This window comes from Acinetobacter sp. GD03645 (genome assembly GCF_029845285.1).
In the GTDB taxonomy this organism is placed as follows: Bacteria; Pseudomonadota; Gammaproteobacteria; order Pseudomonadales; family Moraxellaceae; genus Acinetobacter; species Acinetobacter corruptisaponis.
This window is the reverse complement of record NZ_JAOCLL010000012.1, coordinates 57672-112058: the sequence shown is the minus strand read 5'-3', so window position 1 is coordinate 112058 and position 54387 is coordinate 57672. Positions and strand designations below refer to the sequence as shown.

Below are 54387 nucleotides of genomic sequence, written 5' to 3'. Positions count from 1 at the left end.
CATTGCGGATGCAAGTTCAACATTTCGATCCCTTGATTCAATCAATGCCTTGGTTAATTCATTTACAGATATTTTACCCTCTGCACCTAACTTGCGAATTTCCGACTCAGTACGTCCTGTGCTTCGCGCAAGATCACCCACAACATTATCAGCACCAGTGATGATACTCATCCATGCATCAGCATCCACAGAGCCTTTAGCTAATGATTGTGCCAAAGCATCTTGTGCAGACTGCGCCTGATCTGCGCGGGTGGCATTATGGGTGAATGATAAAGCCAGACTATCAGTCAGGGTTAACACTTCATTTGTGCTATAACCCAATGACTTCATTGTCCCTGCTGTAGCTAGGTAAACCTCCTGAGCTTCTGCTAGCGGGCGGAAAGTTGCATTTGCAAGTTCCAAAAGCCTACTTTGAACTTGGTTGTATTCTTCAACACTATCTGTGGCATTTCTGAGACGTGATGCCATCTGTTGAGTTGCGTCAGATGTGGCTATCAACTCATTTATGGTCAAGCCCAAACCCAGTGCAGCTAAACCTGCTGTTAGCGTCCCGATTGTTGTTTTAAGCACTGAAAAGCCAACCTGAGCTTTATCAGATGTCGCTTCTGTCTCCCTTAATTCCTGATTTGCTTTACTGGATGCTTGAGTAAAGTTGTTGAAAGCCTGATCTGCCTGCTCGACTTCCTTTTCCAATTGATCTACCGCACGTTGGGCTGCTTCAATATCCTGTGGCTTGGCATTGGTTGTAGAAAAAGCCTGTAATTTCTGCTTAGCCTGATCCAAATCAGATTTCAATACTCCCAAAGCTTTTTCTGAAACCTGTCCAAACTCATTGAAATTCTTGGCTGTTTCACCTGCATTGGTTCCTGCACCCTTAATTGCTGCGGTTGCATTGGTCAGGTTCTGGGTAAGCGCAGTTGCCATTTTCGTTGTGCTTTCAGGCACAACCTCACCAATATTTTTTGAGGCAATATTGGCATCATTACCAGTTTCTTTTAGCTTATCGCCAAGATCAGCAACCTTTGCAGATGCTTCACCCGACTGTTTTTCTAGTTCATCTGCTGCCTTGGAAACTTCTAAAACTGCTGTTTTGGCATCATCAGCTTTTGGCTTTAAGTCATCAGGTACAATCTTTCCAACTTCCTTGCCCGCTTGTTCTGATGCCTCTTTAAGCTTCTCAGCTTCATCTTTTATGGTCTTTACAATTGCCTTGGTGACATCTTCTGACTGCTTAACATTAGATACATAATCTTTGGTATCAGCCTGTAATACAACCTTAAAAACTAGTTCTTTAGACATAAAATCCACCTCATCACCACATAAAAAAAGCCACGTAAAAATGCGGTGATGACATATTTACGTGGCTAAACTGAAAATTTAGACAATAAAAAAGCCCTGCTTTCGCAAGGCTCTGAAATATCATTTAGTGGCTTCCCATTCTTTTTCGTATTCCTCTCGTTGTACATCAAAGAAATTGGCTCGATCTTCAGCAAAATACTCTGTCAAACCCAACAAACTTTCTAATGTATAAAAAGTTGCTGGATGAATACCTCTCTCCTCAAGATCCGTCTGAGTTTTTTTCATTTCTTTCTTAATTTGGGTAATCAGTGTAGATAGCCACTCTGTTGACTCATGAGCAACAGCATAGACATCCAATAAATCACCTGCATCATAGGTTTTAACCTGTTTTTCTGCACTTGGCTGGACAATAGCATTCATACCGCATCTCCCTTTGGTTGATGTTCCAAAGCTTTTAATGCCATTTCTATTTGAGTCTCAATTCCAGAAATAGCATCAATAATCACTTCGTGGTTGAAACGGAACCCTGCTATATCCTCCCCATTATCAATAAGGAGCCTGGCCGTTGCTAAAGCCTGAGTTAAAAAGCATTGTGCTATATCGTAAGCATGGTGTTCCTGCGCATCCTGATGGGTAGTAAAGAAATTGCGTACACAGCCATACGGTACAAATGGTTTTGCCTCTGCTTTTTTCATATTTTGCATATTATATGGAAATTCATTTATACTGCTCATTGTTAATACTCCTGTGTTAGCAATCCAAAAGCCCTTTTCCGTCCAAAGTCGAGGGCTTTTTTATTGCCTAAATTAAACATTGTTGTTTCCTAATAATTTAGAAAGTCGAGTTAAGCCTTTTGGTGTTACTCTCACCTGCTCTGAAATTTTCACTGAACCATCAGGCATTGGAATATCCTTAACTTTGTGTTCTAAATATCCTGCTTTGATTTTTTCCTGATACGCAACCCAATGTTTGCTGCCAGTACGTTTATAGATCCAATCATTCAAATTAAGCCACTTGTTAAATTTGTGTGGTTCTTGCTGTAAAGTCTTGGCTGCATCAGTCAAACATAAACTCCCATCCGCTGTTGCTATACGATCAAAAGCATCAATGGTTGGTTGCATGACTTCAACTTTCTGCTCCAGCTCAATCACTTTTTCAGAGTAAGTCAGCAAGGCATTTCGTAAAGCATGTGGATCTGCCAGTAGTTTCATTGGATCAGTTGGTTTAGCTACTTGGGCTTCAAGCTCCTGCCAACGATCTACTAAGCGAGCGGTAAATTCAGGACATAATTGAGCCACTACAATAATGCTGTCTCGTTTGCCTTGTTCGCCTGTGAATACATAGGCTTTAACAGTAATAGTTAAACCTAAGTTATTGATTTTCTCGAAATCCTCAATTTGAGGAAGTTGAATAACACCACTTTTTGCTAATGTTTCAATAGTGCGCTTAACATTATCATGACGCTTTTCTACGAGTTCAGAAATTTCTAAACTGGTCATGGATTGAGTCAGTAGTGGGACAATTGCATTCATGCTTTTACCTCTTTATTTTGGTTTACCAATAACTCAACTGCCTTATTGATTAGGTAATTCATCGAGCGTTCTTCCTGTTGTGCTTTCGCTTTCAGCCTCTCGTGCAGTTCATCTTTAAGGCGAACTTTAACGTAGATAAATTCTTTTGGTTTCATTCTTCCTCCTAAATGCCACAATTTGTGGCTTTTTATAAATATAGCCACACTTTGTGGTAATGTAAATAGATCAACTTAAATTTTTGCCACATTTTGTGGCTTTTGAGGTTTCTATGAGTAACCAAGCCGATCACACTATCGTTCGATTACGTGTTCCGCCTGAATTAAAAGAAAAAATTGAAAAAGCTGCTGAAGAAAATAACCGTTCACAAAGTGCTGAAATGGTCTCTAGACTTGAGGAAAGCTTTTTATCTAATAGAAATGAAAGTACAGATGAAATATATGAACTTGTATCAGAGAAGTTTCTCCTGAATTTAATGAGAATTCTTAAAAAACAAGGATTAGATACCCAGTCTATCAATCGAACAATTGTAGATGCTGCAAATTTATTATTAGACGACGATGCTGAAAAAAATTCTAAAAAGTAAGTCATTAGTGACTTTAGAGTAAGAGTCTTCATAAAAAGCCTCATCGTGGGTGATAAGGCTAGTATGGTTAAACTTCTTCTAGGTTTGTTCTATTTAGAGTCTATTTAGAATTAACTTCCTCTAGATAAATAAATCAGACTCTATTTAGAGTTTTTGAATTGATTTGCTGCTTTAAATAGATTGCCACAAGTATCTTTATTAGGTAAATCAATCCCATTAATTTCACAAAAAGATTTTAATTTTTCGTATGCAGTTATGTGATTATTTAAATCTAAACCTGCTTTACTAGATAAGGCTAGTATGATCTTATTTATTGAATTTTCACGCTTAGGGTGTAGCTTTAAATTATGTTCTAAATGGAGTATCTGATTTGACCGCTTACGTGGATGCCTCTCAACAGGTTCTCTTTTTTTACCATTTAAGAGCAGTTCTATATCTTCACCTAAGACAAAACAATCATTCTTAGTTATTTCTCTCTCAGATTGAAAATCATCCATGTTTTCCCAATTAAAACTATCATTAAACCAATATGCTATTTTCCAGTCATCATCTTCTTCAATTTCAGGAAATGAAATAAAATCTTGTCCTCTAGAATAACTTTGATGTATGGCATTGTGTTTATGAGAATAATGGGAAAGATCAAAAAATTCTAAAACTCTTAATTTATCAAAAAAACTACAACATTGAAATGCTTTCTCCCACTCCCCAATTACACAAAATTCTTGTGTATCAATTGAATAAACATTATCAAAATAAGTGTTATTAATTTTTACAACTAAATTGAAATAAATATCTTTTACAGACCCACTATTTAAAATTAATATTGCCCCCGCTTCATTTAAAGTTAAAACTGTTGAGTGTATAATTTCAAGAACATCTAACTGATTTGACTCATCAAATTCTAAACCGAAAGTATTAGGGTAGAAAACACCTGTATCATCTTCACCTAAATTATTTGGCTTTGCAAATACCCCTAAACGTATATCTCCTCTTATACCCAACTGAAAAAAATACGACTCATCAATATCAGAACGCTTTAAATGTTCATTTAAGAATTTTGCGGCTTCTTTTAGCGTGTAATAAATTTTCAAAGGTAAGGGAGTCATTCTATTTTTCTCAGGTCACCAAGCCAATCACTTATCCTTAAATATACCTCAACTTGGGGGTGTTGTAGGGTGCATCTGCAAGAAAAAATGGATTAAAAAAGCCCCGTTTGGGGCTTTTCTTTTGTCTTGATTTCCACGATTAATGCAACGCCATTTCAGCACTTTTAGCTAAAAATGCAGAGCGGCTTAAATGTTGTTTCTTGGCGACTGCATCAATACGTTTAACCAATGCCTCTGGCATGCTGATATTAATACGTACAGATTTGCTATTGATTTTAGAGGTATCAATATCCACTAACAACCAATACCCCCCCTCAAAACGATCATCACCGATCCATTGCTCAGGACTTGATGGTTCGGGTAACTCTAAATCCTCCCCATCAAAATACACTTCTACAGCTTCTTGAGCCATACGTGCAATATCCTGCATATCATCTGCGGCGCTAAAGCACCCGTCAAAATCAGGAAAAGTTAAACCATAAGCAGAATCTTGGTCTTTATGAACATATACTGGATACAACATATTTACCTCCATTCCCAGCCAGCTTGTTTATATATATTACGCAATGTTCCAATAGGCATATCTTTGCGGGGGTGCGGCACAACTACATGCCCAGGCTTTTCAGGATGCTTGAACTTCTCATGATCACCCTTACCCCCCACTTTGACCCAGCCCTCTTGTTCCAAGCGCTTAATAATGTCTTTACTGTTCATTGTGTAATTATACACACTCAAATAGCGTTAAGCTAGATTAACCATCCAACTGTTTAAGATATTTATCCCACGCGCTCTGTTTGGCATTGTTGGCCACCCTGGTTGCTATGGCATAGGACTTCATCTGCTGGCGTTCGATTGCCTGAGCTTCCTCCAGATACTTTAGAAATGCGCCATAGGACATATTCATAATGTCATCAGGTCTATGTCCACCAAACTTGGTCAGGTATGCAAACGACTGAAACCAGCTCACATCTTTGGTTTTCTGTCCTGAACCTTGATGTACCTTTTCTTTCTTAAAGTAGGCCTCATTCACATGGATAATATTTAAAATCAGTTCAGCTATTAATGTGTGCTCTTCTGAATGCTTTGCAAAATCATTTGCATCAAGCGTAGTGGCCATGGAACAAACACCCATGACCTGAAGAATATATAGCTCTATTAACGGCGTAATTGTTTCTACTGAATAACTTTCCAATTTTTTAAACTGACTGGCATATTGTGCAAATCGATCTATATCCTTTACCTGAATTTGCTTTATCTGGATATTCTGGTCAATGAATGTGTAAGGCAATGATTCATTGTTCGCTAGAAAAAAGTCATTCATTTTGAAACCTCTATCAATTTAGCGATAGCAGTTAGTATTGGTGCGGCTTGCCACAGTAATATTCCAAATAAAATAGAAATAGCGATTATATAAGTCCAAATTCTTAAGGCTTTACTTTCAGAAAGTTTATTCATGGCTTTATCAACCTTTAAATCTAGGTTAAAATTCACTTATTGTTTTCCCTTAATGTGCTAAGTGGCGAACACAAAAAAGCCCATCGACTGCGAATCGTGGGCTTTTTGCTTTTATATAGGCACAAAAAAAGACGCTGATGCGCCCCTGTACCTGTACTGGTTGTTTAAGCTGCTGCTGGAATCGTCACGATATGACCATACAGGCCAAGCGCTGAATCAGACTCTTTTTCAACATCTGACAAAGCCTGCCCCTGAATCTCATACTGCCCCAGTTCACTATGAATCAGTGGGAATGTGGTCTCAGGTGATTTCTTGGTACGCCATAACCGCACCGCCATGTGTTTCTTGGTGGCCTTGTTGATACCCTTGAAGAACAGTTCGTACTCTTCCTCCAGATCAGAGGCAATCGTGGTTTGGGTCACTGCACCAGTGGTGTAGGTTGCTTTCAATGGCATGGTCAGCGCTGTCACATCATTGAAAACCACGGTGCCAAATTTGCTGTCTAATGTGTATTTGGACGGGTCTACCGTAACGGGCGTACCAGTAGAATCCTTAAATGACACGGCAGACAGGTTATACCCATCCAGCATGATTTCCTCACCCGCCACCACGGTACCAAGGTTCTGGTCTGTCACCGTGGCTGATGCAATTTCATGGTTGGTACCAGAGAGAATGTACTCAAGATTTTCAGGATTGATTTCCTCAAGCTGACCTGAGAACTCAACACCCGTGGTGTTCACCATTGTGAAATCCGTTGTACTGTTTCCTGATGTACTTTCAGTGTGCTCAATCAGGTCGGCGGTAATTGCAATCTCAAACTCTGGTACATTACCAATGAAACGCATTGCGCCTGCAACACCGTTTGCGATCTTGGATAGATAGAACTTACCCTGAAGATAAATATATTCCTTAGCCATCTACTTTAACCTCTTTGTTTGTTTTGTTGGTGGTTGCCTTAACCTCAGCAGCGGGCTTGGTTTCGGCTTCTTCAGCCACCTCCTCGATCACCTTTGCCGCAAGTAAGCCTGTAACCTGTTCTTCACTGAGACCAGCCACATAGTCACCTGGTTTAAACCGCCCCACAGGTTGCAGGGCCTTGTATTGTTTCTCTGCCATGTTAAGCAGCTCCTATAATCATTTGTGATTCAAAGATCACGGTGTAATAGACAAGTGCTGGACCGTATCCATCCTTAACATCAACGATCTGCAATGGTGCTATTGAACTGTCAGGCTCCCATCCAGCCAACAGTTCAATAACCTGATTCAGGAAATCACCAGCCTCATCAGCAACAGCCGTAATATCATTGCGCTGTGACTGGGCATTGCGGCAGGCTACTGTTACTGCCCATTGAAGTCCCAACAGATTGCTTTTACCTCGCCCTGCATCATCAACCTTGCGAACTCGGTGGAAATTTACATGCGCCGCTGGTGTAACCTGGCTCATTTCAGTGACGGAAACAGAATTTAACGGTGTGTAAATCTGCTTAAACCCATCTATTTCCCTGAGCTTTTCGGCAATTTCAGCACGTACAGCAAAAAAGTTAGCCACTTATGTGCCTCCCGATGATGTTGAGGATTGACTCATCATCTTCATTGTTGATACCTAAAAACGTCCTTGGTTCAATCTCAACCTTTTTTACCTTGCGCCAGTTACCTGCAACCTGAAACACCAAATATCCTGCTGTCTTAGGATAGATCGTGGCTCCATAATGCATAGTGGCGGCGTACTCCACATTTGTACCCCACTCCACGCCATTGTCCAGCACATTATGGGTCATGCTATTCATTAGCCGCCCCGTGTCACGCAAGGTCTGACCATTCTGCAATCTGGCTCTCCATGACTGTTTCCAGGGATTGCCATCCACATCAGACTGGTCAACAAACCGCATCTGGGTTGAACTAACGCCATAAGCGCCGATCTCATCAAACATGGCTTTCTTGTCATATCCAACAAGGTGCTCCATTAAGGCTATGATTGGCGATTCACCATCAGCCTTAACTGTTATAGCGATTGGCATAAGCACCTCACTTGATGCTAGGCATCATGTCCAGCACGGCATCACCAAAAACACCACCCTTGTAGGTGGTGCCGATTGGCATGGTTGCTGGTGACTGTGGTGGAAGCTCACCTGTTGGTTGATCCTGCTCATTCTTAATTGGCAGCACTGCCTTTTTGTCAGCAACCCGCTTTAGATAAGAAACCTCAGCTTCATAACGATTTGTTATTTCTTCTGTTGGTTGCTGAAAATACAGGCGGTAACGGGCAATATTGCAGGCTACACGTTTTAAGGTGCTTGGAATTTCAGGCAAGGGCAATGTATAGGCCACAGCGACATAGCTGTCTATCTCCTCTGTGGCATCCTGAAGCGCCTCCTCAAGCGCTCCTGGCACAGTCTGCATGGCTTCAAGGTTTGCCATTTCATCTGCACCAAACCTTTTTTCAAGATCGGCTCTAGTCGCATACATGGGACACCTTACTTGGTTGATTCTGGCGTCCCCTTGTCTGCGTTTTCATCCGCAGTGGCTTTACCAGCCTTGGTGGACTTCGCGGTTGCTGCGATCAAGTCTTTTCCAAGCTTGGCAACCTGAGCTTTCAGATCGGCAATTTCGGCATCCGCTTTTACCTTGTCATCTGAGAGCAGTTGGTTATCCGCTTTCAGATCAGCGATTTCGGCGGCAAGCTGCTGCAACTGGCTGGAGGAATCATCTGACTGTTCCTGTTGAGGCTCCGTATATTCCTCAATTGCCCCAGATGTTAAAAGGGCCTGAAGTTGTTTATCTTCAAGCCCTGTGACTTCCTTACCTGGTCGAAAATGACCAATGGATTGTTTTGCAATGTACTTTGGCATTTAGTTCTCCTTAAACAAAGCCACGACCACCAACCAAACCGTTTTTATTGTTTGGCACAGCAAGTGGTGAGGACTCCGCCAGCATTTGAATGCTCGATGGGTTCTTTTCCTGCCACTGGGTAAGAAAAAACTCCAATGCCTGACCAAAGGCCTCAATATTCTGAATCGCACAGTGCGCCATCCAGCCATTGGCATCAGAGATCATCCCAAAGAAATCTTCAGGAATGAAACGCTCAACCGATCCGTTCATGTTGTGGGTGCCGTCATAGGTCCAGATCTGAACATTATCCACTGTGCCACGGAACTGCGGTTTAGCTGGATCGTCAAATGTTGGTGTGATTGGAACACTGATGCTCGCATATGGCTTAATGAACTTTTCCTTAAACTCATCATTCTGGATCAAGGCATTGAAAACCTTTGATGAGGTCAGTGCCAGGTTGGGTGCCACACCAGCATATTCAACCGAAATGTTGATCATGCTTTGCATGTCCTGAACAGGCGTGGCATTGGCAAGGTTCCACTTCACCAGCGGCGCAAAGTTACATGCTGCATCACGGTTGTAGTCAACGGTATAGGATGGAAAGTCTGCCGATGCAAATGTGGTTTTGCCATACAGCAGCACATCACGGGCAATCAGCAGTTTTCGGTTTTCAATTGACTGGCGTAGGTAAATCGCCTTTTGTGCCTGGTCAATCAGCAGTAACTCCGCATCACTTAAACGATTTGATCCTGTTGCAACAATCCCATAACGGCGTAACTGTGAGACCAGTGCAGAATCCTGAACATCACTTGGCACAATGGTCACCATCGGCTTTAAATAAGCTGGCTTCACAAAAGCAACCTTGCCAGATTCAGCCACATTGATTTGACGGCCTGCAACGTTGGGGCTGACAAACGGCGCAAGTGGTGTCGCTGTGTTCAACTCGCCCACAGGCACCTCTTTCTTGGAGTAAGACACGCGTTGAGGGAAGAAACGGTCCATCAACCAGGTATCCACCTTTTTTGTGGTGTCGGTTAACAAGACCAGCTGAGGAATGTCCAGCAACTCTACTGGTGCATTTTGAAATGTAAAACTAACGCTCATGATTTACCCCACGACTTTGCGTAATTCGATTTTGTTCTTTAGTCCCTGTGCGCGAACCGCATCCACTTGGTTGGTGGCCAGTTTGGTGCCGTTGACCGTTACCACGGCAACATCAAAAGGCCCCTGCACATAGATTGGCATTTCAAGGCCATTGGCGGCGTGATAGGTGGATTGCTCCGCTGTCATGTCCTCAACCACAATGGCATGCCAGTCACCCACCACACCGCCTGTTACAGCAGGATGTGTGGCAACATTGGCCGCGTTCACGGCGATTAGGTCACCACGTTTATAAGCCGTTGCCGTTGTTGGCTTGGCATTTTCAGTGCGTACACCATCCCCAACAACGAGTTGGCGGCTCTCAATGGTTTGTGTAATTGTGCTTCCCATGATTAGTTTCCTTGTTTCTGTGCTGCAGCAAACTGATTAAATGCCTGGTCGAGTGAGGAACCCTGCGGCTGACCTGCACTACCCTGTCCACCATTTGCCTGATGGGTAAACAGATGAGCCAATGCTGGATTAGGCTGTGCAGGTGTAGGCTGTGGTGCTGGTTGCTGTTCAGGTGTTTTGCTTGAGAATTGACACAACTGTTTAGCTGCAAAGCTAAAGGTCACGTCATCCATATTGGTGTATGCCATTTTATCCTCAGCACTGAACTGGACCTTTAATTCGGTTTCCAGTGCTGCAATATCATCCGTGCGTTTTGTTGCCTTGAACTGCTTTAGCTCATTTAAGGCATTGTCACGCTCGGTTGTAAGCTGCTTGTTATCAGCTTTCAATTGTTCTAGTTCGGTCACGTCTGTGTCCTCTTGCTGTGGTTGTTGGCTTGGCTTGCCTGAAAATGCCTTAATTGCAGTATTGCGGTCTGCCCCTGTGGAACAGATCGTAAACTCTCGGATACGGTTGTTACGAAAAACGGCGACAGGTCCTGTGAATGATTGACCATTTACAATGACAGATACGCCCTGACCGACTTCCTCAATCGAACCAGGATCAATAAACATCGACATCTGAAAAGGAAATCCGTCATCGCTATCCTGAACAAATTCCTGCGCCTGTGGATTAGATAGAAAGTCTCCTGCTACTTTAATGCCCTGCTCAACATTGACGTTTTTAACCACGCCAACACGGGACATACTAAAATGTTCACCTAGCAATGGTGTTGGTACTGGAATTTCAATCCCATCCAAGTCGAACACTACCCCTGTTCTGCCCCAATACCAATGCCCGTCTACACGTCCACCAGCGTAAGCAGTACCCTGGAATGTTCGTTTTTTTCCATCTTCGGCTTTTGGAATATCCAAGGCAGATAAGGCAAATAAAAACTTGCCCTGTTCGTTATCTGTTTCCATATTTCACCCAATAAAAAAAACCGCCCAAAATGGACGGCTTTTAAGATTATAAAGTTAATTCACCAATGCTTTTAATGTATAAACCAATTGCCCTTTTTCAGTTGTAATTGACACAACCTCAAATGAAATGCCAATTTCAAACAACACCCCCTGACCAGCGTTAAGCTTTTCCAGATCAATGCCCAAACCCTTGGCGTTCTCCACCTTAATGACCACATCGGTATTGGATGCAGCCAGCATCAACGGGGAATCCAAAGTGATTGTCTGGCCAACCTGAAATGAAGCCACGTAATTTAAAGATGATGCACCTGAAACAACCTTGGCTGTATTGGATGCCACCGCCTGAATCTGTGCCATGTCAGCCTTGATCCAACGGCGTAACACATCCTCGGCCAGACTGATCGGCTGATTGCCCAGATAAGCTGTAAGGGCCGCATCATTGCCCATCACATAATCAAGAAACGTTTTAATTGCGCTGGGTCTGATTGTTGGGTCAAGTGGAATCACTGTATGGGCGATCGTGTCAAATAGATCATGGCTCTTTTCATTCATCGGTGCCAGTAGACTTGTCAGCTTTTCACTGGCAGTCCATTCAGCCTTGATGACTTGCTTCTGGTCGAGTAAAAACTCCTTGTCCAGAATTGAATCTGCAATCTTCTGGTCAACCAGATCAGACAGGTCGCCAAAATCAGCGGGACTAGTGGACCACCCAAGATCAACGGCAACGTCAGGTAAATCCTCGTCCGACGTGATGCCATATTTCAGTGCCTGCGCCTCGGTTAGGGCAATCATTGTACAGCGGCATCTAAATCCATTTGGCGCATACCAGATCAACCAGAACGGGTCATCAAGATGACGGATAATCCGATTCATGGCCAAGTGGGTGGGTCGTACCCTGCTATCATCAATCGCTGAATACATCAGGTAAGGTCGTGCTGCCTTGTTCCGTTGCTGTTGTTGCCATCGTCCATGTGCATAGGCTGACTGGATGTTGGTGCGAAACACATTATCCAGATAGGATTCAGGCAATATGATTTGGTTTTCAGCCACCAGCTTCTTAAAGTCATTAAAGGTTGAACCATCGGCAATGGACTTATTGACTGCTTTCATTACCGTTTCAATCTGTTCAAGGCTCGAAAGAAAACTGACGGTGCTGGCAAGTTGTCTGGTGCGCAGGTCAAGTGAGTAGAACTCATCAGGCAATATGATTTTACGCGCCTGGGCGTACTGCATGGCTTCAAGAAAGGTAACTGGTTGCATTTACTTTCCTCCACTGGCAGTCACGTACCCAAGCACATCACCTGCATATAAGGCCCTTTCCAAGTTGGCCGTAAAAGATGACCTGGATACACCTGGCATAAGCTGCATCAGGTTAAAGGCCAATGCCTCAGGTGTCTCACTTTGCTGAAGCAGTTCATTGACCTGCCTTTGACTCAACAACTCTATTGAACCCTGATCATCTGTAAGTTCCTCCACTTCCTGCTGTGCTGGTGAAAGGTTCTTGACATTGGCAGCAAATGAAAAAGCCCGTTGTGGTAATGCGGTGAACTGGGGTATGACGGTTTCTTTCGAAGTGGCTTCAATATCCCCCTCCTCAAAACCATAAGCATTTACCAGATAATTCTTACTAAACTGCACGCCCATGCTACTGAGAACAGCATCACGGTCAGCCTGGTCTTTATTTAGCGTTTTTGGTTTTTCACCCAAGATGATCTTATGTTCTTGCCATCCGTTGAGTAGGCATAGTGCATCAACCACTGCCTGCAATGTCGGTACGATTAAGCGCATATCAGATTTTAATTTATCCTGACGTACATTTTCGTGTACTTCGCCCAGAGCGCGGCTACCAGTGCCATCAGTGCCACTTGTAAGCGTTTGCCCAAGGACCACTTTCTGAATTTGGCGAATCAGTACGGTATGAAACATATCAAAGGATGAACCTGCTGTTCCATTCGATCCAGCTGTAAGGACCTGGACATCATCATCTTTATCTATAGCAAGTACACTTTGGGCATGCGCATTCAATAATGCCTCTGCCATATCACCTGTATCGGTTGTATCAACCTTACCCAGTAAAATTGGTGTACCAAACCGTTCAAGAAACTTTGCCCAGAACTTAAAGCCATTCTGTTTAAAGAAAAACAGCCAGTACAGGGTTGCCAATAAGGCTTTGCCATAAGGCTGTTCATAGGAAGCCTTGCGGCGGGTTAGAAAGAATTTTAGTTTCTGGTCTACCTCCTGTTCCCTGCCAGTACCATCCTGACGGTAGATCAAGCGTCCATCGTTCTTTGGTTCAAACCATTGCATTGGCTTTTCACCAATCCATTGCAACCCAACATAGCCATCTGGCTTAAATTCATATACCGCTTCCTGGACTGAATAGCCAAATAACAGCGCATTCAGTGATCCTGATGCAATTTCAAAGAACCATTCCTTTAACTCGATATTGAGCAATTCGGCTTCATTGGTATCACTTGGTTCAAGGCGAAACGGTGTTGCCAGTAAAGCATCTATACGGGTTTCGACTGCCTGGGCAATCTCATCATCATCCAGCAAGACCTTTAGTTTATGACGTGCAATGCCAGCTTTGCGAAGCACCTCGTCAGTATCAGGCTGACGGCCAAAGTTGATTAAAAACTGCGTAACAGCTTCCTGAGAGTAAAGATTGCCATAAGACAAAGCCTTTTTAGGCGATTTGTCCTTGTTTTTAGACTTTGCCATTGCTGTTTACCTTAATTGAATGTACGGCTTCCTGCTGTTGCAGGTTTTGATTTGTGTCTGCCTTTGGATATTTTTTCCAGGGCATAGCGTATTGAGTCGATATAGTGGTTGAATGCGTCCACGATGATCGGTAAGACCTCATCAGTCAGTCGGTCTTTCTTGTATGAGTAATTTCGGAACTCGTTCAGGGTCTCTTTGCAACGTGAATGAATGTAGACCTTTCTAAATGATTTTATAAACGCAATTCCATCCTCAACCGATCCCTTACCCTTTTCACATGGCTTGATCTTACCCAACCCATGTCGTTTTAAATGGCTAATGGACTCAGGTCGGGCATTATCCGCATAGGTCACATATAGCTCCACGTCAGGAATAAGATTTGACAGCAATTCCACTGTGTCGTCTAAATCAACACCCACACCGCCAGCTTCGTATTCAATCCATAGGCAATCATCATGGATCCATGATCGGGTGCAGGCCAACGGGTCATTGGCAAAACCAAAGTCCAGTCCCTGATAGGGACCATCCCAGCCATATGGATCAGGAACAAAGTCCTTAACCTCAAACTTGTCTCTAAATATCTGTGCCTCAGACATTTCAAGATAGTCACCCTCCCAAATCCATCGGTAGGTTGCATCATCCTGGTTTGCCTGATCCTGACGGCGTTCAATCTCCAGTTCCTCTGGAAACCACGGATTATCGGTGTAGTTCATTTCCACACCCAGGCCAATCAATTCCCCTGTAATGGTGTCCCGAATCTCACCATGCCTAAACCGTTTACTGGTTGCGCTATCCCGACGTTCAGGGTTCCATGTGATCCAAACCTCTGAATTGGCTTCACGCACGGTTGGCAATAATTTACGCCAGGCAATCTCACTAACCGTTTCAGCCTCATCCACCCAACACAGTAAAATTCTTGCCTTGGACTTAATGCTATCGAGATTATGGCGTAGACCACAGAAACCATAATGTACTCTGCGATTCCTGGTCCGAATATATTTCTCACCAATCTCATAGTAAGCATCCAGAAAAGGTACCGAGCGTATTGCTTGCTTGATCTCTTCCATTGATGACTCTTCAAGAGAGTTCATAAACTCGCGTGCACCCAGAATCAACCCACTTACACCCGCCTCGGCAAACATATAGCCTTTAATGGCGGTCATTAATGCAAAGGTACGTGTCTTGCCTGAACCACGCCCGCCCCAAGATGATCGGTAGCGCAGGTTGGGTTGTGAAAAAATTGGAATGAGCTTAGGTGGCAGTTCAATCTGTACTTTTGACATGAGGCGCTACCAGTTCAATGGTCGTAGGTTTATTGATGGATTCCCCCTTGCTTGTATGGTCCACCTCCTGTTTATTGGTATATTGCCCACCCATTTCCTTTGCGGCCTGCTCAGCCCATTTGGGGATCAAAACTGGATTGTCTGGATATTTATCAACCAAGCCCTGTAGAAGCTGTAAGCGATAACGCATATTCGCAATTGGAATAGCTTCAAGTTCTTGATTGGCTATACAGCGATACTCAAAAAATTTATCTCTCAAATCCTGACTTAAATCCTGCCCCATTCTTTTTGTAGGGTCATATAGCTCACATTGCTGTGGTGAGACATCAACATTAAAAATGTCTTTAACTGCTTTGGATGTTTTGGTGGGTGTTTCAAACTCAGCAAGCATCCTAACGATGAACAGTTTCACCTTTTTGGTAATACGTGCCATTTCAACCATTCCATCAAGGTACATCAAGGTAGAATGGTAAAAAAATTTTTAAACCACTCTTAAAAAGCAAGTTCCGCAGGCATGATAGACATCGGCCTTAGCCACTGTTGGACGTTGATTTGCAGCATTCACCATTTCCTGCACTTCCTTACTTGCACCATAACGGCGAACAACGCCTGTAAATTCTTCTACATCGTGGCCTTTTATTTCTAAATTAGGTTTACCAGTCTCACGGTTATAGGATGGAACCCCATATTTATCTTTCTTATGTGCAATGTGGTAAAGCTCATGTTCGATCAAGGCACAGAAATCAATATCATTGGCTTGTTGTGCGTATGTCGCATCAATTGTGATTAGGTAATCTGGCAGATCATTGAACCATTGATAAAACTGTTCTTCCTGCCGTTCTTTCTTCCAGCCGCCAGCATTGATCATAATCTTTTCGGCTTGGCCAACGACAAAGCGACATTGTTTTTTAAATCCCCCTTTAGCCCACATCACGGCGATCTGCGGATAGTAGAACACTCCAAGATGTGCATGATCAGGGTTGAATAGCTTATGTTCAGGATTGACAAAAATAGACTTTATCCATCGCCATAACTCTGGTGCTGGTGCAAAGTTTGGTGTATCTAAGGCAAAAATCCATTCTGGTGGATATGGTCTTTGATGAATTACAAATCCGACTTCATTCATAAGTTTCTCCCATTAAAAAACCGCCACTTGGGCGGTTCTAGATGATTAGTAAATATCTTTATAACTCACACTACCTTTGCCATAGGAGGCAATATTCGTCATTTCTGCTGAGCTAAGCTTTTTATTCTTAAGGCTTATAGTTATTCGTGCGCCTTTATTAGCTGCATAAGAAGCAATATTGGTTAATTCTGCTACTGTATGTTTAGACGCATCCAACTCTAACCCCCCACCATATGAAGCAATATTTACAAGTTCTTGTTGAGTATACATTTCAAAGCTCTAATTATTAGGAATCAATATACTACCCCAATAAAACTACCCACTCTATAGATTAGGATTTAGGGTAGTTATATAAGTCCAAGTAATTATCATTATATTGATTAGAAATATTCATATCATTGTCTAACATTTTTATAAAATTTACACTTTCAACTGCCTGACAACCAGACTCATCATAACTTCTTACAAATTCAGCGATTTTCTTTAAATAAATTTTTGAGTAACTCATGTAAAACTCTGCAAATCTATAATCTGAAATATTTTCATGTATAGAAGTAGAACCAAAGTATTTCTTTAAAACTTCCTGCATCTTCATTACTTTAGTATTCCAATTTTTGAAATACAGATCTTCTTCAACAGGAACATCAGTAGTAACTATGCTTGTTCCGTGAGCAAAAATATTTCTTAAAGTAAACAACGATTCTATAATTACTATAATTTCTTTACGAATAACTTCAGAAATTTTTAAATCAAAAATAATGGAATATTCATCTAATATTGAAGAGTAAGAACTATTCGATTCAATTTTAATCTGCTTGGAAACTAAAATTTTTTGATAATTGTTATGTTTAAACCTTCCACTTCTATTCCCATCATCAATATGTTTATTGATCTCATTTTGAATATACCTAGCCAATATTTCTCTCAAAGCCCCCTCAACAATTGCAGCATTCAAAGTAATCATAGGAACTGATAACTGTAGTATTGAATGCCTTTTAAAAGGTGTCTTTGGTTCGATCTCTCGAAGTGAGTACATGAAACTTTGTTGATTACTAAAATCTTCATTAAATCGCTTATAAATTACTTCCAATTTATCTAGAAATTTAAGCTTATAATCCATTGCAATTTTATATTTATTATGATTTTTATTATATCTATTAAAAAATATACTCATATTATTAGGATTGTAAATAAAATAACTGCACTTAAAATTATGAATACATGTAGGATTTTTAATTTTCCCTTTTTTGAACTTGTTTTTTCCACAATATAAAAATGCTACATAGTCTTTTTCAAGTGTTGAATGCTTTCTCCTTAACAAAGTAAGAAGATCACTCCAAGATCGCAGTAAGACAGAACTTATTTCCAATCTCACATATTTGAACTTTTCACTCATAATCTATTACTTAAATAGCATAACTTTAACAAATTGAAATTTTCAAGTCACTATATACAACATATTTATCCCTGAATTAGATTATAGGTCAGTATTTGTTTCCATCAATCTGAATTACTACAATTTAAAAAACCTCGGTTTTTTTTCAGAAACCTAATATTTCTTTTGTGCAACAAAAAAGCTCGCATTTAGCGAGCTTCACACATTGACTTTAAGTACAAAAATTCCAACGTAACATAAATATGCCATACCCCGTGCGCACACTCAAGTTGTTTTTTCAAAACTTTCAAACGTGAACTGCGAATAACGACTTTTGATAAATGCAAAACCACATTTCAAATCTTGGCGTATTTGATTTACTGATGTATCACAACTATATGCAATTTTTCTTAACGAATTGCTTAAAACATGATGTGACCAAATTGTTGAAATCCATTCTTGTAGAATTTCATCCTCAATCAACTGTAGGTCCATGAATAAACGCTGAATTGCACGGGCTTCGTTTTCATTCAGTTGACAGCATGTTCCAGTTTTACTAATACACAACCGATCCCTTAACCCTTCATCATTCAAGTACATTGCTAAGAGTTTTTCACGTTGGTTTTGGGTAATACGTTTGGTAGGCATTGTCTTTACGATGCGAACCATCTTTTCAGAGTCACCATTTATCCATGCGCCGAGCTGTCTGCACCATTCCTCAAAAGTATATTTTGACCAATCCGTTGTTTGCATAATTGTTAATTTTGAGTTCATGTATTAAACCTCTCTTACATCAATATTTAGAACCGTTTTCATTAAGTGCTTTTTGTTTCGATAACTGTCTTTCTTTCTCGTAGCTTCCGACTTAACATCTTCAACAATGTACTCACCTTCGCCGTTGTAATAAGTAAAATCAGCAAAGTATCTAAGAGCTGGCTTTGCTCTCTTTTCCCCTTCAATTTTGGTTTTTGGTGCAAGTTCAAATTTAGTGTGATGTTCTAGACCGAATATCTCTCCCCTCTGCTGCATTGCCTTAAGCTCGATGTACCGCCTGTACTCTTTTTTGCTGTCAAACGTCATGCCGTCACATTCAACTTTGCTGGCATTAAACTTATTGCGCTTGGCGGCCTTAGGTTTATCACCTTGTTTAAGAATTTCACGGCGGTATTGATCTAAGCTCATTGAGGTCATGCCGCCCCCTTTCTGGAATCCTGAAATCCAACCTGTTTGAGATATGGCAGCCAGTAAGCGAACTGTTCAGGGTCGCTGAGTTTGATTGCGATACGTGCAGCCAGTTGCTCATAACTCTCACCAGGTGTGCCGAATGTGCTGGCCACTTCTGGATGATGGGAAAGTTTTTGGGCAAAGGTATTGATCTGTTTATCACTTAATCCATTCGGTGCGCTCGGCGGGATTCGAACCTGTGCCCCTGTTTTCGGAAAGTGAGGCTGTTCTCGTGTTTGGTATTTTGTTTTCGCATTCAGCAACCAGTCTGCAAAATGGTAAATCATGAGATCATTGCAAAGGTTCTTCGCCTCGTTGAATCGCTCAAAGGCGTTTCGCTCTCGCTCAAACCAACTGGCTTGAATCAGTTCATCTGGATCCTGGTCAGGTTCGGCTTGAGCTAATTCTTCACGAAGTTTTTTCAAGCAAAGCCACGTTTTTTTATTTTTAGATTCTTCTGATAGATTCTTTGGTAGATTCCGTGTACCACTGTTGGTACTGTTTAATGGGATTGTTGGTACTCTTTCATGGGAACAATGGGACTGTTCCGTTGTTGGTACTGTTCCACCATTGGTACTGTTTAAATCGGTATTTCCCTGATCAAAGGGTGGCATTGTTGGTACTGTTTTATTTTCCCGTCCTGAAACGCCGAGCAGACGGTAAACTTTCACCTGTTTGGTTTGTCCCTTTCGCTCTCCTGTATCCTGAATCAATCCATCTTCGATAAGTTCAGCAATGATCTTCATAACCGTTTTTCGGTCAAGGTTGGTGTCCTCTTCCAGACGTTTAACACTCGGATAGCAGGTATGATCTTCACCTGCCCGATCTGCCAGTGACAAAAGCACAAGGCGTTTAAGCGGTTTCAGGCTTCCACCTTTTCTTTCTTTAAACTGGACGCGCCAAGCCCAGTTGGTTGCATCTAGACTCATGGCTTACCACCTTGAATTACCTTGAATTCAACTACCCAGACCCACGGATTAGCGTTCCAGCCTTTTTCAGCCCAGCCATACCTTTTATTCCAGAACATTGAAAAATATTCTTCAGCACAGTAATCATCATCGGCAATCATGCCCTCAGCTGTAGCAGCTTCTTCAGATATATCTTGAAGCCGTTCAACACGAATATTTGTAATTTCAAGGACTAAACGGCATGCTGAACGTGACATTTGGATTGCTGGTTTCCACTTGACAGGTTCATTTGAATTGGTAGCTATGTATGCAAATGATTCATGCGGTGTGCCACCAACATTTCTGATTTTTGTGCCAAATGATTCCCGAACCCAAAGCTGGTCACCAATTTTTCCAAATGGACAATTAGCATCTTGGTCCGAACCTACTGAAAAATGGATTGCTTCTGGTGAGAATCCTTTTACAATTCGACGAGTCTGAGTTTTGCGGCCATCCAGTAAAGCCTTTACCATTTCTGTAGAGAATAAAATTGGACGCTCTTTCATGCTTCACCATCCTTGACGATCTGAATGAAACGTCCAAACATGATGATTTTCTTAGCATGATAGAGACTTGACACAACCTTGCCTGCTTCATACAACGGCATACGGCGCTCTTTATTTAATGCTTCCATAAATTCTTCACGGGTAACAGCAGCCTGATTTTCGTCACGCTTAATTTTTCGCAAATTCTCTTTGCGTACCTCAAGCATACGTTCCAGTGTTGTCAATGCAGGTTCATACCATGACTGAATAGCTTGAACCTGTTTATGCTCAGGTAAATTTAAACTGCTCATGTCATCTCCTTTTGGGCGACCAGCGCCCTACTCAGAAATTTGGATTCATCTTTATTGATAGAACGATTTTTGGTTTGGTGTTCTGTACCCTCATCCAATTCAACTAAATCCAAATAGTCAGAATTCTGTTTGTCTTTATCAGACTGTTTTGCTAGATTGTGCTCGTTCATATTTATTCTCGCTTAGCAAGTATGAATAAAAGGCCATAAACCGCTTCCTGCTGCTTAAAACTGGAGGCGGTTTTTATTTGCCCTCAATACAGGTGTTGATTTGTTGTGCCAGCATGACAAGTAGTACGTGCATGTCATGTATGACCTTTGCCATATCAATTGCCTCGCCTCTGGTAATTCGCCCGTCTGCGAGCATTTCCCTAAATAGTTCTGTTACGTCACCTTTCTTGATACCCAAATTTAAAAAGGTATCCATCAGGCAGGTGTCCCTATGGCTTTCTGGTATATCGGGTAGGTCGATTGCTGCCTTGCCATGTGCTGCACAGATCACCTGGAGTATTCGGAAATCCCCCGTTATGCCCATCAGTTTTGTGGCTTCAAGCAAAGTCAGGTGATGCGTTTCTGTGTTTGGGTTGACCTTGCTGTTGAGTACCGCAGGGCTTTTGATACCCATGCATAATGCAAGCGCATTTGCCCCGCCTTTAAAGTCGTGAACCGTGTTGTAAGCCGCATCTAATATGTTCATTGGCTGTCCTTTTGAACGTGTTTATTAGATGAAAGCATTAGTAAGATTGATTTATGGTTAGAACGTAATTCAATCCAAATATCTTGATATGTGTCTGGAAATAGCTCCTTACGTGTACAGAGCCCTTTATCTTCAGCAATCACGGCTAAGCGAATTTTTCTATCCATAGGAATTGCTTTCCATCCACTTACAGATGCAGCAGTGATACCCAACAACCTAGCAACACAAGTAACTCCACCAAGAAGTTCAATAAATTGGTCATCTGTCATGTCGTCCTCCTAATTTATTAACTTAATTATTAGGCATTCCTTAATTTTAATCAATAGGAACACCTTATTTTATTTATGTTAGGATCTCCTAATGAATGAATTAAATACACTAGCTCAACGTCTTAGATACGCAATGGAAGTTCTACCTCCTAAAAAAATTAAGGGGGTCGATCTTGCTCGTGCTGTAGGCGTAAAACCCCCATCAGTAAGTGATTGGTTAAGTGGAAAATCGAAGACAATGGAGGGAGAAAATTTATTAAAAGCTGCCAAATATTTGCATGTTAGTCCTATTTGGTTAGCAACAGGAAAAGATGAACATAATCTTGACATAGTTAATAATAATTTTTCTAAAAACGAAAATATTGAATGCCTAAAAAGCATTCAATCATTAAGTAATAAAATAGAAAGCTTAGTAATAAAAGATAACTTAACTGAAGATCAACTTAAAATTATTGATGGAATGATTAAAGGTATTAATTCAACACTTAATTCATGGCTTAAATTTAATTCTAGTGATGGTACAAAAAAATAATAGCTTAATTTTAATAAATCTAAGCGGTATAAATTTATACCGCTTATTTGCATTTTTATTTTGTAATTTCTTTTTCAATATGATCTAGTTCTTTTCTAATTGATGCATAATTAGTAGAAGATTCTATTAACCAGGCTTCATGTATATCATATCTTTTGTCTGACTTGAATCTGAGTTCTTCATATTTCAACTTGTAACAATCATTAACTTCATCATATATTTCATCATTATGCAATAAAGCATTTCGCATATATCTTAGCTTAGTTAATCTTTGCCATTGATTAATATTAATATTGTTATTTTCAAGTGAATAATCTAAAAGATCTATAAAATCTATATTTGTTTCTTCTGCCATATTATTCTTTCTTTTTAAATAAACATGAATTCTAGAGATTTTGGCAGCAAATAATCCCCTTAAATTATTAAATTCCTCTCTAATTTTAACAATACGATTAATTAATTCATAAGTAAAAGTATGCCATTGATTTTTATCACTTCTACTTATGAATGAAAATCTTGTAAATAAATTTGGATCTTTAGTTTTACCTAAATCATTAATTAATTTAAAAATAATAGAATCTTTATCTGAACGAGTATAAAGTAAAAAGTCACAATGAAATTGTTTTTTTAAGTTCAAATATAAATCAATTCCCTCCTTAATTTCATGTTCAGCATCACCCAAATTATTATCACTGATATAAAGGTCAACTCTCTTTTTCTTAGATAAAGTTAAACCTACAACTTCATCTGCATTAGAAAACATTTGAACTAAAGGGTTAAAGCCTTTTAACTTTAGTCTGTCTTCAATAATTTTCTTATACTCCAAAATAGATCGACTATTATCTGGATCATCCAACTCATCATCCACTAATATAATATTAAAATCCAGCCTCATTATTACCCCTTAAAAACTCTAAATGTAACTAAATCTACACTATCTACTAATTTAATAGAATATTTTGATTTTTTAAAAAAATTTCTTACTTGATCTAAACCAATACCTGTACCTCTAATCTTAGTTGAGAATCCTAATTCAAAAACTTTCTCAAATAAATTCTTAGGTATTTTTTCTGAATCACTAGATATTAGCAGTTCATTATCTTTAATAAAATCAAATTGTAGAAATTTTGCTCCATGCGACAATGCATTATTATAAAAATTATCCAGAGTTAAGATCAATTCGACAATATTACAAATAATAAAAAAATCAAAATTATTTTTTATGATAATTTCCAAACTATTAAATGATATCTTTTTTTCATCAATATACCATACCAAGATATCATTTAGTTTGTATTTAAATTTCGCTCTAGTATCAAAGTCGCTTCTAATTAAAATATCTTTAAAAATTGATAACTCCTGCTTAGTTCTTTGTACAGTTCTAATTGTATTAATTAATTCATTTTTTATCTCATTATCTAACTTATTATAGAAGTCATATAAGTCATTAACTACCCAATCTAATCTATCAGTATAGGTTGTCAGATGATGGCTTAATTGCTCACCATAAGAGCTTTCACTCCTTTTCTTTAATAAATTCTTATTTTGCTGCTCTAAACGTGAAAGCTCACTATTTTGTTCATTAATTTTCTTTTCTGATAAAAATTGAATCTTTTTATATTCATTTACTGTATTTTTCAATTCATTTACAATAGGTTTAATTAATATTTTTTCTTCCTCTTTGACTATTGTTTTTATAATTTTATCTAATTTTTTTTCAGGCTTATTATCTTCAAAATTTAAACCTGTTTTAAAAAAAATCAGATTTTTATTTTTTGAAATATAACTTTTAAATTTTTCAACACTATTAATTGAAACATCATTAATATATATTTCCTTGGAATCTCCTGTATCATCAATTTTAACCTCTCCCCACGAAATCAATCCTACATAATGTTCAAGCGGTCTATGAATGTATGATAAGTATAAATATTCTAATTCTTTAAGATATATACTATTCACAAAACCAGAATCTCGAGAAGAAGCTTCTTTAAAAAACTCATTTCTAATATCTTTAATATCAATAAAACCTAATAATTCTCTTGTTCCTAAATACCGACTATGCCCTTGAGTTTTTCTCATATTTAAAGAGAATAAATCATAGTCTCTCTCACCATATGGCATAACCCTAAAATTATTCTTATAAATAAAAACATTACCATAGTTTACAGGTTCAACTTTCATTCTTCTAGTAAATGTTAATTTAGAAGAGTATGTTAAGTAATTTATATTAACTTTTATTGGGCAATTCTTTAATATTGAATTATTATTCTCTTCAATTTGATAAATCTTTTCCCCTCTATCAAAAAGTGAAACTTCTATTTTTTCATTAAAATTTGCTTCAATAGTTATACTCTTATCTTTTAAAACTTCTGCTATATTACTTTGAATTTTCTCCTCTATAGGTATTAAGTTTAATTCATTTACTACAATAATTTCAAATCCATCATTTTTAACAAAGGGATTCTTTAAACGTCGTAAGCTTTCTTTAGCTTTATTTACTTGATCAGTATTCCATACTTCATTTAATTCACTAATTTCTAAATATGTATATGACTTATTTACCTTATTACTTTCTTTTAAATTATATTCTACATCTACTGCTTCAAAAAGTTTCGTTAGATCTATATCAAATTTCTTCCAGTCTACATTTAACTTATGATAGTTTTCCTCTCCAATTTTTTTAGTTTTTATCAGCAGTTTTTGACCTAATCTATCAGCTGAGAATCTTCCAATACCTTTTGAACCTACAAAAGCTCTATCATGATTGGCTGTACCTTCTTGTTTATCTGAATAAGCAAGATTTAACCACTTATTCATGATATCCTCCTTTGACATTCCATGCCCATCATCACGAATAATTATTTTATTTGTACTAAATATGATTTGTACTTGAGTAGCATTAGCATCATAAGAGTTTTTAACTAATTCAAATATCGCTACGAACTTATCCGTAATTAAATCTCTTCCAACTATACTTTTTATACCAGAACTTGTTTTAAAATGAAGAATTTCCTCAGTCATCTTTTATTCTCTCTAAATTTAATTTAATTTCTAATGCAATAGCTTTTGCTAATAATGGTGGTACAGCATTCCCAACCAAAGTATATTGAGGTGTTTCTTGCTTTCTTAAATGACCACCTGTTGTTCTCTTTCCTAAAAATTCAAAACTATCATCAAAAGACTGTAATCGAGCCATTTCCCGCACAGTTAAAATACGGTTTTGAGAGTAATGAACCATATCATCTGGTAACGTTAAAACAGTTGGTGATGGTTCATCTGGTAGCATGCGACGACAATTATGCTTTCTTGTTTGAAATCTTTCTTGCAAACCAATAGGTAAATTTGGATATATTTTCTTAAAATCTTCACCAGGTTTTAATAAACTAAATCTCTCTACAATCAAATTAGTATGCTTACTAGTTTCATGATTAGCTAATTTTTCTGCCTGCAAATATTTACCATCCGCTGCAGGCGTTCTACCTTTGCGTGATTCTATTTGATAAACTGATGACGCTTTTTTGATATACGTTTCTATTTTTGAACCAATTTCTATATTCTCTAAATCTGACAATGCATTATATGCTGAACTTTTTGGTTGTTGTAACGGTTTTGGATGTGTTAATAAACTTGTTACATCATCTCGTGTTCCTAAGAAAATTACTCGTTTTCTGCGTTGTGGAACACCATAATCACTAGCATCTAATGTTTGAATGACAACATGAGAATAACCTATTGCAGCAAATTCTTTTATTAATACATTTGTAACCAATTCATTTTCATAAATTTTATTTTGTCCATCATATCGAGAAAATCTAGCGGATAAAATTCCAGTAACATTCTCCATTACAAAATATTTTGGCTGAACCTGTTTTAAAATATTAATATAACTTCTAACAAGTTGATTTCTTAAATCATTAGGATTTCTTTTACCTGCCATACTAAAACCTTGACAAGGTGGCCCCCCACATACTACATCAATTTTTAAATAGTCATTTCCTAAAAATTTTTTTAGTTTTTCTTCTGCTGCCAATTCTTGAATATCGCCACAAAAGTATTTTAATTTGTAACCCAATTGTTCTCTATGGCGGTATTGATAAGTTAAAGCAGCCTGCTCACTTTTATCAGATGCGTAAGGTACTTCAAAGCCAGCTTGTAAAAAGCCCTCAGCCATTCCACCTGCGCCTGAAAACAGATCTAAAACTTTATATTTTCTCATACAACCCAACAAAACAACAAAACCGCTTTGTCAACTTTACCATTAAACTATTGAATTAAAAAGTATTATTTTATAAATCTTTAACTTATCAATAAATATTTAACCTATTGTTTTTTTTTTATTTATTGAAAAATATAAAGAGATATAGATGATAAAATATATTAGGTAAAACTATTGACACATTAATTAGGAATACCTAATATTTATCTCACAGACAACAAAAAGCCCCTCAATCTTGGCGGACTCGGGGCTTTGCATTAAAGCGAGATAAGTATGAAACAAAAGCCTATATCAAGTCAAACGTCCCAACGTTTACACCAGCACCCTACTGCTGCTGATCTTCAAGCCAGTACGCTTGAAATCATCAAAGCCAATCTAATAGATTCCCTAAAACTATTACCTGTCCTTATGGTGATATTTATGCTTTGGGTTGCCCTTACCTTTGTCGTTTACGGCATGTTTGGAGGGTAAGTCCATGACGTATTTACGAACAATTTCAAACCCTAAAACCAAGTCTTTTGCACCATCATCTGCGCACAAAAAACAACCGACAAGTTATGGCGCACAGCAACTTGAAAGCCCTGTAAATACTGGGGGTTCAGCATCATATACACAGGGTAAGACCAGTAATTTGGAGCCTGTCATGCAAAAGAAACGCTATACCACACCTTTCGCGCAATTTATCTGTAAAGACGTGAACGGCTACTACAACGTACGCCTTGGCCCACAAATCTATCTGGTCAAGGTGTCATTAAACTACACCCCTGATTTTGACGGCGAATTTTTTGGCGGTGCCCAGGCTGCCGCCTTTGACTGGCATTCCATTCTGGTAAGGGAAACACCAGACAGCCAGCCACGCCCAATCAATGACGATGAACTGGCCGTGTACTGGCTAAAAGGTAATATCAGGAAAACCGTAAATTACCAGCGTGCCATAGAACGCAGAGCTAAAAGCCAGACTCCACGCTACAGTAAAGAGCAGCGTATCGCTTACCGCAACGCGCAGTACAACGGTGCCTAAGGAGATTTAAAATGAATGCAGCAGTAAATCAACAGATGGCATCAGCCGCCACCACTCAGGATGCCCTACAGCTTATCCAGCTTGAGTTAAAGGCACCTAAAAGCAAATGGAATAAATTTGGTAATTTCCACTACCGTAGCCTTGAGGACATTCTTGAGGGTGTAAAACCCTTGTTGAAAAAGTACGGTGCGACCCTTGTGGTCAGTGATGAGGTGCAGCAGGTTGGTCCTGTGGTGGTCATTACCGCAAAGGCAGTCTTTACCGATGCCGAGGGTAAGCAGACCGTGATCTCTGCCCATGCAGGTGTGGACATCAACAAAAAAGGCATGGATGTGGCCCAGACCTTTGGCGCATCCAGTTCCTATGCCCGTAAATATGCACTGAATGGCCTGTTCCTGATTGATGACACCCAAGACCCTGATACCGATGCTTTCCATGAGCAAAACAATACACAGGCTCGGAACAACCAGCAGAATGCCCCTGCCCAAAACCAGCAGCGCAGCCAGAACCAGCCTGCACAGCAACAGCCGAAACCACAGCAGCAAAACCAAACGGTCCAGCCCAATGCGGCGCAGCAACTGACCCATGATTTTCAGCAGGCCCTAAACTCCATTCACCACACACAGAACGAGGACGATCTAGGTGTGATCTACAGGCAGTTTAAGGGTACCCGCTACGAAAACCAGATTGTACAGGCGTGCAAGGCAAAAAAGGACATGGAGGGTTGGAGTGCGTAAAAACCTACATCTTTAAGTATGTGGCCAAGCTTCACGGCAAAGGCAGCTTACGGGGACGTGTAGAGGCTACGACAGCTCTCCAGGCAAAACAGCGGGTATTGCAGGGCAATGAACTGATCAGGGATGTTTCAGTTTCCCTATTGACCAACCAAAAGGCTGCGCGTCAGCAGTCTTTTGAAAAACTGAGGATATAGCCATGAAATATCGCTATTCCTCAACGACACGGGTTTTAACGGTTTTGGGAAACCACATGACCTACATTTTCAGGAATGTAGGTCTAAGTGACATTGAAAACCTTGTGACAGATACAAAATTTAAAGAGGCATGTTGGAGACAGTAATGAATACAGCAGCAGAACTGCGCAAGTTCAATGACAACAAGGCTTTAGAAAAAGCGATAACAAATGTCATGGCAGCTTTAGAAAAAGAACCTTTAGGGCTTGAAATCTCACAACTCATGACAATTTGTAGACTGAGCAACAAGACCACAAAAATTGTTCTTGGCGTTATCAGGGCTGAATGTACAGATGGTGTCTGGTATATGGACAAAAAAAGAAAAATTGATGCTGAAAGTTTAAGGGGCGGAAGATGACAGCAGTTCAACTAAGTATTGCTGAGATACTATTCGTCAAGTACAGATCAATGACACCTAACCTTATGGATATTGTGAGAGACTATTACCCTCAATTAAGTAAGGCAGAAGCATTAAGAAAAGCTAGTAATCAGGCTTTTCCATTTCCCGTATTTAGACTTGATAAAAGTAAACGTGCGCCCTATCTGGTTCATATCAACGACCTGGCAAAAGCGATAGAAGATGAGTATGAAAAATCAGCCAGCGACCATACTAAGCTTCATCAATGAAGCTTAGTAAATCCTCCAGAGTAGGAACATATCTTCTCTTTTTAACAGAGACATATCTTTGTAAGGTGTTCCATGACTCATGCAGGCTGACCTGTTGAATCTGTGGAATGGTAAAACCCTGCTCAGCCAGGCGTGTACAGCCCTCATGCCTAAAATCATGAAAGCGAAGATCTTCAATCCCCAAAATCATACAGGCACGGGTAAACTCAGAAGCTATTGTTTTCGGGTTTAATGGCAATAAAAGGTCTTTATCCAGCCCAGTTTTATACATTCTTTTTCTTAGTTCTGGTTCCATAAATAAATCAATCACCTTTTGGCAAGGCTCCAGAACTGTAAATTCCCTGTTATTCCCAAGTGAGCCTTTAGGATTTTTTAAATTCTTCACCAACCATGTTTGGTTATAACCATCAAAATTACTAAGGTGCATACGTGTCAGCTCAGATTCGCGTCGGCATGAAAAAATGGCCAAGAGAATGATGTAATGCATGGGATATCTGCTATGTTTCTGCTCATTCCATTTGCGCGCAAAGAACTGCAATAGTTTTTTTAGCTCATCACTGTCTGGTAGCCGATCTCTTTTGTTGCTGGCTGATATCTGTCGTGTTTTTCTAAGTTGTGCTGTGGTTTTGTCAAAACTGTTAATATCAATATCCATCTCCCACATAATTGATGCATGTACCAAAACCACCCGAACTTGCACCAACTCATTTTGTATGGTGCTGGGAATAACACTGCTTAACTTTAGCTTTGGATATCCAGCTTTTCTCAGGTTCACATGATCTGAAATATCGACAGGCTTTATTTGTTTTAATGGCCTTTTTGATATGGGTAATCGCTGCAACAACTTGAGTGTATTTACTTTTGATTTGCTATAAACCCCATCCACCTCGTCAAGGTATTTTGCAATAGCCTGACCCAGTGTTAGATTTTGGGTATTATTTTTCCCCGATAATAATTCTGGGTTATCATTAAGCTCTTTCTCACGTTTATATAGCCAGTTTTCTGCTATTCTACGGGAGTTAAAGGTTTTACTTTCGTTGTACTCAGGATAGTCCTTACGATTGATTCTAATCTCCGCCCTGAACCGCAACGTACCATCTGTAAGGCTTCTTTGCCTGATTGAACCCATGATTTACGCCTTTTTGGTTTTTTTTATTATGGCGTAAACTTTGGCGTAATTTTAAAGTGATTAGCGCGTTTTCAAACAGGTTTACGCATGTTTAAACAGGAAACGTACCATAGCTTAAGTATATGTTTCCAAAGTATTAGTCACTTATTTTTTGATAATCAACACCTTAAGCAAAAAGGAAAGAAACAATGCTGCAATGGTTTGAAAAACTAGTTGATCCATATCCAACGAAAGACTTAAACAAACCATTACCCACCACTTTTTTTGCTTTCGTTTGGCAGGCCACCAAAGGCATTCGCCCTTTCCTATTTTTACTGATTGCCTGTACCGCAGCCGCAGCCTGTTTCGAGGCATTGTTCTTTTCCTATATTGGAAAGCTGGTTGACTGGCTCACAAAAAGCCAACCCAACACCTTTTTAGAAACCAACCAACAAAACCTCACCATTCTGATTAGCATCCTGTTTGCCAATATTTTCTTTGTCAGCCTACAGTCTGTCATCAAGCATCAGGTCTTGTTCAGTAATTTTCCAATGCGTATGCGTTGGCTTTTTCACAACCTACTGTTGCAACAAAGTCTGGATTTCTTCCATACCGATTTTGCTGGACGGCTTTCAGCCAAGGTGATGCAAACCGCATTGGCCGTCCGTGAATTCTGGATGATCCTCGGTGATATGCTGGTTTATGTACTGATCTACTTTATTACGATTAGTCTGGTACTGGGTTCAATCTCCCCTGTACTTATTATTCCTTTGATTTTATGGCTGGCCCTATTTATTGCGATTGCAAGTTATTTCATTCCACGTCTGGGCAAAGTCTCGCAGGAACAGGCTGATGCGCGTGCAGTGATGACAGGTCGTGTCACCGATGCCTATACCAATATTCAAACGGTGAAACTGTTTGCCCATGCAGGCCGTGAAAGCCAGTATGCCAAAGAATCCATGCAGGAATTTATGGTCACGGTTTATAAGCAAATGCGTCTGGGGGTGAAATACCAGATCAGTATTCGCCTATTAAGTGCCTTTCTGTTTATTGGCGTAATTGGCACTTCGGTCTGGTTATGGACGCAGGGTCAGGCTGCCATTGGTGTGATTGCGGCAACCACAGCAATGGTACTTAAACTGGACAGTCTTGCAGAATTTATTATGTGGCATGTCACCATGCTGTTTGAAAATGTCGGTACCATTCAGGATGGCATGAAAACCTTAGGTAAACCGATTCAGATTCAAGATAAACCACATGCAAAACAGTTAACCGTTCAGCGCGGTGAAATTCGTTTTGAAGATGTCAGTTTTGCCTACAACCAAAAGAATGTCATTGATCATTTCAACCTGACCATCAAACCAGGTGAGAAAATTGGGATTGTTGGTCGCTCTGGTGCGGGAAAATCCACCCTGATTCAACTGCTGTTGCATTTCTATAATATCAAGCAAGGCCGTATCCTGATTGATGGGCAAGATATTCAGGAAGTCACACAGGATAGTTTACGTGCCAACATTGCCCTCGTGACTCAAGACACCTCTCTACTGCATCGTACGGTTGCTGAAAATATTAAGTATGGTCGCCCCAATGCGACTGAGGCTGAAATTCAGCTGGCCGTTAAAAAGGCCAAGGCAGAAGAATTCATCCCCCAACTGACTGACCAGAAAGGTCGTGTTGGCTTTGATGCCTATGTTGGTGAGCGTGGTGTCAAACTTTCTGGTGGACAACGCCAACGTATTGCAATTTCAAGGGTTTTTCTGAAAGATGCACCTATTCTAATACTGGATGAAGCCACCAGTGCACTTGACTCAGAAGTCGAGGCAGCCATTCAAAGCAGTTTAAATGACTTGATGGTTGGCAAAACGGTTATTGCAATTGCACACCGTTTATCTACTATTGCCCAGATGGATCGTCTCATTGTGCTTGATCAGGGCAGAATCGCCGAGCAAGGCACACATGAACAGCTCATTACTCATGATGGCTTGTATGCTCAGCTATGGAAACGTCAAACGGGTGGTTTCCTGGTTGAACAGCGAGTGACTCAGGACACAGAATAATGTTGTATTTAGAAGACTTAAAGGTTGGAGATCATTTCATCAGCCGTGAATATGAAATGACACTTGATGAGGTGAAACAGTTTGCTGGGCAATATGACCCCCAACCCTTTCATCTGGATGAGCATGCAGCCGCACAGCATCCTGTCTTTCAGGGTTTGGCGGCGAGTGGATGGCACACCTCAGCAGTCACCATGCGTTTATGGACTGAATGTTTTCCTGTCGCAGGTGGTTTGTTGGGAACAGAGTCCAGTTTACGCTGGCCCCGTCCAACACGTGTTGGCGATAAAATTCATGTTGAAATTGAAATTACGGCAATTGTGCCATCTAAAACCAAAATTGATCGTGGTATCGTCAGCTATGTCACTCAGGCTTTGAACCAACATGGGGATGTGCTATTAATATCTACAACCAAAATTATGGTCTTCAGAAAACCAACCTGATTTTTGAACGATTAGGTGACTCTTTTGTCCAACAATTTTTATGATTGATAATTTTATTTCATGTAAAGATGTTTAAGACTTATATGTTTAAAAGATATTGGCAAAATTGATGAGCGCCACGGAAAGCACATGAAAACAACCTCAACTCGTCAAGATCAAGGCATACCAGGCGTCTATGGCTTATTGCTATTGGATGTTGTTTCTCGTTGGGGATATAACGATGAAACCTTATTTGCTCCATTTCGTTTAACCAGTGAGCAACTGGCCGATCCAAATTATCGAATTCCAACACCGATTGCAAATGAACTGGTGAAGCATTCTTTGAGCCTAACGGGTGAAAGCACGCTTGGCTTTCATTTAGGTACGCAAATGCGAATTTCAATTCATGGCTTCATTGGCTATGCCATTATGACCGCGCATGACATTACCGATGCCATTGCGCTCGCCAGCCGCTTTATTCAGTTACGCTTGCCTTTTTTACAGCTCTATTTTTCTACGTTCGGACCTAAAGCCACCTTGCAGTTGCAGTGTGACATTGAAGTTGAACCTTTACGCACTGAAATTATTCTCGGCCTCACCATCGGTATTATGACCATGGCAAAGGCCCTGACTGGAATTGAGGATTTAAAAGGTGAAGTTGACCTAGATTTTCCTGAACCTGCGGGTTTTGACAAATATAGGGATAAATTAAGCAGCACCATTCGCTTTAACCAACCGCATCTCATTTCAAGTTTTGATAAAAAATATCTTGGCTTAAAGATGGTCAATGCTGACCCAATTGCCAGCCAGATTGCCATTAACCAGTGTGAAACTGAACTGTCTGCTTTAGGTGAACGTCGCCGTCTGGCCATGCGTGTCCGTGATATTTTGACCAATTCTGAACAGCATTATTTAAGTATTGAAAGTGTTGCTGAACGTCTGCACATGTCTGACCGCACCTTAAAGCGTCAGCTTGCAGCCGAGGGTACATCTTTTTCAACACTGGTGGATGAGGTGCGTTATCGTCATGCCACCTCTCTGCTGTCACGTACAGATTATAGTCTGGAACAAATTGCAGACGAATTGGGTTATTCTGATGTGGCAAACTTTAGCCGTGCCTTTAAGCGCTGGAGTGGTCGTAGCCCAAGCAACTGGCGTAAAGACCCTTATTTGTAATATTGCAAAGTGCTTCATTTTAAATACTTTTGTTTTGACCAAAAAACCTGTATAAAGCCAGACAAAAATGATGAGACAGATTGTTAAGGAGTTGTCATGAACCATCCAGCAGATTTGAAATATGCGCGTACGCATGAATGGGTAAGAATTGAGGGTGACCTGGTTGTTACGGGGATTAGTGACCATGCACAGGATGAGTTGGGTGATTTAGTCTATGTAGAAACACCAGAAGTAGGCAGCCATGTGACTGCAACTGAACAGGCGGGTATTGTTGAATCAGTCAAAACTGCTTCTGACATTCATGCACCTGTTTCAGGTACAGTGGTTGAAGTAAACACTGCGCTTGAAGATGATCCTGATTTCGTCAATGAAGAGCCGTATGGCAAAGGCTGGATTTACAAGATCAAGCCAGACAATATCGCTGATGTTGAAAAACTGCTTTCCAATGAAGAATACGAATCAGGTTTATAATTCTTTATAAACTTGAAGATAAAAAGCCCAGTCATATTGAACTGGGCTTTTTTAAAGATATGAATCGGGCAATCTAGGCGACATAGTCCACTGGAATGCCATCAACCTCAGAGACTAGGTTCTCAAAAGAGAAAATCTCATCAAGTTGTTGCTGCGTCAATAAACCACGCTCCAAAACGACGGCCTGTATGGTTTTGTTCTCCGCAATACATTGCTTACCGATTTCATCACAGAGCGCATGACCCAATAATGGATCAAGCAAGGTAATAATTCCGACACTACGCATCACAGCATCATGACAAGCCTGTTCATGTGCCCTGATTCCGCGTACACATTTTTCATCCAGACTTTGAATGGCATGTGTCAGTAATTCAATGGACTCATTCAATGAAATTGCAATTACAGGTTCCATCACATTGAGCTGTAACTGACCTGCCTCCGCGGCAAAGGTAATGGTCAAATCATTGCCAATCACCTTAAATGCAATCTGGTTCACCACTTCTGGAATGACTGGGTTGACTTTTGCAGGCATGATTGAAGAACCTGCCTGTAATTCAGGAAGCTGGATTTCACCCAAACCTGTACGCGGCCCAGAACTAAGCAAACGCAGGTCATTGCTGATTTTTGACAGTTTACAGGCCAAACGCTTTAGTGCACTGGATAAAATGATGAATACACCACAGTCACTGGTTGCCTCAACATAATCTTCCGCACCCACAAGCTTTAAACCTGTAATCTCTTTCAGGCAAGAAATTACTTTTAGCGCATAACCTTTCGGCGTATTAACCCCTGTACCAATTGCGGTTGCACCCAAGTTTACCTCAAGCAACAACTCACGGGTGCGCTTGATTAGCCGAACATCTTCTTTTAGCAAGGTTGCAAATGCATGGAACTCCTGTCCCAATGTCATCGGAACCGCATCCTGAAGCTGGGTACGCCCCATCTTTAACACATAGCGGAACTCAATGGCCTTATTTTCAAATGAAGTGATCAACTTATCCATTTGTGTAAACAAGGCATCCAATGAACAATAGGTTGATAGACGAATTGCAGTTGGATATACATCATTGGTCGATTGTGATTTATTGACATGATCATTTGGATGGATCACATCATACTGGCCTTTTTGATGTCCCAGCGACTCAAGTGCAATATTGGCAATCACTTCATTGGTATTCATATTAATTGAAGTACCTGCTCCGCCTTGATAAATATCAATTGGGAATGAATCTTGCCATTTTTCAGTTTCAGTAATTAAAGCATCACAAGCATGCTGGATTGCTAAACTTTGCGTTTCTGTTAATTTGCCAAAGCTTAAGTTCGCCTGAGCTGATGCCTTTTTTACCTGTGCCAATGCACAAATAAAGTGGCTATTCTGTCCAACTTTTTGCAAAGAAATCTTAAAATTCTCAATTGCGCGTAAAGTATGAATTCCATAATAACATGCTGCTGGAACTTCTTTTGCGCCGAGCAAATCATGCTCTATTCTTATGGTTGCCGTTTGAACCGTGTTCACTTTTCATTTCTCTCAGAACATGCACTCTGTTGGTGCAAAGAAATAATATGAAATATTTCAAGTAAATTTTCATTAGCAAAATTGCTTAGCCTTACACTCTTTTTATAATGGAATTTCTCTAAACTGTTGCTTTTGTAACATCATGTGTCATATTCTTAAGCTTATTTTGAGGTATAAAAAGTATAATTTAAGAGGAAATTTTGCTCTTTGTAATTTTTCCAAATATATCGCTTATTTTTTGATGGGATAAAATAAGTTTTTATAAGAAAAAAAGTGATGATTTTTCTATTTAGAAATTAAGATTCATGCACTTAATTTAAATTACATAAAACACACAAATAAAATACATAAAAATAACAGTATTTCAAAAAACATTCGTGCTTGAATCTCTGGCCTTATCAGTCTTATTAGAATAGTAAATCAATTTTTTGGCTATTCAGATTGGATTGCACAATTATGGATATGTAAGGACAGGCATCCATTATGAATTTTTCGAATCCCACTGTGGTTGTATTCGTGGTGTATATCATCGCCATGCTTGGCATTGGTTTCTACGCCTATTTTTCCACCAAAAACCTTGATGACTATATTCTTGGAGGACGAAGTCTAGGTAGTTTTGTCACCGCATTGTCAGCGGGTGCATCCGACATGAGTGGCTGGTTACTCATGGGTTTGCCTGGTGCAATTTACCTGTCAGGATTATCAGAGTCATGGATTGCCATTGGCCTGATCATTGGTGCATGGCTGAACTGGTATCTGGTTGCAGGTCGCCTACGTGTACATACCGAAGTGCAGAACAACGCCCTTACGCTGCCTGATTATTTTACGGGTCGTTTTGATGACCAGAAAAAAATCCTGCGTGTCACCTCTGCATTGATCATCCTGATTTTCTTTGCAATTTATTGTGCTTCTGGCATGGTGGCTGGCGCGCGCCTGTTTGAAACCCTGTTCCACCTGCCTTATGGCACAGCCTTGTGGCTGGGTGCATTTGCAACCATTGGCTATGTGTGTATTGGTGGTTTTCTGGCAATCAGCTGGACAGACACCTTTCAGGCAGGCCTCATGATTTTCGCCCTGCTGTTGCTTCCAATTGTGACCTATATGTCTTTGGGGATAGGTGCAGAGGAATTTACCGCACTCATTGAAACAGCACGTCCTCATGCTTATGATTTTGCTTCAAATTTAAGTTTTGTTGCGATTCTATCAGCAGCAGCCTGGGGCTTAGGCTATTTTGGTCAACCACATATCCTTGTACGTTTTATGGCTGCTGATTCAGTTAAATCTATTCCAAATGCCCGTCGTATCGGCATGGCCTGGATGATTTTGTGTTTGGGTGGCGCTGTCGGTTCTGGTTTTATCGGTATTGCCTATTTCCAGCAGCATCCTGAACTTGCAGCAGCGGTAAGTGCCAATCCAGAAACCGTGTTTATGGAACTCACCAAGATCTTATTTAATCCCTGGGTTGTGGGTGTCATCCTTGCTGCAATTCTATCTGCGGTAATGAGTACCCTGAGTTGTCAGCTATTGGTCTGCTCAAGTGCTTTGACAGAGGATTTATACAAGGGCTTGATCCGTAAAAATGCGTCTCAAAAAGAGCTGGTGTGGATTGGCCGTGCGATGGTATTGGCTGTTGCAATGCTGGCTCTTGCCCTCGCCCAGAATCCTGACAGTAAGGTGCTTGGCTTGGTTTCTTATGCATGGGCAGGTTTTGGTGCCGCGTTTGGTCCATTGATTATCATGTCCCTGTTCTGGAAACGTATGACCCTGAACGGTGCCTTGGTGGGTATGGTGGTTGGTGCTCTCACCGTGATTGTATGGAAAAACTTATTTGCTGATACAGGGATTTATGAAATCATTCCTGGCTTCATCTTTGCATTGATCAGTATTGTTGTGGTGAGCTTACTCGGCAAGGCACCAAACGCTACAGTGACCAGCCGTTTTGAACAAGCCGATGAGATTTATACCCGTGAAATGAATTAATTACGGGAAAATTTAAGGGGCTTATCAGCCCCTTTTCTTTGGTCTAAAATTTTGTTTTTGACTTAATTTTTATTTTCGAACTGTCCTTGACCACCTGCATCACTGGGTAACTGCGAGTTTCTTTCACTCCAGGCAGTTGCCACAAAATTTGTCCTGAAATACGGCGAAACTCCTCCATATTGCTACAACGAAGCTTGATCAGGAAATCAAAGCCACCACTCACCATATGACATTCCACAATTTCAGGATATTGCGTCACTGCATCAATAAAATCATCCAGAACGTTTGGTGTGGTTTTATCCAACAGCACTTCAACGAACACCAGGAAATTTGCATTGAGCTTGCCTGGATTGAGTTTTGCCTCATATCCCAGAATAAATTCATCTTTGGTAAGCTTCTGGACACGCGCCATGACCGCAGTGGGAGAAAGGTTCACTAATTCCGCCAATTTACTGTTGGAAATTCTCCCATCTGTTTGAAGAATATCCAGAATTTTTAGATCAGTACGGTCTAAGCTATAAATAGGGCCATTCAACTGAATTTTCCTCTAAAAAATGGGTAAATTATAGTGAGTTACTCGGGTTTTATTCTGTAATCATAAATTATCTAAACCTCTCTACTCAATAGAGATAGATTGTTATCGGAATTTAGCATGAATACTTTGGATATCCCCGCAGACATGGACACAACTCACAACAACGGTGGTTATATCACCGAATTTAAAGAAAAAAGTGAGTTCGAGCAACGCATTAACACCGCTTGGCGACGTGCAGAACCTGAAGCAGTCGCAGAGCTTGCTGAAGCAGCAAATATTTCTCCCGATCTTGATCAAAAAATTTATGAGTTGGCTTTTAGCCTGGCGCACAACTTACGTGAACGTAAAAGCTCAGCAGGTAAGGCAGGTATCGTTCAAGGTCTACTACAAGAGTTTTCCCTTTCCTCTCAGGAAGGTGTGGCACTAATGTGTCTGGCAGAAGCACTGCTTCGTATTCCAGATACAGCAACCCGTGATTTATTGATCCGTGACAAAATCAACCAAGGCAACTGGAAAGAACACGTTGGTCAAAGTAGCCTGATGTTCGTCAATGCTGCTGCATGGGGCTTAATGTTGACTGGTAAGCTGATGGAAACACCTAAGCAAACCAGCTTATCCAGTGTTTTGACGGGTCTTTTGGCGCGTAGTGGTCGCGGGATCATCCGTAAAGCCGTTGACGTTGCAATGCGTATGATGGGTGAACAGTTCGTTACGGGTGAAACCATCGAAGAAGCACTTGAACATGCAAAACCATTTGAACACAAAGGTTTCCGTTACTCATACGATATGTTGGGTGAAGCTGCACTGACTGAACATGATGCTGAACGTTACTATAACGACTACACGCAAGCCATTCATGCCATTGGCAAAGCATCGAACGGGCGTGGCGTTTATGATGGCCCTGGTATCTCAATCAAGCTATCTGCTTTACACCCACGCTACCAACGTGCACAAATCGACCGTGTTCATCACGAACTTTATAACAAAGTTTTTGAACTGGCGTGCTTGGCAAAACAATATGACATTGGTTTAAACATCGATGCTGAAGAATCTGAGCGTTTAGAAATTTCCCTCGAGTTGCTTGAACGTTTATGTTTCGAACCAAAACTTGCCAACTGGAAAGGCATTGGCTTCGTAATTCAGGCTTATCAAAAGCGTTGTTTCTACGTTGTTGATTACATCGTTGACCTTGCAAAACGCAGTAACAAACGCCTGATGATCCGTTTGGTGAAAGGTGCGTATTGGGATAGCGAAATCAAAAAAGCACAAATTGATGGTATGACGGATTACCCTGTGTTTACCCGTAAAGTTCACACGGATTTGTCATACATTGCTTGTGCGAAGAAATTACTTGCTGCACCTGATCAAGTGTATCCGCAATTTGCGACACACAATGCGCAATCACTTGCAACGATTTATACACTTGCAGACCCAAGCAAATATTACCCTGGTCAATACGAATTCCAATGCTTGCACGGTATGGGCGAACCTTTGTATGAGCAAGTAGTTGGGTCTAAAGAAGATGGTAAATTAGGCGTACCATGTCGTGTCTATGCGCCAGTGGGTAACCATGAAACTTTATTGGCTTATTTAGTCCGTCGTTTACTTGAAAATGGTGCAAATACCTCATTCGTAAACCGTATTGCTGATAAGACTTTAAAAGTTGAAGACCTGATTCAGTCTCCAATCAAAGACATTCAAACTTCTGCAAAAGACGAAGGTCAGCTTGGCTTAAAACACCCTGCAATCCCGCTGCCGCATGATCTTTATCCATTACGTCCAAACTCGAATGGCTTTGATCTAAATAACGATCAACCATTAGCAGACTTGGATGCGACGGCACAGAAATTACGTAGCCAGATTTGGAAAAGTGCACCGTTACTTGGTTTTGAATCAACAGTTCACGACGAAAGTAATGCATTTGCAATTACAAACCCAGCACAAAACAGTGAAATCGTAGGTTATGTAAACGAAGCAACTACTGCTGATGTGCAACTAGCGCTAGAAGCAGCGGTACAAGCAGAGCAAAGTTGGGCTGCAACAAATAAAACTGAACGAGCTGCTTGCTTAAAACGCGCTGCGGATTTGATGGAAGATCGCATCCAAGAATTGATGGTATTACTTTGCCGTGAAAGTGGTAAAACTTATGCCAATGCGATTGCAGAAGTGCGTGAAGCAGTAGACTTCTTACGTTACTACGCAACTCAAATTGAAAACTTACCTGCAAATGCACAAGTGAAGCCATTAGGTACAGTTTTATGTATCAGCCCATGGAACTTCCCTCTTGCGATTTTCTCGGGTCAGATTGCAGCTGCTTTAGTAAGCGGTAACTGTGTGATTGCAAAACCAGCCGAGCAAACTCCATTGATTGCAGCTCAAGCAGTTGAAATGCTTTGGGAAGCTGGTGTACCACGTGGTGCGGTTCAACTTCTACCTGGTCGCGGTGAAACAGTTGGTGCTCAATTGAGCCAAGATGATCGTGTTCAAGGCATCATGTTCACTGGTTCGACTGAAGTTGCGAAAATCTTGCAAAAGACTGTCGCAAAACGCTTGTCTCCAAATGGTCAACCAATTCCGTTAATCGCGGAAACGGGTGGTCAAAATGCAATGATCGTAGATTCTTCTGCACTGACTGAACAAGTGGTTCTCGATGTTGTAAGTTCTGCATTTGACAGTGCGGGTCAACGTTGTTCTGCACTTCGTATCTTATGTGTGCAAGAAGACAGCGCTGCAACAGTCATCAAAATGTTGAAAGGTGCAATGCAACAGTTGATCGTAGGCAACCCTGCAATCTTAAAAACTGACATTGGACCAGTGATTGATACTGAAGCAAAACAAACCATCGATACACACATTCAAAAGATGAAAGCTAAGGGCTACCCTGTTCATCAATTGATGTTTAACGATGCGGTAAGCCAACAAGCGCTTGCACAAGGTACATTTGTTCCGCCAACAGCGATTGAATTGCCAAACCTTGACGATCTAGAACGTGAAGTCTTTGGTCCTGTATTGCATATCATTACTTATAAGTATGGCGAACTTGAGCAATTGATCGACCGTATCAATGCCAAAGGTTATGGCTTAACCATGGGTCTGCACACACGTATTGATGAAACCATCAATACAGTGATCCAACGTGCTGAGGTGGGTAACTTATATATCAACCGTAACATCGTTGGTGCAGTTGTAGGCGTGCAACCATTTGGTGGTGAAGGCTTATCGGGTACTGGTCCTAAAGCTGGTGGTCCACTTTATATGTACCGTTTGATGGAGCATTGTTCAGAGAAAGTATTGGCAACCCCATTTGCGGTGAAAGCTGAAATCTCTAACTTTGATGCTGTCTCAAATGTTGCTTATCAAAGCTTATTGGCTTGGGCAAACCAAAACATGCCTCAAGCAATTCCAAGTATTCCAGCATTTGGTGTAGGTAAGTTCTATGAGTTGCAAGGCCCTACTGGCGAAAGCAATCAATATATTATCTTGCCTCGTCATCGTGTGCTTTCGATTGCGAATGATGAAGCAAGCCAGCTTCAACAATTACTTGCGATTTTCTCCGTCAGCAGTACTGCGGCTGTGTTGAAAGACAATGCATTCTTAGTAAAACACAAAGCGTCTTTACCAAAAGACGTGTTAGATGCAATCACTGTGATTTCAAGTGTTGAAAAAGATGCTTTTGATGCAGTACTTCATCATGGTTCTGTTGAACAGTTGCAAGACTTGCAAACTAAAGTTGCGAATCGTTCAGGTGCGATTGTCGGGATTACCCAGTTACAAGCAAATGAACAAATTCCTTTAGAACGTCTTGTTATCGAACGTGCAATCAGTGTGAATACTGCCGCAGCAGGTGGTAATGCGAGTTTAATGACTTTATCTGAAGATTAATTTCTAAATCCCTTGCGGAGCTTCAAACGCTCCTCATCCCAGCCCGAATCATGTTTACATGGTTCGGGTTTTTTATTAATTCGAAAAATCAAATAGCTTTAATTCAATCTATCCACCAAGATAAGCCGATCAATAAGTGAATGTCATAATTTCCTGCACCTTACTACGCTTTTTTGATACCATTCCCGTTTAGATTTCACCTGTAGTTTTCTTTTTTATGACCGTATCTTACCAACAGCAACTTCAAGAGAAAGTTGAACGTATTACCACACAATTTGCACCGTTCAATCCCCCTGCTTTAGAAGTGTTTCAATCGCCTGAACAACATTTCCGTATGCGTGCCGAATTCCGAATCTGGCATACCCAAGATGACTTGTTCTATGCCATGTTTGAACGTGCTGAAGATGGTAAGCAAAAAGAAGTTATCCGTGTGGATGCGTTTCCGATTGCGGATCAAAGCATCAATGAATTGATGCCACGTTTATTAGAAGAATTAAAAGCAGTTCCTATTTTATCGCAACGTGTTTTTGAAGCAGACTTTCTCTCAACATTAAGTGGTGAGATGCTGGTTACGCTGATTTATCATCGTAAACTGGATGCAGAATGGGAAACAGCAGCCAAAGCATTAGCAGAAAAACTGAATATTAAAATCATGGGGCGTAGTCGTGGCCAAAAAGTGATTATTGGCGATGACTATGTGGTTGAACAACTTAATGTTCACGGTCGCACCTTTAAATACAAACAAATTGAAAGTAGTTTTACCCAGCCGAATGCTCAAGTGTGTCAACATATGTTGGAATGGGCTTGTGATGCTGTACAGAAGCCCGAAAAAGACCTTTTAGAATTGTATTGTGGTAACGGTAACTTTACCTTACCACTCTCGTTGAAATTCAAGCGTGTACTGGCAACCGAACTTGCTAAATCTTCAGTCTACGCAGCGCAATGGAATATAGAACAAAACCAGATCGAAAATATTCAGGTTGCACGCTTATCTGCGGAAGAGTTTACTCAGGCTTATCAAGGTGAACGTGAATTTAGACGTTTGCAAGAAGCTGATATTGATATTCAAAGCTACGACTTTGACACAGTTTTTGTCGATCCTCCTCGTGCAGGAATTGATGATGAAACGCTCAAACTATTACAAGGATTCGAGCGTATTATTTATATTTCGTGTAATCCAGATACCCTACATGACAACTTAAAAACACTTAGCCAAACCCATCGAATTGTGAAGTTCGCCATGTTCGATCAATTCCCTTTTACCCATCATGTGGAATCAGGTGTTTTGCTTGAAAAGATTTAAACAAATTATTTCAACGTAACAGTAATTTATAAAGGGTTCGAGTAACCCTTTATTTTTACTCAAGGTATATTTATAAAAAAGGTATGTTTTTCAAAGGTCAAGTCATTAGGCTGTCATAATTTCGTTAATTCAGGGAAAATTCATCGAAAAAATTGACGTTTGACTGCTGCTTTTATCACTTTAGTTGACTTGTATTTTATTTTAAATTGATTATATTTCGAGCTATGTTAGGTTAGTTATGAAGGCTCTATGAGTTTTTGGCAAAAATTGTTCAATGCGGATCATCAATATAACGAACACAAGAACCAGACTTCTTGCGTTGAAAATGATTGTTCTTGCAAAACCAATGAACAACTGCTGGATGCTTTGGTTAAAGCAACAGATGAAGATGTGATTAAAGGCATCAAAAAAGTATTGATTTCCCGAGGCTACAGTCGCAAGGAATTACTTGCACTCATCAAGCCGCCAATCCAATAAAAATAAAATTCTCCCTAATCTCTTGAATGGGATTAGGGACAATCTTTCCGACTCACTTCCCCAACAATTGGCCCTAAATTAAAGGCTTTATCATGGCGGTGAGTTTGTGCTGAGTACAGGCTTGAAATTGAGCCATCCAGATACAGCGCATTATCCACTTTTAGTTGTTGCTTAAAAAATTGTGCAAACTGATAAAAGCTGATCCGTTGTTGTGAAATCACGAAATACAATTGATTATCCTTGATCCCCACACCATTCCTGATTTTTAAGGAATTTGAATCAGGCAAGAACTGGCTATTCATTTTGCCATTATTTACCAGCATAGGTCCTGACTGAGTGGCAAACTGAGGCTTAAACCCATCATGTTTATAGTCCGTGGTTGTTTTAATCACCGCTTGTTTATCATTCCAGGCAACCACCCCATTCGGTTGCATAAAGAAGTTACCAAAACCTGTTTCTTCATTTAACTGATTTATTTCCTTTCCATTTTCGACATATAGCCCAACAGGTTGAAAGTCAGCATGATACATCCCTGCATTCATGGCAAAATTTAGCTGTGTACATTTTGGCAACTCCCGTTGAATATTAGAAAACTTCTGGTAATAACGATCTGTCTTAGGACTTTTTAGGAACAATTTAAGCTGTCTCAGATCCTCTATTTTGATGACCTCATATTGAACATGTTGTACGTTAAATGTTTGTTGCCGCATTGCGTAAGTTGCTGGAACAATTGCCAATCCCAATACAATTAAAAGATATTTTTTCATTAGGCTATTAAACTTTCTTTTGAATATGGCTTATTCTCACACAGTCAGGCAAAGCACAAAATAGTAGATACAAACTCCACACACATTCATAGGATTAAGGGTATGAATCCACTCGATTGTCTCTCAATTTTTAATTAAAATACAAATGTAAATAAATTTAACCTTTATATCCACATGCAGCAGAAACAACATTATCCGCTTGGTGCCCATCTCATTGTTAAACATTTTGGTTATAGCCATCATGGTATTTATGTAGGCCGTGGGCGGGTGATTCACTATTCAGGCTTTGCCCATATTTTTAAGAAGCGGCCTATTGAAACAACCTCACTGCAACGTTTTGCACATGGAAAAACAATCCATATCAAGAATTATCCATCCCCTCGCTATAAGGCCAAAGCTGTAGTGAAGCGTATGCGTTCACGTATGCATGAAAACCAGTATCATTTGATCATCAATAACTGTGAACATTTATGCACATGGGCAGTTACGGGTATTGAGTCCAGCACGCAGGTTGAGCGTATGCAACGCCGTCTCACGACCATTGGTTATGTCAGCTCAGTCATGAGCTATATGAACAGTATTATGCTGACGATTGCAACGGCGTGTTTTGCAATCGTCCTATATATCAAGATGATGCTGCGCAGACAGACGAAAAAATCTGTTCCCGCATATTTATTGCCAAAGGACAAACAAGCTAAGGATTAAAATGTGTAGGCGTAAATTCAGGTTGTTGATTTATTCGGTCTGTAAATTTTGCCATAGGCTATATAAATCATGGTCCTGTTTCGGCTTGACTTGTACAAAAGAAAGGCCCTCTTGGCTTTCAGGTGGCATTCTTAATATCTGGGCAATTTTTGCAGTGGATAAACCAAATGGTTCAGCTTCAATATTGGAAAATGCATAAACAACACGGTGAATCCCAGACATACGCATGGCAGCCAAACACATGGGACAAGGCTGCCCACTGGCATATACCACACAATTTTCCAGATTAGGACTCGCCAGAGCTTTTCCTGCTTCACGCAATGCCGATAATTCTGCATGGGCCGTAGGATCATTGGTTAATTTAATCTGATTTACGCCAGTTGCAATCACATTGCCATCTTTTACAACCAATGCGGCAAAAGGCCGTCCACCTGACCGTGCATTTTCCAAAGCTAAATCAACTGCCTGTTGTATGAAATCCTGATCAACCATGTGTATGTCCCAAGCTAAAGAATAATGGATCGTTTAATCCTGATTATAAAATCAAATTCACACAATTATTCATCCTATCAAATTAAATACGAAAACCTAAGCTATGCTACTCCACAAAGCCATGATGGATGGATACCATGAAACAATGATTTATCGTTTATATTCATTCCATACATACATTGGGAAATTTTATTAGGGCCAAACAAAACATGAACTTTCATATTCGAAATGAACAAACATCCGATATTCAGGCTATTTTTAATTTAACTGAGGTTGCTTTTAAAGATCAGCAATATTCCAGCCATACTGAACAATTTATTGTGAATGCACTGCGTAATTCAGGTCAATTAACCCTTTCACTGGTTGCTGAATATAACGATGAAGTGATTGGGCACATTGCATTTTCTCCTGTTTCCATTTCAGATGGATCAACAGGTTGGTATGGTCTCGGGCCAGTCTCAGTTCTACCTAAGTATCAAGGACAAGGTGTTGGCTCGAAGTTAATCAACGATGGCTTAGCTGCATTGAAGAATTTGGGAGCAGCAGGATGTGTATTGCTTGGTGAACCTGAATATTATGGCAGGTTTGGCTTTACAGCAGATTCAAGGCTGGTTTTAGAAAATGTACCTGCTGAATATTTTCAGGTGCTTGCTTTCTCCGAAACCATCCCAACAGGTAGCGTTGTTTATGCCGAAGCTTTTAACGCAACAGCATAATATTGAATCAATACACCAAATTTACACGTAAGATTAAAAAAGCTCAGGGATTAATTCCATGAGCTTTTTTATCAATCTAAGATTGGTTTGATATTACTTTGCAGCAGTTGCTTCAGTGGTAATATTGACAGTGATCTTGTCACCTACATTAGGCACATAGTTTCCGATGCCAAATACAGAACGGTTAAATGATGTTGTCGCATTAAAACCAATCGCTGGCACTTTCGCCATTGGATGCTCGCCTTGTTTATTAAGCACAGCATCCAAGACTACAGGTTTGGTCACACCTTTTACGGTCAAATCACCTGTAATTTTAAAGTGCTTTTTGTCCTTAGTTTCGACTTTGGTACTTTTAAAAGTAATGTTTGGATATTTCGCAGCATTAAACCACGCTTCTTCCTGGAATTCTTTATCCAAGGCAGGCACATTGGTATTTACACTACTGATCGGGATAGTGACCTCAACAGATGAATTTGCTGGCTTGGCATTATCAACCTTAATTACACCCTGAATATCAGTAAAGTTCGCGCTTGGTGTAGAGAAACCAAAATGGTTCCAGCTAAACACGGTGGCGGTATGAGTTGGGTCAATCTTATAGTCTACTGGTGCCGCCAAAGCGACTGAACTTGCGATGGCAACTGCTAAACCGAGGCTTAATGTTTTAAACTGCATTTTTCGTATCCTTGTTTGATATGTTGTTTAGTTTATAGATCACATAATTTTATTCACCATTCTTTATAAAACGATATGTTTCACCAGTGCAACAATAAAAGCGTTACAGTTGTTACGTAAAACGAATATCATAAGACTATTCGGTACTATACATATTGTCGCTAAAACGACATCATCAATTGACATACTTTTATTCAGATTTTTAAAGATAAACAACAAGGTAGAATATGACACATACTGTTCAGGCCCAAAATACCACAACCCCTTATCGTGTAACGCTTACAGATTCTTCTGGTCATACATGGCATGCAGATGAACCAACAGACAAAGGGGGTCAGGACTCAGCCCCTAACCCAATTCAACTGCTACTTTCAGCTTTAGGTGCGTGCACAACCATTACACTGGAAATGTATGCAAACCACAAAGGCATTAAACTTGATCATGTGCAGGTTGATTTGGCCTTAAACCCAAATGGTGAACCTGAATCAGGTCAAAACAACATTGAGCGCAAAATTACGCTAAAAGGTGAATTTACTGAAGAACAGCATAAACGCTTATTAAAAGTTGCGGAAAGTTGTCCTGTTCATAAATTATTAACGTCTAATATTTCGATTCAGACTACCTTAGATATGTGATATGTAAGGCCGATTTCAATGAGTCTCCCATGTATTGAGAGACTCAATTAATTCTCAATAAAGAACCACTGATCAGCAATATAATTATCCGCTTCATCTTCTAGATCGATATAACGGATTTTTATCCCTCGTTCATACATATTCTCAGGAATTTGCAGGTTCCAACTTTTAGCTAGACTTAAATCATCTGCCAACACATATTGAGAATCATATCTATCTGCTGATAATGTATGTGCATTAAAATAATCTTCATCTAAATATAAGCAAATCTCACTAGAAAACATATTTGGTTGTTCAACCATACAGACCACTTTACAGAATTTTAACCCTTGAGGTTTTGCTTCAATTAAATATTGGCAAGCATTGATCAGGTATTGCGCACATTCTGCCTTGATTTCTTGCTGTGCATGTTTACCCTCAACCAGATTCATTGGAACAGGTATTTTCCAGTTATAGTACCGATCATGATATTCCGTTAAATCAGGAAAGTTGTTTTTAAATCGCTCACTCCAGTGTCTAAGATTTCTTAGTTTACGGGGGATTCCCCGTTCTTTTTTATTTGATAATGCTAACCATCTCATTTTTATATTCCATTTGATCAATACAAAAAAAGCGCTCCTATTGGAACGCTTCTTGTAGTACTTAAATCATTAAGCAGTCAGTTCGTTAACCGCAGCAACAACTGCTTCAGTGGTGATACCAAAGAACTGGAATAAGTCTTTTGCAGGCGCAGACTCGCCATAAGTGGTCATACCGATCACTTTGCCGTCTAAACCAACAAATTTCCACCAGTAGTCTACATGAGCCGCTTCAACTGCAACACGCGCACGAATATGTGCTGGTAATACCACTTCACGATAAGCAGCATCTTGCTTCATGAACTCTTCTGCACATGACATAGACACGACACGCACCCCATCAAGTTGTGCATATGCTTCCATTGCTAATGAAACTTCGGAACCTGTTGCAATGATAATTGCTTTCAACTCACCTTTTTCTTCAGCAAGGATATAACCACCTTTTGCAACGTTTTGAATTTGTGCTTCAGTACGTGCCTGGAATGGCAAGTTTTGACGAGAGAAAATGAGTGCAGATGGACCATCTTTACGCTCAAGCGCAGACTTCCAAGAAATTGCAGCTTCAACCGTATCACATGGACGCCATGTATTCAGGTTTGGTGTACCACGTAAAGATGCGATTTGCTCGATTGGTTGATGCGTTGGACCATCCTCACCCAAACCGATAGAATCGTGTGTATACACATGAATCACACGTTGCTTCATCAATGCAGACATACGTACCGCATTACGTGCGTATTCCATAAACATCAGGAATGTTGCAACATAAGGAACAAAACCGCCGTGTAAAGCAATACCGTTCGCAATTGCGGTCATACCAAATTCACGAACACCATAGTAAATATAATTACCTGCTGGATTTTCCTGTACGCCTTCACACCCTTTCCAAAGTGTCAGGTTTGAACCCGCCAAGTCAGCAGAACCACCTAATAATTCAGGAAGTAAAGGACCGAATGCCTGTAAGGTATTTTGGCTTGCTTTACGTGTTGCAATCGTTTCCGCTTTTGCATTTGTTTCAGCAATAAATGCGTCTGCTTGTGCAGCAAATTCAGCAGGTAAGTCACCATTGATGCGACGTAATAATTCAGCCGCTTCAGTTGGATATTTTGCCTGATATTGAGCAAACAATTCATTCCAGGCAGCTTCAGAAGTTTGACCTTTTGCTTTTGCATCCCAAGCCACATACACATCTTCAGGAATTGCAAACGCTTCTTCGGTTGTCCAGCCAAGCGCCTGACGGGTTAATACGATTTCGTCTTTACCGAGTGGCGCACCGTGGCAATCTTCTTTACCTTGTTTGTTTGGTGAACCCAGACCAATAATCGTTTTACAGATAATAATTGTTGGCTTGTTAGTTTCAGCTTTTGCTTCAACAGTTGCCTGACGAATTGCAGCAGCATCATGGCCATCTACACGAAGCACTTGCCAGCCGTAGGCTTGGAAACGTTGTTCAGTATCATCGCTGAACCAGCCTTCAACTTCACCATCAATTGAGATACCATTGTCATCATAGTAAACAACAAGCTTACCAAGGCCTAAAGTACCTGCAAGTGAGCACACTTCATGAGAAATACCTTCCATCAGGCAACCATCACCCAGGAAACAATAAGTGAAGTGATCAACAACATTTAAACTATCTTTGTTGAACTGGGCAGCCAACGTTTTTTCAGCCAAAGCGAAACCAACAGCATTGGCAATCCCCTGACCTAATGGACCAGTTGTGGTTTCAATACCAGGTGCATAACCATATTCAGGGTGGCCTGGTGTTCTAGAATGTAATTGACGGAACTGCTTTAAATCCTCAATAGATAGATCATAACCAGTTAAATGCAGCAATGCATATTGCAACATAGAACCATGACCATTTGATAATACAAAACGATCGCGGTTGGCCCATTGTGGATTGCCTGGATTATGATTTAAAAACTCACGCCAAACCACGTCAGCGATATCTGCCATCCCCATTGGCGCACCAGGATGCCCTGAGTTTGCCTGTTGCACAGCATCCATAGCCAAGACACGAATTGCATTTGCAATACGACGTTCATTTAAAGGGGTTGTCATAAGTCAGATCCAATCAAATCAATATGGTAAAAAGATGACAAGAAATCATCTATCAAAAATTTAGCCTATTGTCTTAAAAAAATGGCATGGGGTAAAGCTTAATACACGATATTTCTGTTTTTTTACTTATCTATAAACTTAGGTGACGCTTCATTTAAGAATCCAAGAAGTAAAAAGTGTAAAAATATCCCTATTCTTAAACATCTATGCCAAAGATCAATGGCAAATATCAGTTTTATTGATGCTTATATCAATAAAAACACAATGAAAATGAAATAAATTCATGCTTTTTAGTCAGCTTGCGCTAGTCCTATACGCCAAGTCGATGTAACATACTCTGTCTTTTTGAAAATAACCATGATAGGACGTTCATGCGCGAGTACGCTGTTTTTACTTCAGAATCTGTAAGCGAGGGTCATCCAGACAAAATGGCTGACCAAATTAGTGATGCCATTTTAGATGCAATCCTAAAAGAAGACCCGTATGCGCGTGTCGCTTGTGAAACATTGGTAAAAACAGGTGCGGTTGTTCTTGCTGGTGAAATCACAACCACAGCAAATGTCGACTTTGAAGCAATTGTACGTCAAACCGTCAATGGAATTGGCTATCATCATTCTGATTTAGGCTTTGATGGTTCCACCTGTGCCGTCATCAACATGATCGGCAAACAGTCTCCTGAGATTGCGCAGGGTGTTGACCGCCAGAAACCAGAAGATCAAGGTGCGGGTGACCAAGGCCTGATGTTTGGTTATGCAAGCCATGAAACTGAATTTCTAATGCCTGCACCTATTTCTTATGCCCACCGCTTAATGGAACGTCAGGCTGAGTTACGCCGTTCAGGTGTTTTACCGTGGTTACGTCCAGATGCCAAAAGCCAGGTGACCTTTGCCTATGAAAATGGCATGCCTGTTCGGTTGGATGCGGTTGTGCTTTCAACTCAGCATGATCCTGAAATTAGCCAGGCTAGTTTAAAAGAAGCGGTCATTGAGGAAATTGTTAAGCCAATCATTCCTGCTGAAATGTTCCATGCGGGCACAAAGTTTCACATCAACCCAACAGGTATGTTTGTGATTGGCGGACCTGTAGGTGACTGTGGTTTAACAGGCCGTAAGATTATTGTAGATACCTATGGTGGTATGGCCCGTCACGGTGGTGGTGCTTTCTCTGGTAAAGACCCATCGAAAGTTGACCGTTCTGCCGCGTATGCAGGCCGTTATGTTGCTAAAAACATTGTTGCTGCTGGATTAGCGGATAAATGTGAAATTCAGGTGAGTTATGCAATTGGTGTTGCAGAGCCAACCTCCATTTCAATCAATACATTTAATACAGGCAAAGTGTCAGATGAGTTGATTATCCAGCTTGTTCGTGAACACTTCGACCTACGTCCATACGGTATTACCCGTATGTTGAACCTGATTCAGCCAATGTATAAGCAAACTGCTGCTTATGGTCACTTTGGTCGTGAGGGTTCAGACACTGCATTTACATGGGAAAAAACCGATAAGGTTGATGTGTTAAAAGATGCGGCTGGGCTGTAACGCCTTGCCTAATTTTAAAGGCTCGCTCATCGCGAGCTTTTTTATTGGCCGCAACAATTATTTGCTTGAGTCAGTATTGTCCTGTTTAAAGATTTCAAACAATGATGTCTTTTGTGCAGGCTGTTCCTCTTGATGATGCTGTGAATATAAATGTGCAAGTTTTACAATGACCACAACCGCAAAACAGGCAGCCAAACAGAACATCCATAAACCATAGGGGCTTCGGATATGCTGAGAACCACAGTAAGGACACTCCTTATCTGTTGAGGCGACAACCTTGTCACAACATGCACAATGATATTGGTATAACATCATTCATTCCTCCTTTATTATTTTTTATTTTCTTTTCACAGCAACTTTTACCATCACAGTTTTATCCTATGAGAAAAAAAATGAGAATACAATCTAGTTTCTGAACCAGTTCTTTCAAATTAACAAAATTTTATGTCAGTTTTGTGAGTGCATTGTTCTAAAAAACGTATTAGAAACGATATTATTTTGATCTTGCACAGCATTTGCTAGAATACATTTTTAATCATTTCGGACACATGGTTATGACTCAATTGATCAACAAGGGTGGATTTCGCGAACGTGCAAACCGCACTCGTAAATACAAACAATCTGAAAATGAATTAACGACACTGGTTCCAAACCAATATCGTGCTGGTTTAAAAGAAACAGACCAACATACCCAGCCAGAGCAAAAAAAGGACAGCCCATCTAAAAATGGGGCATAAAAAAGCACACTGTTTGAAAGTGTGCCTTTATTAAAATTAACACTAATTAATTCACATCTTTAAATTCAATTTTCTTCTGCTCAGGTTTCACTTCACGTGCTTCCCCGTCAATAACAGTTGAATCACGATATTGCCCGCCACCTTGCTGGTTTTGCATATCCTGCATTTGACGCATAAGATCAGCAAATGGATTCTGTCCACCAGCCGCACCGCCGCCCATTCCACCCATCATTTGATCCATCATGGCTTGTTGACGCTTCGCCATCGTTTTCATGAGTGCATTGCGGAAAGCAGTTTGAACGGCTGGAATAAGCACCAGTACAGCCAGTACATCGGAAATCAAACCTGGTAACATTAGCAGAAAACCAGACATTGCAATTGCCAGCTTCTTGGTTACTGCTGGATCCCCCCCAAGCTGTCCAGTCATCTGCATTTGCTGTAATTGCGGCATAATGTTGGAGGTGCTTGAGCGAACAAGGTTCAGACCAATGAAAAATGCAATGATGAACCAGAAAAAGACATACCACATACTTCCAACAAGGTCGCCCACGCCAATCCATACTAAAACTTCAGCAATTGTGCCAAATACCACGATAAGAAGTAGATTCATGTCAAATCTCAAAATTAAAAACTTGTGCAAAATACTGGTCAATTAGGCTGACACAATACATAAAATGAATTCAATAAATAAGTTGATGGGTACTTTTTTCAATTTATCAAGTGCTGTTAGTGTGACCTGCATAAAAAAGCTCCCAATTAAATCATCGCTAATTGAGAGCTTAGGCTTTCTTTAAAGATCAACCACAACTTGCATTGCTGATTTTTTTAGTTTGTGGATCAATGGTCACCGTCACACGATTTTCCCGATAATCCATTGTGACTGGTTGGTTTGGCCCCACACTACGAACGATTTCAGATTTGGTTTTTTGTTTGATTTGTTCTTCACTTAAACCTGACTGACCAATCAATTTTCGTGCTTCATCCGCCAAGCATTTCGGTTGATTAGCACGGAAGAATTCCCATTCTTCAACAATCTGACCATTGGCCAACTTACAATAGCCAACCTGACCATTGGCTTCATTTCTGATCTCTAACTGGCCACCCTGCTCTACACAAAACTTGCTTGCTGGATTTGCCATACCAATTTTTGGTGGAGTGAGCTCTTTATTTGGAGTAGATGAACACGCTGTAAGTGAAGTCAGGATTAAACCTAAAAATAGAAATTTTTTCATAAGTTTATATTCTTGCAAAAATGTAAAGATAACAAATAAATCAAATTATTATGTCTATTATTTGAAACAAAACAGCGTCTACTGAATGATAATGTACTCGACACGAATTGCCTCATCCACCAAATAATGGTCTTTAACCAGATAAAAATAAGGTTTATCTCTGATCCATTCATCCATTTCTAAAATGGCTTGGGTGTATCCTGTGATCGCTAAAAAATCTTTTGTGACGATTGCATCCATAGGCTTATCCTTTTTTCTTAAGCC

Annotated in this window: 70 protein-coding genes and 1 pseudogene (1 of these 71 cut by a window edge); 22 read left to right on the top strand and 49 right to left on the bottom strand. The window is 40.3% G+C overall.

The annotated features are described in order from the left end of the window. The 5 genes from N5J47_RS11510 to N5J47_RS11490 all read right to left on the bottom strand — a co-directional run. Nucleotides 1-1299, bottom strand: the 5' end (the start) of a protein-coding gene (locus N5J47_RS11510; protein WP_279959925.1) for a tape measure protein. It extends 2571 nt beyond the left edge of the window; only the first 1299 of its 3870 coding nucleotides appear in the window; it begins with the start codon at nt 1297-1299; its stop codon lies beyond the left edge, outside the window. Between the two features lie 120 nt (nt 1300-1419). Next, nucleotides 1420-1719, bottom strand: a complete 300-nt coding sequence (locus N5J47_RS11505; protein WP_279959926.1) for a hypothetical protein — start codon at nt 1717-1719, stop codon at nt 1420-1422. Then, complete coding sequence (locus tag N5J47_RS11500; protein ID WP_279959927.1) at nt 1716-2033, bottom strand: hypothetical protein; 318 nt, start codon at nt 2031-2033, stop codon at nt 1716-1718. Before N5J47_RS11500 ends, N5J47_RS11505 begins: the two co-directional genes overlap by 4 nt. Before the next feature lie 72 nt (nt 2034-2105). After that, complete coding sequence (locus tag N5J47_RS11495; protein WP_279959928.1) at nt 2106-2831, bottom strand: phage antirepressor KilAC domain-containing protein; 726 nt, start codon at nt 2829-2831, stop codon at nt 2106-2108. Continuing rightward, nucleotides 2828-2986, bottom strand: coding sequence for a toxin-antitoxin system HicB family antitoxin (locus N5J47_RS11490; protein ID WP_279959929.1), 159 nt, complete (start codon nt 2984-2986; stop codon nt 2828-2830). Before N5J47_RS11490 ends, N5J47_RS11495 begins: the two co-directional genes overlap by 4 nt. Nucleotides 2987-3099: 113 nt before the next feature. Here N5J47_RS11490 and N5J47_RS11485 point away from each other — a divergent pair, with 113 nt between their 5' ends. Next, a complete protein-coding gene (locus N5J47_RS11485) occupies nt 3100-3414 on the top strand; it encodes an Arc family DNA-binding protein (protein WP_279959930.1) in 315 nt (104 codons plus the stop codon). Nucleotides 3415-3554: 140 nt separating this feature from the next. On the opposite strand, the gene N5J47_RS11480 is transcribed toward N5J47_RS11485, so the two are convergent. The 29 genes from N5J47_RS11480 to N5J47_RS11340 all read right to left on the bottom strand — a co-directional run bounded on the left by N5J47_RS11480 (nt 3555) and on the right by N5J47_RS11340 (nt 21694). After that, on the bottom strand, nt 3555-4520 hold the full coding sequence (locus N5J47_RS11480; protein WP_279959931.1) for a hypothetical protein: 966 nt from the start codon (nt 4518-4520) through the stop codon (nt 3555-3557). Between the two features lie 139 nt (nt 4521-4659). After that, on the bottom strand, nt 4660-5043 hold the full coding sequence (locus N5J47_RS11475) for a type II toxin-antitoxin system HicB family antitoxin (protein ID WP_267979547.1): 384 nt from the start codon (nt 5041-5043) through the stop codon (nt 4660-4662). A 2-nt stretch (nt 5044-5045) separates the two neighbouring features. Next, nucleotides 5046-5234, bottom strand: coding sequence for a type II toxin-antitoxin system HicA family toxin (locus tag N5J47_RS11470; protein WP_267979548.1), 189 nt, complete (start codon nt 5232-5234; stop codon nt 5046-5048). A 37-nt stretch (nt 5235-5271) separates the two neighbouring features. Then, nucleotides 5272-5841: a hypothetical protein gene (locus N5J47_RS11465; RefSeq protein WP_279959933.1), complete on the bottom strand. Its 570-nt coding sequence runs from the start codon at nt 5839-5841 to the stop codon at nt 5272-5274. Then, a complete protein-coding gene (locus N5J47_RS11460) occupies nt 5838-6011 on the bottom strand; it encodes a hypothetical protein (protein ID WP_279996983.1) in 174 nt (57 codons plus the stop codon). Before N5J47_RS11460 ends, N5J47_RS11465 begins: the two co-directional genes overlap by 4 nt. A 128-nt stretch (nt 6012-6139) precedes the next feature. Beyond that, entirely contained in the window at nt 6140-6892 is a 753-nt protein-coding gene (locus N5J47_RS11455) for a hypothetical protein (RefSeq protein WP_279959935.1), read from the bottom strand. Then, complete coding sequence (locus N5J47_RS11450) at nt 6885-7091, bottom strand: hypothetical protein (protein ID WP_279959936.1); 207 nt, start codon at nt 7089-7091, stop codon at nt 6885-6887. Before N5J47_RS11450 ends, N5J47_RS11455 begins: the two co-directional genes overlap by 8 nt. A gap of 1 nt (nt 7092) precedes the next feature. Continuing rightward, a complete protein-coding gene (locus tag N5J47_RS11445) occupies nt 7093-7524 on the bottom strand; it encodes a hypothetical protein (RefSeq protein ID WP_279959937.1) in 432 nt (143 codons plus the stop codon). Then, on the bottom strand, nt 7517-7993 hold the full coding sequence (locus N5J47_RS11440) for a phage virion morphogenesis protein (protein WP_279959938.1): 477 nt from the start codon (nt 7991-7993) through the stop codon (nt 7517-7519). The genes N5J47_RS11445 and N5J47_RS11440 overlap by 8 nt, the downstream gene beginning before the upstream one ends. A 7-nt stretch (nt 7994-8000) precedes the next feature. Next, on the bottom strand, nt 8001-8441 hold the full coding sequence (locus tag N5J47_RS11435) for a DUF1320 domain-containing protein (protein WP_279959939.1): 441 nt from the start codon (nt 8439-8441) through the stop codon (nt 8001-8003). Between the two features lie 8 nt (nt 8442-8449). Further along, nucleotides 8450-8824 (bottom strand): hypothetical protein, encoded by a 375-nt coding sequence (locus N5J47_RS11430; RefSeq protein ID WP_279959940.1) that lies wholly within the window; start codon nt 8822-8824, stop codon nt 8450-8452. 10 nt (nt 8825-8834) lie between these two features. Next, nucleotides 8835-9908, bottom strand: a complete 1074-nt coding sequence (locus tag N5J47_RS11425) for a major capsid protein (protein WP_279959941.1) — start codon at nt 9906-9908, stop codon at nt 8835-8837. A gap of 3 nt (nt 9909-9911) precedes the next feature. Next, entirely contained in the window at nt 9912-10295 is a 384-nt protein-coding gene (locus tag N5J47_RS11420) for a hypothetical protein (protein ID WP_279959942.1), read from the bottom strand. 2 nt (nt 10296-10297) lie between these two features. Beyond that, nucleotides 10298-11257: a hypothetical protein gene (locus N5J47_RS11415; RefSeq protein ID WP_279959943.1), complete on the bottom strand. Its 960-nt coding sequence runs from the start codon at nt 11255-11257 to the stop codon at nt 10298-10300. Nucleotides 11258-11311: 54 nt separating this feature from the next. Next, complete coding sequence (locus N5J47_RS11410) at nt 11312-12517, bottom strand: phage minor head protein (protein WP_279959944.1); 1206 nt, start codon at nt 12515-12517, stop codon at nt 11312-11314. After that, a complete protein-coding gene (locus N5J47_RS11405; protein ID WP_279959945.1) occupies nt 12518-13978 on the bottom strand; it encodes a DUF935 family protein in 1461 nt (486 codons plus the stop codon). Nucleotides 13979-13989: 11 nt separating this feature from the next. After that, nucleotides 13990-15261: a phage terminase large subunit gene (locus tag N5J47_RS11400; protein WP_279959946.1), complete on the bottom strand. Its 1272-nt coding sequence runs from the start codon at nt 15259-15261 to the stop codon at nt 13990-13992. Then, a complete protein-coding gene (locus N5J47_RS11395) occupies nt 15242-15694 on the bottom strand; it encodes a DUF2280 domain-containing protein (RefSeq protein ID WP_279959947.1) in 453 nt (150 codons plus the stop codon). The genes N5J47_RS11400 and N5J47_RS11395 overlap by 20 nt, the downstream gene beginning before the upstream one ends. A 48-nt stretch (nt 15695-15742) precedes the next feature. Next, a complete protein-coding gene (locus tag N5J47_RS11390) occupies nt 15743-16387 on the bottom strand; it encodes a putative metallopeptidase (RefSeq protein WP_279959948.1) in 645 nt (214 codons plus the stop codon). 45 nt (nt 16388-16432) lie between these two features. Then, nucleotides 16433-16657, bottom strand: a complete 225-nt coding sequence (locus N5J47_RS11385) for a hypothetical protein (protein WP_279959949.1) — start codon at nt 16655-16657, stop codon at nt 16433-16435. 61 nt (nt 16658-16718) lie between these two features. Continuing rightward, a complete protein-coding gene (locus N5J47_RS11380) occupies nt 16719-17783 on the bottom strand; it encodes a hypothetical protein (RefSeq protein ID WP_279959950.1) in 1065 nt (354 codons plus the stop codon). A 264-nt stretch (nt 17784-18047) separates the two neighbouring features. Next, on the bottom strand, nt 18048-18536 hold the full coding sequence (locus tag N5J47_RS11375) for a hypothetical protein (RefSeq protein WP_279959951.1): 489 nt from the start codon (nt 18534-18536) through the stop codon (nt 18048-18050). 3 nt (nt 18537-18539) lie between these two features. Continuing rightward, nucleotides 18540-18953 carry a DUF1064 domain-containing protein gene (locus tag N5J47_RS11370; RefSeq protein WP_279959952.1) on the bottom strand — a complete coding sequence of 138 codons (414 nt, stop codon included), beginning with the start codon at nt 18951-18953 and terminating at the stop codon, nt 18540-18542. Then, entirely contained in the window at nt 18950-19915 is a 966-nt protein-coding gene (locus N5J47_RS11365) for a helix-turn-helix domain-containing protein (RefSeq protein WP_279959953.1), read from the bottom strand. The genes N5J47_RS11370 and N5J47_RS11365 overlap by 4 nt, the downstream gene beginning before the upstream one ends. Next, entirely contained in the window at nt 19912-20439 is a 528-nt protein-coding gene (locus tag N5J47_RS11360) for a hypothetical protein (protein WP_279959954.1), read from the bottom strand. Before N5J47_RS11360 ends, N5J47_RS11365 begins: the two co-directional genes overlap by 4 nt. Beyond that, nucleotides 20436-20729: a hypothetical protein gene (locus tag N5J47_RS11355; protein WP_279959955.1), complete on the bottom strand. Its 294-nt coding sequence runs from the start codon at nt 20727-20729 to the stop codon at nt 20436-20438. The genes N5J47_RS11360 and N5J47_RS11355 overlap by 4 nt, the downstream gene beginning before the upstream one ends. Continuing rightward, entirely contained in the window at nt 20726-20899 is a 174-nt protein-coding gene (locus N5J47_RS11350) for a hypothetical protein (protein ID WP_279959956.1), read from the bottom strand. The genes N5J47_RS11355 and N5J47_RS11350 overlap by 4 nt, the downstream gene beginning before the upstream one ends. A gap of 73 nt (nt 20900-20972) precedes the next feature. Then, nucleotides 20973-21425: a phage regulatory CII family protein gene (locus tag N5J47_RS11345; RefSeq protein WP_279959957.1), complete on the bottom strand. Its 453-nt coding sequence runs from the start codon at nt 21423-21425 to the stop codon at nt 20973-20975. Next, nucleotides 21422-21694: a Cro/CI family transcriptional regulator gene (locus N5J47_RS11340; protein WP_279959958.1), complete on the bottom strand. Its 273-nt coding sequence runs from the start codon at nt 21692-21694 to the stop codon at nt 21422-21424. Before N5J47_RS11340 ends, N5J47_RS11345 begins: the two co-directional genes overlap by 4 nt. Before the next feature lie 91 nt (nt 21695-21785). Between N5J47_RS11340 and N5J47_RS11335 the strand changes: the two are divergent. Further along, nucleotides 21786-22001: pseudogene (locus N5J47_RS11335) on the top strand (helix-turn-helix transcriptional regulator); the annotation flags it as partial. 280 nt (nt 22002-22281) lie between these two features. On the opposite strand, the gene N5J47_RS11330 reads toward N5J47_RS11335, so the two are convergent. From N5J47_RS11330 to N5J47_RS11320, 3 genes are read right to left on the bottom strand one after another with little or no spacing between them, the layout of a single operon-like run. Continuing rightward, nucleotides 22282-23121, bottom strand: a complete 840-nt coding sequence (locus tag N5J47_RS11330) for a hypothetical protein (protein ID WP_279959959.1) — start codon at nt 23119-23121, stop codon at nt 22282-22284. 2 nt (nt 23122-23123) lie between these two features. Beyond that, nucleotides 23124-25250 (bottom strand): ATP-binding protein, encoded by a 2127-nt coding sequence (locus N5J47_RS11325; RefSeq protein WP_279959960.1) that lies wholly within the window; start codon nt 25248-25250, stop codon nt 23124-23126. Next, the gene (locus N5J47_RS11320; RefSeq protein ID WP_279959961.1) at nt 25243-26445 is read right to left on the bottom strand and encodes a DNA cytosine methyltransferase; all 1203 of its coding nucleotides are present in this window, start codon (nt 26443-26445) and stop codon (nt 25243-25245) included. Before N5J47_RS11320 ends, N5J47_RS11325 begins: the two co-directional genes overlap by 8 nt. 273 nt (nt 26446-26718) lie before the next feature. Between N5J47_RS11320 and N5J47_RS11315 the strand changes: the two genes are divergently transcribed. The 7 genes from N5J47_RS11315 to N5J47_RS11285 are packed head-to-tail and all read left to right on the top strand — an operon-like array spanning nt 26719 to nt 29063. After that, on the top strand, nt 26719-26916 hold the full coding sequence (locus N5J47_RS11315; RefSeq protein ID WP_279959962.1) for a hypothetical protein: 198 nt from the start codon (nt 26719-26721) through the stop codon (nt 26914-26916). Between the two features lie 4 nt (nt 26917-26920). After that, nucleotides 26921-27466, top strand: a complete 546-nt coding sequence (locus N5J47_RS11310; RefSeq protein ID WP_279959963.1) for a hypothetical protein — start codon at nt 26921-26923, stop codon at nt 27464-27466. Between the two features lie 11 nt (nt 27467-27477). Beyond that, a complete protein-coding gene (locus N5J47_RS11305) occupies nt 27478-28203 on the top strand; it encodes an ERF family protein (RefSeq protein WP_279959964.1) in 726 nt (241 codons plus the stop codon). Beyond that, nucleotides 28191-28397: a hypothetical protein gene (locus N5J47_RS11300; RefSeq protein ID WP_279959965.1), complete on the top strand. Its 207-nt coding sequence runs from the start codon at nt 28191-28193 to the stop codon at nt 28395-28397. Before N5J47_RS11305 ends, N5J47_RS11300 begins: the two co-directional genes overlap by 13 nt. A 2-nt stretch (nt 28398-28399) precedes the next feature. Further along, nucleotides 28400-28543, top strand: coding sequence for a hypothetical protein (locus N5J47_RS11295; RefSeq protein WP_279959967.1), 144 nt, complete (start codon nt 28400-28402; stop codon nt 28541-28543). Beyond that, nucleotides 28543-28794: a hypothetical protein gene (locus tag N5J47_RS11290; protein WP_279959968.1), complete on the top strand. Its 252-nt coding sequence runs from the start codon at nt 28543-28545 to the stop codon at nt 28792-28794. Before N5J47_RS11295 ends, N5J47_RS11290 begins: the two co-directional genes overlap by 1 nt. Further along, nucleotides 28791-29063: a pyocin activator PrtN family protein gene (locus tag N5J47_RS11285; protein ID WP_279959969.1), complete on the top strand. Its 273-nt coding sequence runs from the start codon at nt 28791-28793 to the stop codon at nt 29061-29063. The genes N5J47_RS11290 and N5J47_RS11285 overlap by 4 nt, the downstream gene beginning before the upstream one ends. On the opposite strand, the gene N5J47_RS11280 is transcribed toward N5J47_RS11285, so the two are convergent. After that, on the bottom strand, nt 29047-30192 hold the full coding sequence (locus tag N5J47_RS11280) for a tyrosine-type recombinase/integrase (RefSeq protein WP_279959970.1): 1146 nt from the start codon (nt 30190-30192) through the stop codon (nt 29047-29049). The genes N5J47_RS11285 and N5J47_RS11280 overlap by 17 nt on opposite strands. Nucleotides 30193-30380: 188 nt before the next feature. On the opposite strand from N5J47_RS11280, the gene N5J47_RS11275 reads away from it, so the two are divergent. The 4 genes from N5J47_RS11275 (at nt 30381) to gcvH (ending at nt 34294) form a co-directional block, all read left to right on the top strand. After that, a complete protein-coding gene (locus tag N5J47_RS11275; RefSeq protein WP_279959971.1) occupies nt 30381-32228 on the top strand; it encodes an ABC transporter ATP-binding protein in 1848 nt (615 codons plus the stop codon). Then, a complete protein-coding gene (locus tag N5J47_RS11270) occupies nt 32228-32668 on the top strand; it encodes a MaoC family dehydratase (RefSeq protein ID WP_267979585.1) in 441 nt (146 codons plus the stop codon). Before N5J47_RS11275 ends, N5J47_RS11270 begins: the two co-directional genes overlap by 1 nt. A 129-nt stretch (nt 32669-32797) precedes the next feature. After that, complete coding sequence (locus N5J47_RS11265; protein WP_267979586.1) at nt 32798-33823, top strand: AraC family transcriptional regulator; 1026 nt, start codon at nt 32798-32800, stop codon at nt 33821-33823. Nucleotides 33824-33919: 96 nt separating this feature from the next. After that, nucleotides 33920-34294, top strand: a complete 375-nt coding sequence (gene gcvH, locus N5J47_RS11260; protein ID WP_004677823.1) for a glycine cleavage system protein GcvH — start codon at nt 33920-33922, stop codon at nt 34292-34294. A 73-nt stretch (nt 34295-34367) separates the two neighbouring features. On the opposite strand, the gene aspA is transcribed toward gcvH, so the two are convergent. Beyond that, complete coding sequence (aspA, locus tag N5J47_RS11255) at nt 34368-35810, bottom strand: aspartate ammonia-lyase (protein WP_279959972.1); 1443 nt, start codon at nt 35808-35810, stop codon at nt 34368-34370. 483 nt (nt 35811-36293) lie between these two features. Here aspA and putP point away from each other — a divergent pair, with 483 nt between their 5' ends. Then, a complete protein-coding gene (gene putP / locus N5J47_RS11250; protein WP_279959973.1) occupies nt 36294-37790 on the top strand; it encodes a sodium/proline symporter PutP in 1497 nt (498 codons plus the stop codon). A gap of 43 nt (nt 37791-37833) precedes the next feature. Here putP and N5J47_RS11245 read toward each other — a convergent pair whose 3' ends face one another. Continuing rightward, nucleotides 37834-38325 carry an Lrp/AsnC ligand binding domain-containing protein gene (locus N5J47_RS11245; RefSeq protein WP_267979589.1) on the bottom strand — a complete coding sequence of 164 codons (492 nt, stop codon included), beginning with the start codon at nt 38323-38325 and terminating at the stop codon, nt 37834-37836. A gap of 117 nt (nt 38326-38442) precedes the next feature. On the opposite strand from N5J47_RS11245, the gene putA reads away from it, so the two are divergent. From putA to N5J47_RS11230, 3 genes are all read left to right on the top strand, one after another. After that, entirely contained in the window at nt 38443-42207 is a 3765-nt protein-coding gene (putA, locus tag N5J47_RS11240; protein ID WP_279959974.1) for a trifunctional transcriptional regulator/proline dehydrogenase/L-glutamate gamma-semialdehyde dehydrogenase, read from the top strand. A gap of 217 nt (nt 42208-42424) precedes the next feature. After that, nucleotides 42425-43510 (top strand): tRNA (uridine(54)-C5)-methyltransferase TrmA, encoded by a 1086-nt coding sequence (trmA, locus tag N5J47_RS11235; RefSeq protein ID WP_279959975.1) that lies wholly within the window; start codon nt 42425-42427, stop codon nt 43508-43510. Nucleotides 43511-43759: 249 nt separating this feature from the next. After that, on the top strand, nt 43760-43987 hold the full coding sequence (locus N5J47_RS11230; protein WP_267979593.1) for a hypothetical protein: 228 nt from the start codon (nt 43760-43762) through the stop codon (nt 43985-43987). Between the two features lie 32 nt (nt 43988-44019). Here the strand turns inward: N5J47_RS11230 and N5J47_RS11225 are convergent, their stop codons facing one another. Further along, nucleotides 44020-44754, bottom strand: a complete 735-nt coding sequence (locus tag N5J47_RS11225) for a phosphodiester glycosidase family protein (protein ID WP_279959976.1) — start codon at nt 44752-44754, stop codon at nt 44020-44022. 174 nt (nt 44755-44928) lie between these two features. Here N5J47_RS11225 and N5J47_RS11220 point away from each other — a divergent pair, with 174 nt between their 5' ends. Beyond that, the gene (locus N5J47_RS11220) at nt 44929-45459 is read left to right on the top strand and encodes a lecithin retinol acyltransferase family protein (protein ID WP_279959977.1); all 531 of its coding nucleotides are present in this window, start codon (nt 44929-44931) and stop codon (nt 45457-45459) included. A gap of 30 nt (nt 45460-45489) precedes the next feature. Here N5J47_RS11220 and N5J47_RS11215 read toward each other — a convergent pair whose 3' ends face one another. After that, nucleotides 45490-45951: a nucleoside deaminase gene (locus N5J47_RS11215; RefSeq protein ID WP_279959978.1), complete on the bottom strand. Its 462-nt coding sequence runs from the start codon at nt 45949-45951 to the stop codon at nt 45490-45492. A gap of 209 nt (nt 45952-46160) precedes the next feature. Between N5J47_RS11215 and N5J47_RS11210 the strand changes: the two genes are divergently transcribed. Then, nucleotides 46161-46667, top strand: a complete 507-nt coding sequence (locus N5J47_RS11210) for an N-acetyltransferase (protein WP_279959979.1) — start codon at nt 46161-46163, stop codon at nt 46665-46667. Between the two features lie 93 nt (nt 46668-46760). On the opposite strand, the gene N5J47_RS11205 is transcribed toward N5J47_RS11210, so the two are convergent. Further along, on the bottom strand, nt 46761-47339 hold the full coding sequence (locus N5J47_RS11205; RefSeq protein ID WP_279959980.1) for a YceI family protein: 579 nt from the start codon (nt 47337-47339) through the stop codon (nt 46761-46763). Between the two features lie 227 nt (nt 47340-47566). Here N5J47_RS11205 and N5J47_RS11200 point away from each other — a divergent pair, with 227 nt between their 5' ends. Then, on the top strand, nt 47567-47974 hold the full coding sequence (locus tag N5J47_RS11200; protein ID WP_279959981.1) for an OsmC family protein: 408 nt from the start codon (nt 47567-47569) through the stop codon (nt 47972-47974). Between the two features lie 47 nt (nt 47975-48021). Here N5J47_RS11200 and N5J47_RS11195 read toward each other — a convergent pair whose 3' ends face one another. Further along, a complete protein-coding gene (locus N5J47_RS11195) occupies nt 48022-48555 on the bottom strand; it encodes a DUF3916 domain-containing protein (protein WP_279959982.1) in 534 nt (177 codons plus the stop codon). 69 nt (nt 48556-48624) lie between these two features. Continuing rightward, the gene (gene tkt, locus N5J47_RS11190) at nt 48625-50616 is read right to left on the bottom strand and encodes a transketolase (protein ID WP_279959983.1); all 1992 of its coding nucleotides are present in this window, start codon (nt 50614-50616) and stop codon (nt 48625-48627) included. A gap of 371 nt (nt 50617-50987) precedes the next feature. On the opposite strand from tkt, the gene metK reads away from it, so the two are divergent. Next, entirely contained in the window at nt 50988-52154 is a 1167-nt protein-coding gene (gene metK, locus N5J47_RS11185) for a methionine adenosyltransferase (protein WP_279959984.1), read from the top strand. A gap of 57 nt (nt 52155-52211) precedes the next feature. Here the strand turns inward: metK and N5J47_RS11180 are convergent, their stop codons facing one another. Beyond that, nucleotides 52212-52469 (bottom strand): hypothetical protein, encoded by a 258-nt coding sequence (locus N5J47_RS11180; protein WP_279959985.1) that lies wholly within the window; start codon nt 52467-52469, stop codon nt 52212-52214. Between the two features lie 239 nt (nt 52470-52708). Here N5J47_RS11180 and N5J47_RS11175 point away from each other — a divergent pair, with 239 nt between their 5' ends. Then, nucleotides 52709-52891: a hypothetical protein gene (locus tag N5J47_RS11175; protein WP_279959986.1), complete on the top strand. Its 183-nt coding sequence runs from the start codon at nt 52709-52711 to the stop codon at nt 52889-52891. 46 nt (nt 52892-52937) lie between these two features. On the opposite strand, the gene N5J47_RS11170 is transcribed toward N5J47_RS11175, so the two are convergent. The 3 genes from N5J47_RS11170 to N5J47_RS11160 all read right to left on the bottom strand — a co-directional run bounded on the left by N5J47_RS11170 (nt 52938) and on the right by N5J47_RS11160 (nt 54363). Then, a complete protein-coding gene (locus N5J47_RS11170; protein WP_267979605.1) occupies nt 52938-53501 on the bottom strand; it encodes an FxsA family protein in 564 nt (187 codons plus the stop codon). A 187-nt stretch (nt 53502-53688) separates the two neighbouring features. Beyond that, nucleotides 53689-54123 (bottom strand): I78 family peptidase inhibitor, encoded by a 435-nt coding sequence (locus tag N5J47_RS11165; RefSeq protein ID WP_279959987.1) that lies wholly within the window; start codon nt 54121-54123, stop codon nt 53689-53691. A 78-nt stretch (nt 54124-54201) separates the two neighbouring features. Then, nucleotides 54202-54363, bottom strand: coding sequence for a hypothetical protein (locus tag N5J47_RS11160; RefSeq protein WP_267979287.1), 162 nt, complete (start codon nt 54361-54363; stop codon nt 54202-54204). Nucleotides 54364-54387: the final 24 nt, after the last annotated feature.

Excerpts from the sequence above, each read along its gene's own strand:
- N5J47_RS11505 (WP_279959926.1), bottom strand. The coding sequence starts at position 1,719 with ATGAATGCTATTGTCCAGCCAAGTGCAGAAAAACAGGTTAAAACCTAT.
- N5J47_RS11500 (WP_279959927.1), bottom strand. The coding sequence starts at position 2,033 with ATGAGCAGTATAAATGAATTTCCATATAATATGCAAAATATGAAAAAA.
- N5J47_RS11495 (WP_279959928.1), bottom strand. The coding sequence starts at position 2,831 with ATGAATGCAATTGTCCCACTACTGACTCAATCCATGACCAGTTTAGAA.
- N5J47_RS11490 (WP_279959929.1), bottom strand. The coding sequence starts at position 2,986 with ATGAAACCAAAAGAATTTATCTACGTTAAAGTTCGCCTTAAAGATGAA.
- N5J47_RS11485 (WP_279959930.1), top strand. The coding sequence starts at position 3,100 with ATGAGTAACCAAGCCGATCACACTATCGTTCGATTACGTGTTCCGCCT.
- N5J47_RS11480 (WP_279959931.1), bottom strand. The coding sequence starts at position 4,520 with ATGACTCCCTTACCTTTGAAAATTTATTACACGCTAAAAGAAGCCGCA.
- N5J47_RS11475 (WP_267979547.1), bottom strand. The coding sequence starts at position 5,043 with ATGTTGTATCCAGTATATGTTCATAAAGACCAAGATTCTGCTTATGGT.
- N5J47_RS11470 (WP_267979548.1), bottom strand. The coding sequence starts at position 5,234 with ATGAACAGTAAAGACATTATTAAGCGCTTGGAACAAGAGGGCTGGGTC.
- N5J47_RS11465 (WP_279959933.1), bottom strand. The coding sequence starts at position 5,841 with ATGAATGACTTTTTTCTAGCGAACAATGAATCATTGCCTTACACATTC.
- N5J47_RS11455 (WP_279959935.1), bottom strand. The coding sequence starts at position 6,892 with ATGGCTAAGGAATATATTTATCTTCAGGGTAAGTTCTATCTATCCAAG.
- N5J47_RS11450 (WP_279959936.1), bottom strand. The coding sequence starts at position 7,091 with ATGGCAGAGAAACAATACAAGGCCCTGCAACCTGTGGGGCGGTTTAAA.
- N5J47_RS11440 (WP_279959938.1), bottom strand. The coding sequence starts at position 7,993 with ATGCCAATCGCTATAACAGTTAAGGCTGATGGTGAATCGCCAATCATA.
- N5J47_RS11435 (WP_279959939.1), bottom strand. The coding sequence starts at position 8,441 with ATGTATGCGACTAGAGCCGATCTTGAAAAAAGGTTTGGTGCAGATGAA.
- N5J47_RS11430 (WP_279959940.1), bottom strand. The coding sequence starts at position 8,824 with ATGCCAAAGTACATTGCAAAACAATCCATTGGTCATTTTCGACCAGGT.
- N5J47_RS11425 (WP_279959941.1), bottom strand. The coding sequence starts at position 9,908 with ATGAGCGTTAGTTTTACATTTCAAAATGCACCAGTAGAGTTGCTGGAC.
- N5J47_RS11420 (WP_279959942.1), bottom strand. The coding sequence starts at position 10,295 with ATGGGAAGCACAATTACACAAACCATTGAGAGCCGCCAACTCGTTGTT.
- N5J47_RS11415 (WP_279959943.1), bottom strand. The coding sequence starts at position 11,257 with ATGGAAACAGATAACGAACAGGGCAAGTTTTTATTTGCCTTATCTGCC.
- N5J47_RS11410 (WP_279959944.1), bottom strand. The coding sequence starts at position 12,517 with ATGCAACCAGTTACCTTTCTTGAAGCCATGCAGTACGCCCAGGCGCGT.
- N5J47_RS11405 (WP_279959945.1), bottom strand. The coding sequence starts at position 13,978 with ATGGCAAAGTCTAAAAACAAGGACAAATCGCCTAAAAAGGCTTTGTCT.
- N5J47_RS11400 (WP_279959946.1), bottom strand. The coding sequence starts at position 15,261 with ATGTCAAAAGTACAGATTGAACTGCCACCTAAGCTCATTCCAATTTTT.
- N5J47_RS11395 (WP_279959947.1), bottom strand. The coding sequence starts at position 15,694 with ATGGCACGTATTACCAAAAAGGTGAAACTGTTCATCGTTAGGATGCTT.
- N5J47_RS11390 (WP_279959948.1), bottom strand. The coding sequence starts at position 16,387 with ATGAATGAAGTCGGATTTGTAATTCATCAAAGACCATATCCACCAGAA.
- N5J47_RS11385 (WP_279959949.1), bottom strand. The coding sequence starts at position 16,657 with ATGTATACTCAACAAGAACTTGTAAATATTGCTTCATATGGTGGGGGG.
- N5J47_RS11380 (WP_279959950.1), bottom strand. The coding sequence starts at position 17,783 with ATGAGTGAAAAGTTCAAATATGTGAGATTGGAAATAAGTTCTGTCTTA.
- N5J47_RS11375 (WP_279959951.1), bottom strand. The coding sequence starts at position 18,536 with ATGAACTCAAAATTAACAATTATGCAAACAACGGATTGGTCAAAATAT.
- N5J47_RS11370 (WP_279959952.1), bottom strand. The coding sequence starts at position 18,953 with ATGACCTCAATGAGCTTAGATCAATACCGCCGTGAAATTCTTAAACAA.
- N5J47_RS11365 (WP_279959953.1), bottom strand. The coding sequence starts at position 19,915 with ATGAGTCTAGATGCAACCAACTGGGCTTGGCGCGTCCAGTTTAAAGAA.
- N5J47_RS11360 (WP_279959954.1), bottom strand. The coding sequence starts at position 20,439 with ATGAAAGAGCGTCCAATTTTATTCTCTACAGAAATGGTAAAGGCTTTA.
- N5J47_RS11355 (WP_279959955.1), bottom strand. The coding sequence starts at position 20,729 with ATGAGCAGTTTAAATTTACCTGAGCATAAACAGGTTCAAGCTATTCAG.
- N5J47_RS11350 (WP_279959956.1), bottom strand. The coding sequence starts at position 20,899 with ATGAACGAGCACAATCTAGCAAAACAGTCTGATAAAGACAAACAGAAT.
- N5J47_RS11345 (WP_279959957.1), bottom strand. The coding sequence starts at position 21,425 with ATGAACATATTAGATGCGGCTTACAACACGGTTCACGACTTTAAAGGC.
- N5J47_RS11340 (WP_279959958.1), bottom strand. The coding sequence starts at position 21,694 with ATGACAGATGACCAATTTATTGAACTTCTTGGTGGAGTTACTTGTGTT.
- N5J47_RS11330 (WP_279959959.1), bottom strand. The coding sequence starts at position 23,121 with ATGAGGCTGGATTTTAATATTATATTAGTGGATGATGAGTTGGATGAT.
- N5J47_RS11325 (WP_279959960.1), bottom strand. The coding sequence starts at position 25,250 with ATGACTGAGGAAATTCTTCATTTTAAAACAAGTTCTGGTATAAAAAGT.
- N5J47_RS11320 (WP_279959961.1), bottom strand. The coding sequence starts at position 26,445 with ATGAGAAAATATAAAGTTTTAGATCTGTTTTCAGGCGCAGGTGGAATG.
- N5J47_RS11315 (WP_279959962.1), top strand. The coding sequence starts at position 26,719 with ATGAAACAAAAGCCTATATCAAGTCAAACGTCCCAACGTTTACACCAG.
- N5J47_RS11310 (WP_279959963.1), top strand. The coding sequence starts at position 26,921 with ATGACGTATTTACGAACAATTTCAAACCCTAAAACCAAGTCTTTTGCA.
- N5J47_RS11305 (WP_279959964.1), top strand. The coding sequence starts at position 27,478 with ATGAATGCAGCAGTAAATCAACAGATGGCATCAGCCGCCACCACTCAG.
- N5J47_RS11295 (WP_279959967.1), top strand. The coding sequence starts at position 28,400 with ATGAAATATCGCTATTCCTCAACGACACGGGTTTTAACGGTTTTGGGA.
- N5J47_RS11290 (WP_279959968.1), top strand. The coding sequence starts at position 28,543 with ATGAATACAGCAGCAGAACTGCGCAAGTTCAATGACAACAAGGCTTTA.
- N5J47_RS11285 (WP_279959969.1), top strand. The coding sequence starts at position 28,791 with ATGACAGCAGTTCAACTAAGTATTGCTGAGATACTATTCGTCAAGTAC.
- N5J47_RS11280 (WP_279959970.1), bottom strand. The coding sequence starts at position 30,192 with ATGGGTTCAATCAGGCAAAGAAGCCTTACAGATGGTACGTTGCGGTTC.
- N5J47_RS11275 (WP_279959971.1), top strand. The coding sequence starts at position 30,381 with ATGCTGCAATGGTTTGAAAAACTAGTTGATCCATATCCAACGAAAGAC.
- N5J47_RS11270 (WP_267979585.1), top strand. The coding sequence starts at position 32,228 with ATGTTGTATTTAGAAGACTTAAAGGTTGGAGATCATTTCATCAGCCGT.
- N5J47_RS11265 (WP_267979586.1), top strand. The coding sequence starts at position 32,798 with ATGAAAACAACCTCAACTCGTCAAGATCAAGGCATACCAGGCGTCTAT.
- gcvH (WP_004677823.1), top strand. The coding sequence starts at position 33,920 with ATGAACCATCCAGCAGATTTGAAATATGCGCGTACGCATGAATGGGTA.
- putP (WP_279959973.1), top strand. The coding sequence starts at position 36,294 with ATGAATTTTTCGAATCCCACTGTGGTTGTATTCGTGGTGTATATCATC.
- putA (WP_279959974.1), top strand. The coding sequence starts at position 38,443 with ATGAATACTTTGGATATCCCCGCAGACATGGACACAACTCACAACAAC.
- trmA (WP_279959975.1), top strand. The coding sequence starts at position 42,425 with ATGACCGTATCTTACCAACAGCAACTTCAAGAGAAAGTTGAACGTATT.
- N5J47_RS11230 (WP_267979593.1), top strand. The coding sequence starts at position 43,760 with ATGAGTTTTTGGCAAAAATTGTTCAATGCGGATCATCAATATAACGAA.
- N5J47_RS11225 (WP_279959976.1), bottom strand. The coding sequence starts at position 44,754 with ATGAAAAAATATCTTTTAATTGTATTGGGATTGGCAATTGTTCCAGCA.
- N5J47_RS11220 (WP_279959977.1), top strand. The coding sequence starts at position 44,929 with ATGCAGCAGAAACAACATTATCCGCTTGGTGCCCATCTCATTGTTAAA.
- N5J47_RS11215 (WP_279959978.1), bottom strand. The coding sequence starts at position 45,951 with ATGGTTGATCAGGATTTCATACAACAGGCAGTTGATTTAGCTTTGGAA.
- N5J47_RS11210 (WP_279959979.1), top strand. The coding sequence starts at position 46,161 with ATGAACTTTCATATTCGAAATGAACAAACATCCGATATTCAGGCTATT.
- N5J47_RS11205 (WP_279959980.1), bottom strand. The coding sequence starts at position 47,339 with ATGCAGTTTAAAACATTAAGCCTCGGTTTAGCAGTTGCCATCGCAAGT.
- N5J47_RS11200 (WP_279959981.1), top strand. The coding sequence starts at position 47,567 with ATGACACATACTGTTCAGGCCCAAAATACCACAACCCCTTATCGTGTA.
- N5J47_RS11195 (WP_279959982.1), bottom strand. The coding sequence starts at position 48,555 with ATGAGATGGTTAGCATTATCAAATAAAAAAGAACGGGGAATCCCCCGT.
- tkt (WP_279959983.1), bottom strand. The coding sequence starts at position 50,616 with ATGACAACCCCTTTAAATGAACGTCGTATTGCAAATGCAATTCGTGTC.
- metK (WP_279959984.1), top strand. The coding sequence starts at position 50,988 with ATGCGCGAGTACGCTGTTTTTACTTCAGAATCTGTAAGCGAGGGTCAT.
- N5J47_RS11180 (WP_279959985.1), bottom strand. The coding sequence starts at position 52,469 with ATGATGTTATACCAATATCATTGTGCATGTTGTGACAAGGTTGTCGCC.
- N5J47_RS11175 (WP_279959986.1), top strand. The coding sequence starts at position 52,709 with ATGACTCAATTGATCAACAAGGGTGGATTTCGCGAACGTGCAAACCGC.
- N5J47_RS11170 (WP_267979605.1), bottom strand. The coding sequence starts at position 53,501 with ATGAATCTACTTCTTATCGTGGTATTTGGCACAATTGCTGAAGTTTTA.
- N5J47_RS11165 (WP_279959987.1), bottom strand. The coding sequence starts at position 54,123 with ATGAAAAAATTTCTATTTTTAGGTTTAATCCTGACTTCACTTACAGCG.
- N5J47_RS11160 (WP_267979287.1), bottom strand. The coding sequence starts at position 54,363 with ATGGATGCAATCGTCACAAAAGATTTTTTAGCGATCACAGGATACACC.